The sequence below is a fragment of the Candidatus Methylacidiphilales bacterium genome (genome assembly GCA_030054035.1).
Classification (GTDB): Bacteria; Pseudomonadota; Gammaproteobacteria; order JASGCS01; family JASGCS01; genus JASGCS01.
This window is the reverse complement of the sequence record JASGCS010000002.1, coordinates 1-56,939: the sequence shown is the minus strand read 5'-3', so window position 1 is coordinate 56,939 and position 56,939 is coordinate 1. Positions and strand designations below refer to the sequence as shown.

Genomic DNA, 56,939 nt, shown 5'->3' with positions numbered 1-56,939 from the left:
GTGGAGCATTCAATTGGTATGTTTCTAAGGGAGATTCTATTTACGATGGTAGACATGAATACTATGATGAAAATAAAAGATTGTCCGATCCTTATGACAAATTTACTAACTTTGCTCCAATTTCAACTAATAGAAATCGTTTCTTTTATACCTATCTCTATCTTTCTGAATCTTTAATGGGGTTTGAATTAACTGCAACGACTTTTCCCTTGAATGATGAAAAAGAAATATGCAAAAATTGTATAAGAACATATAGTGATATTAAAGAGTTCATACCAAAAACGAGTAAATCATCAGGTTTATTCGGTAATATAAAATCATTTAGTGTTTTATTTGGAGTTAGTCAAAATAATTATCTAAGCATTGACTTTGATTACGCGAGGGAAAATATTCTGTATAAAATAAGAAATGCTAAGAAACTCGTTGTTTTCGACAAGTTTGGTAATCGTTGTAATTGCTACAATTCTGTTCAATTACCTGCCGAATATTTGATTCCCAAATTAGATTTGACTTACAACTATTTATATACTACAAATGCATTGGAGAACGGGCCTTCCAAATATGAAGGTAAAGAATATGACCCAAAATTCAATGGTATATTTAGCCCTGATGGTATTGGTATAGGGATGAGGCATTTATTTCCTGATGATTCATTGTATGTTGGTTGGAGTGTATTATCGTACAAAACTTCGTATGTGACAGACGCTGATGTGTCGGAACGGTCATACCTTAAGTTTAAGTATATTTATGGGTATAACATAAAGTTAGGTTGGATAATTGAATAATGGTGAGTAACAATTGAAATATAAATTCAAAAATTATATACTCACTATAAGTATTCTAATGTTCGTAATTGGTTTTACCATCAGCTCGTATTCAGAAGAAGAAAGCAAAGTAAGACATTACCATGTGATTGGTGGAGCATTCAATTGGTATGTTTCTAAGGGAGATTCTATTTACGATGGTAGACAATACTATGATGAAAATAAAAGTCCGTACAATTCTTATGACAAATTTACTAACTTTGCTCCAATCTCAACTAATACTAATCGTATTTTTTATTCATACCTCTATCTTTCTGAATCTTTAATGGGGTTTGAATTAACTGCAGCTACCCTTCCCGTTGTTGGGGATCAAAGAGAGAGATGCGGAAATTGTAGATATATTGAAAGTGATATTAAAGAGTTCATACCAAAAACGAGTAAATCTTCAGGTTTATTCGGTAATATAAAATCATTTAGTATTTTATTTGGAGTAAGTCAAAATAATTATCTAAGCATTGACTTAGATTATGCTAGGGATAATATTCTGTATAAAATAAAAAATGCTAAGAAATATACCACTTCCCGCAAGTTGACTAATAGTCCTAGTATTTGTAAAGACTCCTGCTTTTATTTACTTCCAATTGCTCCTACCTTAGATTTGACTTACAACTATTTATATACTACAAATGCATGGGATAGCGGTACTGCCAAGTATCAAGGTGAAGAACTTGACCCAAAATTCAATGGTATATTTAGCCCTGATGGTATTGGTATAGGGATGAGGCATTTATTTCCTGATGATTCATTGTATGTTGGTTGGAGTGTATTATCGTACAAAACTTCGTATGTGACAGACGCTGATGTGTCGGAACGGTCATACCTTAAGTTTAAGTATATTTATGGGTATAACATAAAGATTGGTTGGATAATTGAATAATGGTTCAATGATTAGGTTGATATTTGGAATTATTGTTTTAGCTTATATTCATCAAGGATGGGGTGAGGATACTAAAGACTCTGATTATATTGATAAGCATATTTCAGGTTTTATAAATTATAGTGTGGTGGGTAAGGGGGTGGATACAGATTTTGAAAATCTACAATCACTTTCACTTCGTTTTCGTTGGCAAGATACTTTTGATGATATTTTAAAAATACATGTTGAATTTTATGCAAATACTACAAGAGCAAGATATTCTAATGCGCTTAGTATAGATTACTCAGATCCATACTATACAAGTTATAAATTAAGAGGGGAGATTGATTCAACGACGGCTTATTGGGCTTGTTCTGGAAAAACAACATACTGTGCAAAGTATAATGATGAGTACAATAGTTATTTTCGCAAGTTTTTTCCTGAAAGGTATTCAGATCCCTATCAATATTATAATGACGATAACTACCATGTTCGTGTTTTTAATACGAGCCATTCTTATTTTCGTTTTGATGAGACTTATTTAGAGCTCGGTGATGAAGTGGCAAGTTTAAAAATTGGTAATCAGAAAATAGTTTGGGGTCAAAATTCATTAGTATCTCCACTTAATTTTTTGCTACCATTTTCTCAAACAGAGTTTAGTGTAAAGGCAAATGTATCTGATTATTTATATCCAAATCAGTTGGCGTTGCTAACAATTGTTGCAGATCCAACTTTAGAGCTTGAATTTTACTATTTTTTTAATCATGATCGTGATCCAGTGGGAGATTACTTTGGCAGAATACAAGCATTGCAAACTTCACATGTGTTTAAGAAAATTAATGCGCTATGTCAAGGCGAGGCGACTTGGGGCAGGAGTGAATGTGAATTTACGAATGATTATGGAGATGTAAAATATCGGCCAAATAAAAGCTCGCAACAAGCGTTTCGCTTACTCTATCATGACGAGGTTATCTTTGCACTTACTTACTTTAATGGATACTTTGGTCAAGTGCCAACCAGAGAAGGTATGGAAATGAGGCTGGTGCAAGCACTGCCTGCTTTACCTGCCCATGTTCCACTATGCCCTAGTCAATCTGATTGTTATTATAATCGAGAGAATATCAATCCCAACTTGAACACCCCGCTCTACAATATTGAAGTTGATTACCATAATGGATTTGCTCAAGTAGAAGCAATTGGTTTGGAGCTTTCTGTTGTAACTGAACCGCATTACACATTTCAGATTGATTATCTAAAATTCCTAAACCCAATCCCATTTTATGATTTTGATTTAGTTTCTGGATATGATGATACATATGAAATAAACCCGCCTCCATGTGCGCTATTATTACTTGCAGTTCAACATTATTCTTCTTCAAGCTATTTGGGTTGTAATAGACCAAGGACTAACTCAGATCGTATAGATGATAAAGAATACTTGCAAGCGTTAATTAAAAATGGCGGAAAGCTCTATAGTGAAGTGTATTATGAGTTTTTAAGTCTAGGCTTTAGTAATGAAGACGATGATGGCTTTTTTGCTAATTTTTATTTTTACCTATATAAATTTAAAAATAAAAAATACCCATCTGATGTGAAAGCTTATTACCCTTCCATTAATGAAATTACTATTATCCCTACTTTTCTACTTGGACAACGCTTTGGTATAGAAAATAAAGAGCAGGCTTCATTTATATTTGGGACTTTTTCATCTTGTCGTAAATGTTATGGCATCGCAACTAACTATTCTAGTAAGGTGTATGAAAATATTGAAATTAATTTTTATCTCGCATTTCCATTTACTAAAATACCTTTTTCATTTAATACTATCTATTTGCCAGATTATAAGAAGTTAGTACATCAAGCCATTAAAATTGGATTCTTGCAAGAGCCAATGGGATTACCAGCTGCGAATTTTGATAATGGGGATCTCTCTGATTATAATAAAGGTAATGCAAATGTTTATACTGGCTTCGGCGTTTCTTACTATTTTTAAAAATGCACTAAGTTATTTTGCTTTGTAAGAATGCCGATACCAGAGTATTAAATTCACTATACATGAAATTTTCGCGAGCTTAATTAATAGTAATTGATTGGCTTATTTATAGTCTAATTGCCAGGCTTGCCAATGCGGTAGGTGACTTTGTTATGATTGTTTATCATATCAGTGATGCTATTATAATGTCCTTAATGAAAATAAATAAAGTACTAGTTGACACTTTACTAAAGAAGCTCAAGCAGGCAACCAAAACCTCAATTCATCTATCTGCTTTGCCAGGACGAATGAGCAAGAGAATTGATCTGCTTGATCTGGAACTATGCAAAAAAGGGTTAAGCAAAGAGCTACTTACTAAGCTTTTACATGAAGTGGCATTTAGTGTAGAACTCTCAGTTTCCACATTGGAGAGATCGACAAGCAATGAAGACGAAAAGGCTGAAGCAGCTGCGTTAATTAGACGACTAGAAAATATTTATAATGAAAATGAAGACAACTTTTTAGAGTTTGGGTTTAAGAATTTTGGTTTTGGTTTTCCTCTCTTAGTAAAGAGAAGTAGAATTGATCCAGATAAAATTATTCACGCTCCATTACTGATTTGGTCGTTGGAATTAAAGAAAGTAACTTCTAAACCTAATACTTGGAAAATTGAGCGAAATGCTGATATGGTGGTTAAGTTTAATGAATTTTTACTCTCGTACTTAGAAACCGATGAAGCGTGCAAATATCAAGTTCCCGAATCAATCTTAGACGATGAAATTATTAATCAGGATGAAATAGAAAAAATTACTCAGGAATTATTAACCAAGCTCCATAGTGACTATATAATTAATAAAACTCTGCGTAGGGCTGAAAAGACCTCAGTTGAAAACTTACAAAATACTGAAATCCATTGGTCAGGAGTTTTTGGTCTCTATGTTTCTCCTAAAGAAACAATTATCCAGAGTATGGAGGAGTTATCGGCCTCAGTAGAATCTTTACAGCCGAGTCAAACTGACCCTCCCTCCAGAGAATTGTCTACCGCTACTGCTGTGCCAGTTGACCCAAGCCAGTTTGAAATAGTATCTACTTTAGCTAAAGATGAAGTCAAGATAATTTACGGACCACCCGGTACTGGGAAAAGTCAAAGCTTAACAGCAATTATTTCAAATGCCTTAGCCAAAGGTCAGACTTGTTTAGTTGTTTGTGAGAAAAAAACTGCGCTTGATGTGATTTATGAAAATCTTAAAAAGGTTGGATTAGACCAGATGACTATTACTATTGATGATATTTATAAAGATAGAAAAGAATTTGTGGATAAGGCAAGGGATATCTGCGAATTGTTAGAAGACTCTAGAGACCGAGACTTGGTCAAGCCTAACCCAAGTAATTTGATTGCGTTGCATGATACGGTTGTGAAAATAATTGAACAGCTAATTCCACGCTACGAATTTGGTTCTAAACGATTACATAATGATAAAACGCTCAAATCTTTAATTGGAGAGTATTTTAAGAACCGAGAAGTCATTCCTCAAAATTACAGATTGAATTATCCGCTCTATTTGGATAGTGAACAATATTTGCAATGGTATGATAATCTTGAAAAGGCAATTAAGTTATTGCGCAAGATACATGAAACAGAAATAGCAACGCTCGCAGCTAAAGTATTTGTTGAAAGAGAGTATGACACTCCCTTGGACCATGCAAGTGAAAAAGCAATTGAAACAGGGTTGCGTGATTTTCTTATGGTAATGAAAAAAACTGAACAAGCTGTAAAAACTATCTTAGTGAATATTCCAGAATCTGAGTTAGCGAAGCGTAGATACCATCCATACCCGAAAATCTACGAATACCTGATAGATGGAGTATATTCTATGGCTAAAAATATTAAATCTGTCAAGGAGAGCAAAGAGAAAGTTGAGTTAGTTCAAGCCTTGCGTTCTACACTGCACCAGTGTACGGAAAGTCTTAAGGCGCTCCCAATTAAAAAAACTATGCATAACTCCATACTCGTTGGTCTGACCTCAATGTCTTACCTTGAGTTATTAAAACAAATCAATGCAAACTGCATGTTAGTGGAAATGATCCTAAAACAAAAAGAAGTATATTTTGATTTATGCTCGTGGAATTATTTGCGTACCAGCATGCCCGCAGATACACCGCAGTTTATAGATCGTCTTATTACTGAAAAGATTCCATCTGACTATTGGATAAATATTCTCATCACCAACATGCTAGAAAGCGCCTTAGAGAAATTGTCAAAAGTAAATTCAGAAGTGTTGCCATTAACTCATGAGGATAGAAAAAAATACGAAAAACTATTACTGGATTTAACTAAATCTAATCAAGCGATGATTAATGCAATTCCAGGTCATATACAATATCAATGGTCTGAAAAAATATCAGGGCATCTAAAACAGATTAAAACTAAAGATGAGTATAATTACAAACTCCTCCTTAATAAAAAAAGAACTAAGAACGGGCCTCGTAATTCACTGCGCAATATCTTTAAAAAAGATCCAACATTGGTATTAAGTGTGTTTCCAGTCATTTTAACTAACCCAGAAGCCGCCAATGCCTTTATTCCGCTTACACCTGGGTTGTTTGATTATGTGCTTTTTGATGAAGCCAGCCAATTACGACTAGAGGACACCCTAACGTGCATGCTGCGTGGAAAATATAAAATCATCTCTGGGGATGAACATCAAATGCCACCCTCTAGTTACTTTGGTAAAAACATAACTCTCGACGATGATAATGATAATGATGAAGATGCTGATGATAGTGAAAGTACTGAGGCTCAAGCGCTATCCGGATCAGAATCACTTTTGGATTACGCACAGCAATCACAAAACCAGAATAAATCATATTTAGATTTTCATTACCGATCCCAGCACCCAGCTTTGATTAATTTTTCTAATGCAGCCTTTTATGGAAATAATCTAATACCTCTTCCGGCTAAACAGGAGTACACACCTATTCACTTTATACAAACGCAAGGTATCTATTATTCAAGAAAAAAAACCAATGATCAAGTTTCCAAAAGAAGTGGGTTACTTAAAAATGAATCAGGAACTAACCCGATTGAAGCTAATGCCGTGGTTGAACTTTTGCTTAATGCCATATCAGCAACTAATGGAGTAATGCCTTCAGTAGGTGTTGCTACTTTTAATATTAATCAAAGAAATTGTATTTTGAAACTCCTCTATCAAAAAGAATCGGAAGGATCGGCAACTGAAAAGAAAAATATTCAGGCATTAAGGCAAGCTGGTCTGTTTATTAAAAATCTTGAAAATATTCAAGGAGATGAGCGAGATATTATTATTATTTCAACTACTTTTGGTAAAGATGAAGAAGGTAATTTCTTTTATCGATTTGGTGAGATTAATAAATCACAAAAGGGCCATAAGTTCCTGAATGTTATATTCACCCGAGCAAAACAGAAAATATTTATTTGCACTTCAATACCTAAAGATGTCTATAGCAGCTACCACGATGAAATCGCCACAAAAGGCAATACTGGTAAAGGCATATTATTCAGCTATCTTAGCTATGCGGAAGCTATTCATAATAATGATATAGCAGGAGCAAATAGCATACTAGAAATCTTACAATCACGATCTCACTCAAGAAGCAGACAACCTGCACTAAATCAATCTGAATCGCCATTTGAAGAAGAGGTGTATCAACTTATTAAAAAGAATATTCCTGAGCTAGCTATCCAGCAGCAGGTAAAGATAGGTGGTTTTAGAGTTGATATGCTCCTTACTACTCCTAGCAAAGAAAAAATTGTTTTAGAATGTGACGGTAAAACATATCATTCAACCCCTGAAGCGCACTGGCACGATGTGCATAGACAGCACATCATTGAGAAACTCGGTTATCGGGTCTATAGAATTTGGTCAGAAGATTGGTTCAGAGACCATACTATTGAACTGAAGACTTTATATTCATTTATTATCCACGACCAATTACCCTAAAATAATTTTAATCAAAATATAGGTAACATTATTGCGATCAACCACCGACTAATTCGTGCAATTATTATTTATATTCTAATTGCCAGGCATGCCATTGAGTTACGTTGAGGTCAATTTCCGTAATCGTAGCTTTTGGGAAAAATGGCTGCAATTCATCTTTGGTGCAACCACGACATAAATTTATAATATATTTTCTATTGAGTTTTTTTAACTTTACTTCAAGTGATTGTGTTTCTGCTAGATTGATGGGTTGAATGTGAGTGACGAGTTGATCTGGGTGACCGAAAAGTGATTGCATGAAATAACCCCCACTACTGGTGTAGTTAATGATTGAGTTCTGTGCAATTTCTGGTTTAGCTAAATAAATTGCCAATATTTCACGATCTGGACTAGAGGCACCGTCAGAGATATCCTTAAATTCTATAATTGCAATTTGATATGTTGTGACCACAACTACCAATGCCATTGCCATCACTGTAATAAAATACCGTTGCAAAGAAGTGCTTGCAAAGATTATAATTGCGATAATCAGAGGGATATGAAGGAAAATAAAATGATGGCCGAGGTAAGTATTTCTCATAATTAAAAATATTAAACAGGTAGTCCCGAAACTAAATGCTAGATACTTACCGTAACCTTTTCGCTCTTTCCATATTTGAAATAAGGCAATTGAGATTAGTGGAATAAATGAGAGAAACGATAGTATCATTTGACTACTTGATAACATAACCCATCGGTCTGTAACAAAGATAGTTGGTGAAAAACTATAACGAAGTATAAAAGTTAGTTCTTGTTCTAAGTTTGCAATATAAATTGTTTTCATTTTTATTAAATATTTAATGTAGGTTATAAACTCTTTACTATTATCAGTTGTAATTTGAGTTATTACTAACACCAATAGTATTGCCAACGCTATTGCTACTACTATTTGTATCGCCCAAAATAAATTGTTTTTAATAACTACAATCGTAATATTACGGTAATGATAGTAGCTAGTGGCAATGGCGAGTATTATCACTTGAGGTATTAAGTAAATAAAAAAAGGCTTATCTTCAATAGCAATTGCCGTGATGAAAAATATTCCAAAAAGCGCTAAGTATTTGATTTGTTTTTTATATTCACTAAAGAGTATCAGCGTAAGACATATCAAGAGTGGATGAGCGACTAAAGCAATGCGAATTGGCCCAGCATCATGCATACTTTGGTAGAGTAGTGGCACATAAACTAGTGGAAGTATTAGTAAATACCATGGTAGTTTGAGGGCGCGAATGAGCAACCATCCAAACAAAGTAACCATAACAATACCATATAAATAATGTGAGTATTTAGTTTGATTGAGAAAATAAAACGGTGCGTAGAATAGGTTAGAAACCGCACCAGTGTATGGAAAATTCCTATGGTAAGTAAAACCTAGTATGTTAGCTTTATTCGCGCCCGAGCAAGACCAAAGATATTCATGTTCACTGGCAAATTTGAAATTAAAGCAGGCAAGCCGGTGATACTGTATAAACTCATCAGAGTTTGGTGAAATTATGGTAAATCGCCATATTCCAAAAATAGCTACAATTACAGCACTAAACGAAATAAGATAGGCAGCTTTTCTATGACTTCTAATCATTTCAATTGCCATATTATAATTTATGAATAAAGTAAAGTGCTATCCATGTACTAAAAATTCAATTTATTCATATAAAATATACATTCAATGGGTCTAAGAATATTTGTGATCTGTGGATTTTTGATCGGCTCTAGTCCACTTGTTGTTGCTAGCCCTCAATTTGAAAGCTTGATTAGTGGTTCTGCACAAGTTAGCCAAAGTGGTTCCGAAACAACTGTTATTCAACAAAGTGCGTTTGTAGAATTACAGTGGAATTCTTTTAATATCGGTATTGGTGAGAGGGTGGTTTTTAATCAACCTAGTACCTCATCAATTGTGATTAATAATATAATTGATTCTAATCCCAGTCAAGTGTTGGGGAATATAAGTGCTACTGGTAGAGTAGTTTTATTAAATCCTCAGGGATTTTATTTTGGAGAATCATCTTCAGTGAGTGCGCATACTTTTATTGTTGCCACTTCTTCATTAGAAAAAGTTAATTATGATTTAACATCTAATAGACTGACTAGTGTTAGTGCTACGGGCAATATTGATTTCAGAGGTTTGATTATTGCTAATACTGTGCACATGATTGCAAAAACTATTGCGATAAATGATTCCGCATCTATAACTGCTGGGAAAGCAATACGACTACAAGCGTCACAACAAATTGTAGTACATGGCAAAATCAAAGCAGACGATTTAAGTAGCGTTATTGATATATTTTCGGGGGGTGATGTGCTGGGAAGCGCGGAACTGAGCGCTGCAGGTATTGAGCTTCAATCACAGGGAGTGCTATCTTATAGTGGAACGTTAGAAGCTACTGATACTATTGCCATAGTAGGTAATATAATTCAACTTGATTCATCTGTGGAGCTATCTGCCCAATTCGTTGATGTGAAAGCGCTCCATGGGTATCTTCTGCTTTCTGGCACCGTGTCAAGTTACTACCAAAATTATAGTGCACAAAGCTCTTTAAATTTATTATCTGCTCAGTTAATGTCACATGGTGGAGATATTCATATCGGAAGCGCTTCAGATTTTCCTAAAAATATAGTAATAGATGCAAGGTCTAATATTACTGCTTCAACCAATCAATTAAATAGGTCAGGAGGAAGTGTAGTTCTTTTTGCTCAGAAGTCAATTGAATTGTATGGCAAGATAGCAGCTAACTCTACAATGGGGAAAGGTGGCGTGATTGAACTTTCAAGCTATGATTCGTTATACTACGCTCCTCAAGCTCAAATACAAGTTATAGGAGCGCTTGGAAATGGAACAATACTCATAGATCCTACTAACGTATATATTGTTGATAGATATGCGCAATCGTTTGAGTTATTTAAGAATATTATCACAGCTCAAATAATTCCTATTAATCAAATAAATACAAATATAGGTAGTGCGATAGCGCTAACTGAAAAATATCTGCTCATTGGTGCGTCTTTAGAGAATAAAGTAGTAGGAGGTGTAACTACATTGGGTGCCGGTGGCGCTTATTTGTATAGTATAGATGATGGAAGTTGGACAAACCTATCGTCAACCCCAGGCGCTCCACAACTCAATGCGGGTGATTCATTCGGCAGTGCGGTTGCCTTGTCAGATCAATACGCCCTGATCGGCGCACCTAATTATGATATTACAGTTGCTGGGGGATCTTCGTTAGTTGATTCAGGCAATGCATTTTTATATAATCTAACTACCTTTGCGTGGACAAATCTATCATTAACCCCAAGTGCTCCACAAATCAATGCAGGTGATTCATTCGGCAGTGCAGTTGCCTTGTCAGATCAATACGCCCTGATCGGCGCACCTAAGTATGATGTGGTAGTTAATGGTTCGGCGAGATCAAATTCAGGCAATGCATTTTTATATAATCTAACTACCTTTGCGTGGACAAATCTATCATCAACCTCAGGTGTCCCACAACTCAATGCGGGTGATTCATTCGGCAGTGCAGTTGCCCTGTCAGATCAATACGCCCTGATTGGCGCACCTAATTATGATATTACAGTTGCTGGGGGATCTTCGTTAGTTGATTCAGGCAATGCATTTTTATATAATCTAACTACCTTTGCGTGGACAAATCTATCATCAACCTCAGGTGTCCCACAACTCAATGCGGGTGATTCATTCGGCAGTGCAGTTGCCCTGTCAGATCAATACGCCCTGATCGGCGCACCTAAGTATGATGTGGTAGTTAATGGTTCGGCGAGATCAAATTCAGGCAATGCATTTTTATATAATCTAACTACCTTTGCGTGGACAAATCTATCATTAACCCCAAGTGCTCCACAAATCAATGCAGGTGATTCATTCGGCAGTGCAGTTGCCTTGTCAGATCAATACGCCCTGATCGGCGCACCTAATTATGATATTACAGTTGCTGGGGGATCTTCGTTAGTTGATTCAGGCAATGCATTTTTGTTTGATGTATCTGACAATGTTCTTTCTTCATTGTTACATACCCTAAACGCACCTCCAGTTGTGGCGGGAAGTAAGTTTGGAACTGTTGTTGGGATATTTAATAACACAATTGCAATTAATGCACCTACGATTGGAATAGGCGCTGTATATCTTCAAAAAAACTCCTCAGATGCATGGGTTAATATATTAGGAGTTTTTAACGCACCGATTGTGCAATCAACTTCGTATATTGGGAATTCAGTTGCGTTAAATAATTCTTATGCACTACTTGGTGCATATTATTACCAACAAAATCTTGAAGTTGGATCTGGCAATGCGTTTTTATATCACTTAGCTTCTGGTACCTGGACTAATCTACTTTCTCTTGCTAATGCCCCAATACAAGCAAATTCAAATTTTGGATACAGTGTTGCGTTAAATGAAACCCACGCCTTGATTGGCGCTCCTTTATATAGTCCAACTGTTGCAAGTGTTCGCTTAGAGTCTACAGGCGATGCTTTTCTTTATCGTATCAGTGATGGAGTTTGGACAGATTTAGCAAAAGCAAATGGCGCGCCTTCTTTACAAACTAGTGATAATTTTGGTTATAGTGTGTCGTTAAACGAAACATATGCATTGATAGGCGCCTACTCTGATAGTTATAATTCAATTACTGACTCTGGCAATGCATATCTGTATAATTTAACTAATGGTCAATGGAGAAATTTACTAGCTTCTTCAGGAGCCCCAACTATCTTATCTTTGTCTAATTTTGGCAATGCAGTTTCATTAAGTAGTATGTATGCCTTGATCGGTGCTTACGGTAGGGGATCTGGCAATGCGTATCTGTATCGATTAAGTGATGGAGCTTGGCAGACAGTATTATCTATGCCAGGTGCTCCGGTTGTGCAAGAAAATGCGAGTTTTGGTTGGTCTGTAGCTGCTACCAATTCACACATATTAATTGGTGCGAGCTTAGATACGGTAACTCAGCAAAGCAATCAGATTAATTCCTCAGGTAATGCCTACCTCTGTGCAATAGTTTCATTCAATCAGCTTACTTGCTCTTCTTTATTTTCTAATAATACTGCCCCTGTTGCATTAGCTGACGCTCTCATCGGCGAATCTGTTGCGCTTTCTGCAACCCACGCCTTGATCGGTGCAAGTGCATATGATTTTCAATCATTAAATGCAAGTGGGAATGTCTTTGTGTATGAAATAGCAACAAGTACTTGGACTGATTTATTGTCAACAACAGGAGCACCCTCACCTCATCTTGGGATGAATTTTGGAAATTCAGTTGCTATTACTGGTGACAATGTTTTGATCGGCGCTAAAGGGTATTCGTCATTGGGAAATAGTAAATCAGGAACAGTGTTTATCTACTCTCTTGCACAATCACAATGGAAAAATTTATTACAATCACTTTCAACACCACTTATCCAAGCTAACGCATCTATTGGAAGCTCTGTTGCTCTTTCAGCTACTTACGCTCTAGTTGGTGCAAGTAATTATAATCAGTACTTAAATTTAACTTCAGGCACTGTATTTTTATACAATCTTTCCCATGGCACTTGGTTAAATCTTTTAAGCACTCCTGATGCTCCTTCATTGCAAGCTGGGGCAATGTTTGGTGCATCTGTTGCCTTATCAGATGAGTATGCTCTGATTGGGTCTCCTCAATATGATCTAAGTAACAATGGAACAATGTACACAGATTCTGGCAATGCGTACCTCTATGAACTTTCTGATGGTACTTGGACTAATCTACTGTCTAGTGCAAACGCTCCGGTGCAGGCTGGGGCAATGTTTGGTGCATCTGTTGCCTTATCAGATGAGTATGCTCTGATTGGCTCTCCTCAATATGATATGAGTAATAATGGAACTGTGTCCACAGATTCTGGCAATGCGCACCTCTTTGAACTTTCTGATGGTACTTGGACTAATCTACTGTCTCGTGCAAACGCTCCAGTGCAGGCTGGGGCAAGATTTGGCACATCAGTTGCCTTATCAGATGAGTATGCTCTGATTGGCTCTCCTCAATATGATATGAGTAATAATGGAACTGTGTCCACAGATTCTGGCAATGCGCACCTCTTTGAACTTTCTGATGGTACTTGGACTAATCTACTGTCTCGTGCAAACGCTCCAGTGCAGGCTGGGGCAAGATTTGGCACATCAGTTGCCTTATCAGATGAGTATGCTCTGATTGGCTCTCCTCAATATGATATGAGTAATAATGGAACTGTATCCACAGATTCTGGCAATGCGCATCTCTTTGAACTTTCTGATGGCACTTGGACTAATTTACTGTCTCGTGCAAACGCTCCGGTGCAGGCAGGAGCACAGTTTGGTGCATCTGTTGCCTTATCAGATGAGTATGCTCTGATTGGCTCTCCTCAATATGATATGAGTAACAATGGAACAATGTACACAGATTCTGGCAATGCGTACCTGTTCCATCTGTCAACATTCGGCATAACTGATATTTATTCTGTGTTTGAGCAAACTCCTTCAGCAGGTGCTACAGTAGGTAAGTCTGTCGCGCTTTATGGATTAATGGCTTTGCTTGGTGCGCCGAGTTTCGCCCAATTAGTGTACGGAATTTCATATTCTAACTCAGGGGCTGTTTTTTTATTAAATTTTGCTAATAATAAATTATTTACTCAGGACGATATTTATTTTTGGTCAAAAAATAACTTGACAAGAATGTTATCTAACGCCAATCTGACTATACAAGCTGATGCAGATATTGTTTTTTTTACACCATATGAAAATAATTCTACTTCTTATCAATTGACCCTCAACGCAACAAATGCTATCCGATTTAAGCATAATAATGTTTTGTTACCGTTTGGATCTTTTACTATTCGTGGGGAAAAGATTGTCGGAGTAAGTTCTATCATTGCTGCTCATCTTTCAATCGAGCTACCTTCTTTAACCGAAATTTACCCTTTGCTTATTGCTGAAAACAATCCTGCGATAACTGGTTTCCAGCGTGGGTCATTGAATCTTGTGCAAAGAAATGGCGACTTTAATGTGTCTTCCACTACACAATTTTCTCAAGCAAATATAACGATTGAAGTTCGTGGAGCTAATGCTTCAATAAATCTCTCCTTATATAACGTAACAGCCGCTATGGTAACATTACGCACCCAAAGTGGTAGTATTACCACCACTTCTGGCACAATTACCGCTTCTACTATTGTGCTTCAAGCAAATTCAATTGGCTCAAATCAATCTCCGATTATTATTGAACGAAATGAAGGTGAATGGAATGAATCAAATATTGTGATTAGCTCTGTTAGCTCGGGCTCAATATTCTTGAAATCTTCAGGGATGGGTTTGTTTAATGCTTCAATTCCTGTCGGGGTTTCTGGAACTGTATCCTTAGAACAGACTAGTGGGGTTGCAAATATTAGTAAAAATATTTTGTTACCCAATGCAATGGTATTACTAACTGCAAGAGATTCAATTACCATCACAAGTTCCTTGTCAGCGCGATATCTGCGAATAAATTCAACAAGCGCCTCAATTACTACAAGTAAGGTTAGTAATTTGTTATCGTCAAATTCTATTGTATTACTTGCGCCACAAGGCAATATTGCCTCTATGACTAATCATCTCAGCATAACGCAACTAAACAATCTTGACTTCTCATTGATAATTGCACATGCACAATCAGTATATCTAAATGTTGATAGTGGATCAATTCGTGCGATGCTATTAGCCCTACCGTTAGAGCCAAATCCAAATACGCATAATCAAAGTTATTTACAGTTTAGTGATGCAGTTGATATTACAACGGTTCAAGATATTTATGTTACTAATGATATAAGTTCTTGTATTGCTTCACGTAATTCAGTTAATGGTTGCACATTTACTGATTCTGTCTTCTCACTAATCAATAAATCTGAAATCACAAATAACTCTAATATTGTTCTCACTAGAGGCACGATAGAATTAATTGCAACTACTGGCGATATTGGTTCACTTGAACATCCAATAATTATTTCTACAGGGGAGGGGGAGCTTGAGAACTTCTCCAGAATTACGCTGCAAGCCACTAATGGATCAATATACATAAAACGCTCAGAGCGAGTAATTGATATCCTCACACCTGTAGGCGCTAACTCAACTCTAATATCATATAGCGAACAAGGTACTTTGACATTGATTCAAGAAAGTGAAATACAATCCATAGCATCTCTTAATAATGAAAATTTACGACTGTCTTTAATCGGACAAGGTGCGATTATTATTAGCCATGATTTAAATCTCAAGTCCTTTAACGCAGTTGGCTCTTCAGTCGTTACTAATAACGCCACTATTTATGCTAATACTATCAAAATTACCGCTTCCAGTGGCTCAGTGGGAACGGCAACTTCTCCAATATCTATATCAAGCATTACTGGTGATTTTTCACTCTTAACCCTCTCACTGAAAGCGCCATTAGGTTCTGTTTTTGTAAGATCCAGTACCAATGTAATCCCATTTATTATTGGAGATAACCCTTCAATACTATTTGCCAGCACACAAACTTTTTTATTTCAAAGATCTAGTGGCGCTATTACTATTTCTGCCCCTCTACGCTTCCCACATGCAACGCTTATCTTTACCGCAACAAGTGTTGATGGCGCGATTAACTTTATTTCTTCAAGTGTGACCGCATTTAGCATTACCCTTACTACTTCTGGACAAGTTTATTTTGATCAAGCTCAAATATATGCCAGCAATAATATTTCTGTGACTAGCGATACAATTCTTTCAAGACAAAGCCCTGACAGTTCTTTTTACAATGTAAGAGCACCATCGCTTACCTTGCAAGCTCGCTTAGGAAAAATCGGAAGTGTGTCTGATAAAATTGTTATTTCTAGTGGGGTAAATGAATCACCTGATTTTTCCAATCTTTCCGTTACGGTGCCTCAGGGCTCCAGTATATATCTGATACGATTGCCTGGTCTTGCTAGTGCATCCTCTGCAATGCAATACATTACTCGTGGTACTGGAAGTTATAAATTAGTGCGAGTATTTTTTTATCAACCATCATCGCCACAAAAAATTCTATTAAGCAATATCCCTGTTTCAAAACCTCAATACGAAGGGTTTATTTCAATGCTGCTTTACCAATTATTAGGATTGGATTGTAGCTCACCAAGTCTTCTTTCAAAAGCATCAATCAAAGTACTTTGCCAATTGAGTCTATAAACATACTATAATATTAGACATGATTAGAGTCGTGATCGTATTAGTAATTCTGTTGATAGTAGCATTCGTAATTTATCGGTTGCTAAAGCGAACAGAGAGCAAACCTGAATTTGTACAAAAATCACCGATATTGAGCAAACCTGAACAAATTCTCTATGAAGCACTTATAAAAGCTTATCCCAGCCATGTTGTCTTAGCCCAAGTTTCACTAAATCAAGTTGTCCAAGTTGACCCAAATATTGTAAATTATAGTCAGCGTTTAGTTCAATTTAATAAAATAAATGGAAAAGCCCTAGATTTTGTTGTATGCAGTACCGATTACACAATCTGTCTTGCCATAGAACTTGATGATAGCTCACATAAACAAAAGAATAGAATCAGATCAGATCAGGAAAAGGATGAGGCTCTTAAGAGTGCAGGAATTAAACTAATCCGATTTTCAGTATCTAGAATCCCAAGTGTATCTGAGTTACAGCAGCTAATAGCATCGTAAGTGCGGGCTGTTAATTAAAATCTTTATAAAGACTCATCGATCCGTAAAAATATACTTTGTGGGTCAACTCGAATATTAGCAACTGATTTTGTTTTTGGTTGATCAAGTTCTTGATTCAAGAGCTCTTGACCTGTAGTAACCAGTCCTGCCGCGAGTGGGTTTATTGGTGAAAGAACTTGTTGTAACACTGCCCCAGTGGTAGTTTGAACACCTTTTTGTAATGCTTGCTGAGTTTTGTCTATAGGGTTTATTTCGTAACCTTGTAATCCGTTTCTTTTCTCTATGTCAAAAATTGAAGCTTGAACTATAAATTCTTTTCCTTCAGGTGTTATGCCTTTGATAATTTGCATAGTCAATCTATTGGTTACTGTATTCAGGACATGTCTACCAGTGAGTAACGATCCCTTTGGAATAATTCGGTATTTACCTACAATATCCTCAGAAGTGTAAATTTCTATGGCGGCATTATCATGTGAATTAACTGTTCGGTTGAGCGATGCCCGTGCCCAAGTACCCCAACTTATTCCATATTTTAATTTTGTTTTACCTCCAGGACTATCAGAAAATACACTAAACGCAGGTTGATTAGTAGTGGAAACAATTCTTGCAGGAGAAAGTGAATGGTCGGTAGCGTTTTTCTGAGGTTTGTTTTGTTCGTCACTTAATGTTGAGGAAACATTTGAACGGGATTTAGATTTAATTCGCTTCCTTTTTTTCTTTTTATTAGTGCTATATTTTTTATTATTCAGTACTGTAGCTGGTTCGTTGATGTTAACAATCCGTTCTTTTCTATCCTTGGCAATTTGATTATTGTTTTCCCAATCTCGTAATTCATCATTGCTTATTGCGAATACCGTACTATAAAATACTATCGTGAAAAATAATACTACCACGGAATTTCTGAATTACTATTATTTGTAGAAACTGTGAGAAATAGTACTGGAAACTGCTCCAGAGTAAAGTTATGTTTAAGTGCAATAGAACAGTGTATTTCGTTATTATCTAATGTATCTTGACATGCAAATGATTTAGATAGTAGTTCATCATTACCTTCAATCGACATACCTCGTAGTTTTAAGTGCTGTATTGGCGAAGGTTGATTTAGTATAAATGCTAATGCGAGATGTTTATCATTACCAATTAATGCTAGATAGTCAATCAATGCAACCCCTTGGTTAAAAGTTTTTCTTAGAAAAATATTATCTTTAGTTATAGTTTTGCTCACTAAAAGGGCAACTAGATCTTGTGCTTCCTGACAGTGAGTGCTTTTTAACGAATCGCTGAGTGATTGATATTCTTTTTGTATTTTCTGTAATTCTTTATTGATGACGAGCTGTATTAAATGATTGGACTCTTCAGGTGTGAAGTTAAACCTAATTTCATCAATATGTTGCTCAGGGGAGCCGATCGCTAATCTAATTGCGATAAACTTTCCTGCGACTTGAATAAATAAAGACCCTTGGTTCTCTTGTGCTATGCTTGCTGGTGCTGAAATGAGAAAATAATTTCTACCTTCATGCCTAGTGATTTGGAATAAACCTGCATTAGTTAAATCTAATGTGAATGGAATTGTTGCATCCGCATTATCTAGAATTACTGGGAAACTCAATCTGGTGCCAAGTAAGGGTGCGATTGTAATGGTTAAATTAGTATATTCTTGTAGTTGTACATCTTTTAGAGTTTCTGAATATGTTGAAGTAATTGCAATATATCCAAGGCACATGATTAAGTATCTCAAAGCTATTCTCCTAGGTCTTCATACTGTTGGATTTGAAAACCAAATGTATTAATCTTTGTTCTGGGCACAATAAGCCCAGTGATTCTTACTCTAAACGGGTAAGGGTTAGTGCCTATAAATAAGTTGCCAGTTAACTCAGCAGTAACATGATTATTTTTTCTTTCAAGGATTGTGCTACTTTCAAAAGATAGGTAAGAACGCGCTGGTGATTGCTGGATGCGTTCTATTGACTCTTGTTTTTTAAGTATAGCTAGTTCTTGTTCTATGAGTTCTGGGGACATCATGGTTAGTGCAAAACTCATATCAGAAAAAATGGTATCGCGATTCAGGCTCATTTTAGCTGAGAGAAATTGCCTAAGCCCAAGCAGTATTTCTTCGTCACTTCTCACACTTGCGTTTAGATATTCTACTGTTCCTGAAATTCTACCTTCATTATCTATTGTTACTATAACTGGTGGTTTTAACGCAATCCAAAGTACTGCAATAATAAAGAGAACGAAGTTTATTATCCCAAAGCAGAGACTTACCCAGCCCCATCGGTATAACCAAATGGTATGTTGGTTCGCAGTTATTGCCTTTGAAATTTGTAAAGAGTACTGGTTATTTATGTTGTTCATTGTTTTGGTATTCCTTGATTGTTTTGTTTTGAAGTAGGGCTAGTTTTATCATTGTGCTTTGGAAGTGAAACAGGTTCGTTACTGTTGCTTTTTGTTTTACTGGATGCGGACCCACTATTTTTTGATTTATCGCCTAATCCTCCTTTAGAGCCTTTGTGTTGTCGCAAAATATGTTCTCTCATTGCGTTACCGATAACGCCACCAGTCGCCACACCTCCTGCTATAAATGGACTTGCCATTGATGCCACATTTGATGAAGCAGTAACCAATCCTTGTGTAATAGCAATTGAGCTTACTTCTAAGCAACCTATCATTACATTTATTATTCCTTGTAAAATGCAATGTGATAAGGTGTTTAATATTTGAGTTTTGTTTGCAAGTGAGAACACTGGAATAGTGTTCATTGATTGAAGTAGTACATACAGTAATACACCGAAGGTTAGAGGCCAGAGCAAAACAACAGTACTCATTCGTACCCAGTTCCAAACAATGCTTTTATCTTTTAATACGGCAAGAGGGATAATAATTGTGCCACTAACCGCGCAAATACTATAGAGTATTGCATGGGCAAGTCTAATAAAGATATCCACCGTTAGTAGCATAATTGCAGAGATATACCAAAAACCCCATGCGAAAACTGATAGCACACTTTCAGAAAGTAAGGCAAATAGAGATGGATCTTTCTTAAATGCTCCATTTCTGTTAAGATTCTTTTCAAATTCTTGTAATACTTCAATTAATAAGTTATTGACTCCCAATTTTTCTGCAAGCGCACTATAGGTATCAGAAAAAATACTCCAAAAAATGAAATAACCCATCACTAAAACCCCACCAATTAAACAATCTTTTGATGCTTTGAGAAAGTTGGCCTGTCCTTCTACAAGTAATAGCGATTCTTGTAACATTCTCCAACTTGCGCCGATAACTAGTGTTACTAATGACCAAATACCCCAAGTTTCTTTGCTGATCAAGAGCGCGGTACTGTACATCCCAGTAAAATTAAATTGGGTGTAAAGTAAGTTGGTAATTTCATTAATCATTAGTAATTTGTAATTATTTGTTGTTGGTATTTTTAGTGGCTTCTACAATTGATTGATAAAAAGTTGAAATATCTTCCGTTAGCGCTGTTGCCTGTTCTTCTGCTAACTCCTGCTTTATCATGTCGTTACCCCCTTGATTATTTAATAATTGTGCGGTGTTTCTTGCTATTTGTGTAAGTGCTTCTTGTTCCCCTAATTGACTCTCTTGAGTTTTGTCAATTTGAATTTGAGATTCAAGTTGGGCAAACAAAACTCTAGCTTCTTGTTGCAATGCATTCTTCTCACTCAAGTTATTTGTTTTACTAATTAGCACTTCAATCTCCTCTAATCGTTTTTTAATTCTATCTTTTATAGTATCACTGCCAGTTAATTCTGATTTATTATTATAATTATCAACATTGAGCAAAACAAAGGTTTGATCAACAAAGGTATTTCTGGTTTGATTAATTTTAGTTTTGTTTTCAGTTATTCTTTTGAGCTGCTGTAACTGTTCGTAATTATTTTTTATTTGATTATACATACCAATCATCACATGCATTTGTTCGGTCATTTTAGCTACAATGATTGCAGCATCAATCCCTCCAAATGCGTAGGAATTCTGTGTATTGATACAGACTATTAAACTAAGTACTATGTGTTTATTTATTTTCATTGATAAATCTCCTTACTCTTTCTATTGGATCGGTGGTTTGTTTACTAATTGATTCTTTTAGAATGGCGCTTTCTGGATCAGTTCGGGTAAGTGCCATTACTTCTGGTGGGAATGAAAGAAGTAACTCTACCCAATTATTACCATCAAATTCTAATCCTGGCCGCCAGTCATTAAAAAATGGGGTCGGCCATGACTTCCAAAGTGATACTACTTCTGGAATCATTCCTATTCTTTCCGCAAGTGCGTCATGATCGCTGGTACGATAGAGCATGGTTTTTCTTATCATTTGATTCATAACAGCTCTACCTATCGCATCTATTTCTCCCACTTCCTGTGTGATTAAATCAATAAAACTAGCTTCTTTTCTTCCCATGCGTGCTAGTCCTTCTATAAGAGGACCCATGACATCGGGTGCTAGTCGTACAAATTCATGTGTCTCGTCTAGGATTATTTCACTAGGGCGTTTATTACTACTTGCCATCTGACCAAACTTTAACGCAACAAAAACTAAATATAGTTTTAAAAGCGATGGTGCTTTTGATCGCACCAATGAAAGATCAATACCACATGCACCGGGATTAATTGTCAGCTCGCTATTTGACATGAATTTTATTCCTTCCATAGAGATAAGAAATGCACTTAGATAATCTGACATACGCTTGGCACATTCTGCGATTTGAGGAATGTCAGGATTTTCACAATTTAGTAGTGAATTTCGTAAGTCAATTAAGGTTGGTTGTTTTATTGGAATTGGTTGGTAACACTTAACCAGTGCCATTTGAATAGTTGCTCGTTCAAATGTATCTAAACTAAGTGTAACATTGGTAGTGGGTTTTAGCAAAAAGGCTAGGGTGTCAACTGTTACTGATACTATGTCTTGCGGGAGGGTTTGATTTTCATTGAGACATGAAAGTGCTGGTAACGGATTAATTGCCATAGTGTCTGGGTCAATGGCATGGTACTCTCCACCCACTGCTTCAATTGCCCACCATGCAGATTTACCTATTTCCAAAAGGTACATATCTATTCCCAAACCAAAACATTCTAAAATTCTTGCACATCTATCCAGTGATTTACCTGCACCAGTAATTGCAATAGTGCAATGGTGTGCCACTTCTCCACTGCGATACCCTAAAGTAACTCCTTGATACCCAGCCCCTAAACGCAGGATAAATGGCGCATCGGATCTTCCTATATAAAATTGTTGACAAGGAATCATTGCTACTACTTGCCAGGTTTCATCAACGCGCCATCGCCTATTGCGATGGCCTTGTGCAGGTAATTGATAAAACCATCCAGCAAATTGAAGTTCGCTGTAACTTCTCACTAACGCACCCTGTTCATGTAGATAATCTGTCATTTCAGCTACCCTTTTCTTAAGATTACTTTGTGAATTATCATACAGAGTAATACTAACCAAGTTTTTAAATAGTTTTAATTGATGTTCTGCAAGGTGCATGCGAAGACCCTGTTGGTCGCCAGCAATGACAGTTGCTTCTTCAGTGCCTTCACGGCTACTTAAAGCATGTGCAAGGTCTTCAGCTTTTTTTGATTTACGAATTTCATATTCATCTGCTGTGGTGATAATCTGCACGATATGGCATTCTCCAAATATCCCTGCAATTGAGGTTATCCATCCCTGCGTGCAATTTGGATATAGTTGCAATAATAATGTCGTGCAATATCTTCCATCCGGTAATTGAAGTGTGTTTTCTGATTCCTTTGGCTTACCCATACAAATCCAATGATGGCGTAAATCTCCAATACTAGTTGTAGTATCTGGTCTTTTTTTGGCGTAGCAAAAATTTATAATATGAAACATAGTGCTCATTGGCGCAATTTCTCCTTGGGGCAAATGACGCATCAGTGAATTTGCTGTTTCTAAAATCTCTTGAGCGAGAGCATGCTGCCGAGCTAGTCTTTTAGCTGGGCTAAAAGGAGATTTAGAGTCAATGCGCGTAAGAATAACATAACAGTTATTTTTCATTTCAGATTGAGCGACTTGATCTGCAATAGCGTCTCTAAACCACTTAGTTACTTGCAACGCGCGTTTAACTGGGAAATTTCTATACCTATCACTTACGGTATTGTTAAATACTCGTAAGAGATGAAATTCAATTACATAGTTTGGTTTTAGTTCGTGCAGTAGATTTTGGAGCTGTCTTTTAGATTGTAGTAGACGCTCTGCATCCATAAGTGAAAAGTCCCAGCCGTGGTACTTAATTATAACTGATACCGCACCATCATCAAGATAAGCAACATTATCATGAATAGATTTCCATTGAAAATGCTCTTCAAAATATTTTACCATTCATCACCCAGATCGCTTGAGCGTAACATTCTTGAAGTAAACCAGTGAGCAATCCAATATCTCATATCACCTAACCACATATAAAAATATGTAACATAGAGCAAGCAAATATTTACAACGCCCAATAAAGCTGATTCAAAGTACTGTTTTTGGATTATGAGCAACCCTATTCCAATGAATAAAAAACATACTATCACCATTAAAAATATTGCAAAGACAGGTATGCCCACAATCTTTGTTTCCTTGTAACGATTATTGAATGCAACCATAGTATTAGTTAATGACAACACCGATTAAACTATTTACCCCTAGTATTATTGACGCACCAATAAGTGAAGATACTAGTATGGTTTTTCCTTTATCAGGATCTCCAGTTCCTATCTTAATTCCGCCATAGATTGCTCCTGCGACACAAGCAAAAATACCAAATAACGCAAAAATATTTACGATACTCTCACCTTTGCTTTCTATAAACGATTTAGCATCTTGACTAGAGCCTATGCTCCTGGGAATATCAATTGCTTGAGCATATTGTGTGTGTAATAAAAATAATTCAACTGTTAAAACACTCAAAATTCTTTTTATCATAGTTTCTCCATAAAGTAATTTTGTAAATCTTAAGCCACATATACATACCAAAACTTATGTAAAATTCTGATTATTTAATTTAAAATGTATTACGTATGATTGCACCATTTCAGTCGTCTGAACTTCGCCCCACCTTAGTAGGCCAAGACGAAAAAAACCAATTAATTAGACAGTGGGATAAAGGTAGTGAAGTTACGATGAGTGCTTTATCGGCTAGTTTTGCGACACTAATGGCATCAGGGTATCTATCCCCATTTAATGAGTTTATGAGCGTAGGGGAAGCAATGCAGGTAGCAAAAAATTATAAAAATAAAAACGGGTTGTTTTGCCCTATCCCTTTGCTACATGTAACTAACCAGACATTACATTGCAACCAAGGCGATTTATTGCTTTTACGAGATCCCAATTCTGACCAAGATATATTAGGTGTCCAAAGAGTTGCGTCAATAGAACAGATATCCAGTAGTGCACTCCTAGAAATGGCTACATTAGTGTTTGGCACGAGTGACCAAAATCATCCAGGTGTTGCTTCATGTATCGGACATGGTACAACAATTATTTCTGGACCAGTACATAGTTTTAATCTAAGTTATTTTCCAAATATGTTTCCAGACACATTTAGAACTGCGGGTGAGCTGAGATCTATGATTGCACAGCTAGGCTGGAATCGGGTGGTGGCGTTTCAAACTAGAAATCCTATGCATCGTGCGCATGAGGAATTATGTCGTATGGCATTACAGCAACTTGATGCAGATGGCTTGCTCATTCATATGTTGCTAGGTAAATTAAAACAAGGAGATATACCAGCTCCTGTTCGTGATCAGGCAATTCGTGTCATGGTCAACAAATACTTTGATCCCAAGCAAGTTATAATTGCGGGGTATGGCTTTGATATGCTCTACGCTGGACCTCGTGAGGCACTCTTGCATGCCTTGATGAGGCAAAATGCTGGTGCATCCCATTTAATTATTGGTAGAGATCATGCTGGTGTCGGCGATTATTATCAACCCTTTGCCGCCCAAGAAATATTTGATCAGGTGGTACCTAGTGGAACTTTTGAAATAGAAATATTCAAAGCTGATACAACTGCTTGGTCTAAAAAGTTACATCGTGTGGTCATGATGAAAGATGTCAAAGACCATAGCCATGATGATTTTATTCAACTATCAGGAACAAAAGTAAGGGCGTTGTTATCCGAAGGCGCATCATTGCCTGAAGAATTTACCAGGCCTGAAGTCGCAACAGTACTCCGCACCTATTATCAGTCGCTTAAGGCAGTGTGAATTATATCAAATTTGAATTTACTTGCTTTGCGAGTTCAAATGAAATACTAGTCGCTACTGAAGATACTCAGCTTGCTGCTGCTATTACAGAAATCGCAAAACAGGAAGCCTTTAGAATTGAGAGAAAATATTCAAGATTTAGAAACGATAATATAATTCACTCAATCAACACTGCATTAGGTAAACCCATACCTATTGATAGTGAAACATATCAGCTATTTTCTATTGCACAAGTACTGCACCAACAATCACAAGGCATGTTTGATATTACCGCAGGAGTTTTAAACCAAGTCTGGAATTTCTCTAATCCACCAACCTATCTACCTTCGCAAGAGACTATTCAAGAGATGCTTAATTATGTTGGATTACATTTAATTGAACTGAACGACACCCATGTTCGCCTGCAACCTAACATGCAAATAGATTTTGGTGGAATAGCAAAGGAGTACGCAGTAGATCGCTCAGCGATGCTGATTAAAGAATATCTCAAAACAATACAAGCAAATGCACCAACCTTAGTAAACTATGGTGGCGATATTGCTACAACAGCACCACCCACTATCACTACTCAGTGGCATATTACCATTGCACAACCATCATTGACCCAGAACAGCACAGCGCCTACCATAAGAGTAGCCAAAGGTGGAGTTGCAACTTCAGGCGATCATTACAAAAGCTTTACTATAGATAACCAAACATTCACACATTTTATTAACCCATTAACTGGCTACCCATTACCCAAGCAGCATATTTCATCTATTACGGTTTGTGCCCCTACCTGCATGAGTGCGGGAATGATTTCTACCTTAGCCATGCTTAAAGGACACCAAGCTGAAGAATTTCTCAAGGCTCAAGATGTTTTGTTTTATGTCATGAGATGAGTATTTTACTTATTTTTAATTACAGTTAATTTATATTTTTATAATTATGGTATGAAAAATATCATACATATAGTCTTAGGTTTTTTTATCATAGTATCATTGCTAGGCTGTTTAAAAAAAGACAGCACCCCTCCACCATTACCCGAGACAACCATCTCGGGCTTTGTTATGTTGGGTAAAACCACCACTGCTGGCTTGCTTCAAGTATATTCGTTTGAAAAAAACGCGAAAGGAAAGTTGCTTACTGAGACTAGATTGTCATCAGATGGTTCATTTTCATTTAAATTAAAACGACCAAGTGAGGCAGTGTTTATTGAACTGCGTCAATTGCAGATTACTGAATGGGTTAGTCGGAAAAGTGTAAATCAACCAGAAAACAACAATATACAATTACACTATTATGTAAATGCTGGGGTAAATAGTAAATTGATTATTACTCCCTACAGTCTTTATGCGTCATCTTTGGCCGCGTATTATATCAATTCAGGATTGTCAGTCCAGGAATCCATTGGCAGGTCACGCGAGTCGATTAGACGGTGGATTCTTTTTGACCCATTTGAACTTGAGCGATCTGATATTACTAATGCCTCTAATTTAAGTAGTTCGCTTAGTGACGCACTTCGTTATGGATTTATTACTTATGCTATTTCCTTGCAAACAGCAAATGTATCTATTGCGTTATGGCCAGATCTTTCTATGCATCAAGAAGTTAATACCTTTCACTATATTGATACCATGCAGTATGACCTACAGTTTGATGGAAAATTAAATGGAGTAGGTGCGTCTGGCTATGCTTACCTTGGCAGCAAGCAAATAACTAATCGTTGGTATCGCTATGACTTAGCAAAAACGATCTTGCTAACTGCGCCTGGCTCGGAAAATAGAACTGGGATTAGTTCATCTGGGTTGAATTCGTACGCTCAGCATATTAGTACAGTGCAAGAAGATTTTTTAAAGGGTGATTCACCGGTTCTTAATACCAGTGAATATTCTATTGATGGATTGTCTGAATATGATGCAGATGTGATTAGTGGAACAGAGACGATTAACTGGGCGATCATTAGTTATTTAGAAATTACTAACACTAAAATTATTATAGATGGGGTAACGGTAAAGACATGGAATAACAAAGCAACCACTTGGGAATTTGATTCAAGCTCATATCAGGATGGCAATCATTCGTTAAAAGTAGAAATTACAGATAGTAGTGGAAATACCGTATCAAGCACTATCTCTGTTGTTGTGAATAACTTTGGCATAGCTTTTTCAGACATTACTCCTATTGAATATTCAGTACTTGGTGGTAATATAAATGTACACTATGCTGTTGATGCTGGGGTTGGTCTATATGTAGTCTCATCTCAGTTGCAATACTCGGTTTCTGGTAGCCTTGTCTCAGTGCCATGTATCAAAGATTACGCACTACCGCGATACAATTGCTCATTTAGGCTTACTAGCGAAAATAATGGGATCATTCAGATGGCACTAAGTGCGACTAATTCTGCAAGTACCCCTAGGACTGTTCAGCGACAGTTATCATATACCGTAGACGCGACTTCTCCTACTGTTACATTTAATAATGTTACTAATAATCAGTTGATTAGAACAATAACTGATCAAATGACCATTGATGTGTCAGATACTCATTTGAATTCAGTAACGATTTCTATTAATGATGTGCTGACCACGCTAACAATTACTAATAATCGGGCATCATTTAGATTAAGTGAGCAAACCTGGGCGGACGGTGTGAAGACTATTGTTGTAGTCGCAACTGACAGAGCCGGTAATAGTACTAGAGAGACCAGAACAATAACCATTGACTCAACTCCGCCTGAGGTTACTGTAAATACTTTTGATACTAGGGTATCAGGTCTCGTGCAACTTTCCGGGACCATTCTAGATGATAATCTGACCTCATTGGCTATTTCTATTGGCTCAATAAATCTGGGGTATGCTACTATCACACAAATAGGTGGTGTCAACCAATGGTTTTTTCAATTTAATTCTAGTGAATATAGGAGTGGAGCTAGGAGATTCCCAGATGGATCCTATCAATTGAAATTATTGGCACTTGACTCGATTGGAAATCAAACCACTTTAGCCGACACTAGTTTGCTAATTACCGTTGATACTAATGCTCCAATTCTTACTGCCACTGTTCCTGCTCAAATCTCATGCGATGATCAGCTAAGTGGTACTGTAGTAGATTCGGTGCTACCAACAATAGAAATTTACCGTGATCAAACTAAACTAGGTGATGCTACAGTTGTCGCAAATGGCACTTCGTTTAATTGGAACTATCGTTGGCAGACCACTATGCAATTTCAAGGCAATAGGACTGTTAATATAAAAGCAATTGATTCAGTTGGAAATCACTATACCTCAAGTTATTCGGTATTAGTTGATTGTACCGCACCTACCGTTGTTTCAAAACAAGCTCCCACAGTTGTGAATAATAGCCTTACCTTTACAGTGTATGTTCAAGACACTGTAGGAGAAGTATCTTCTGCTCAGCTTAAATTTGGCTCTAGCGAATTGGCAACAGTGGTAATGAGCGCCAATTATCCGTATGGTAATTCCCGCACCGTTAGTTTTTCTAATATTAGTCTTAGTTCCTTTGTAAATGGAGATAGCATATTTACAATTGAAATTGTGGATCGTGCAGGCAATCGGGCAAGTGATTCGCTAACCGTTCATGTGGATAAGGCCCCTCCAACACTTATAGGGCAGGCAATATGGACAAATATAAATTATGTGACTACTGTTACTGAGGAGTGCGGAGTAAGTCGTTTTTGCGACCGTATTGAGTACTCGTATGGGTATTCAGTTACGGCAACCTTAGAGGATTATGGTGGAATACAAGATGGCTCATGTACAGTTTTAGCGAGTAATTCTAGAAGATATCAGTGTAATTATTATTATAGTTCTTACAGTCGACCGTCTTGTGCGCCTAATTTTACAGTAACCGATAGGTTTAATTACAGTACTGCAATCCCAGTTATTTGTGGGCCGGAAAGAACAGAAACTAATCACAGGTATAATTAAACATTCCTACCAGAGGCGGCAGCGGCTTGTGATTTGTGTAGCATCTCTGATATAGTCTGATGCAGTTTCTTTGCAGTAGCTTGAGGATTTTGTTCAGTGTCAATAAGATGGCTAAAAGTAATATGTGCAGTAATTTTTTTTACATTCAGAGTACGCCATAAATGGTTTACAAAAGTATCTTGTCCAATAAATGCGATTGGATTAGTAGCGTATGAGCCTTGATATGAATAGTGAATGGCAATTGGTTGAATTGGTATGTGGTTACTAATGGCTGGTTCAAGTAAATGGTAAAAAAATTGTTTAACCTTTGAACCATCTGTAGTAGTGCCCTCAGGAAATAATAGTACATTGTTACCAGTTTTTAACGTATTGGCAATCTCTCTTCTAGCTAAGGTAAACTGACCTTGACCTCTGTGGATGAATAAAGTGCCAGCGCTTTTTACTAATAATCCTATTATCAACCAATTTCCCACTTCTGACTTGGATAAAAAAGTTGTTTTGTAAATAGAACCCAGCACAAGAATGTCATGCCAGCTTATGTGATTGCAAACCGCCAAACATGTTTTAGATGGAGGAGTGCCATGAATCTTTAAGGTAATTCCAAGTATATGTACCATAGATTTATACCAAAAGTTAGACAACCAAATGATAACACTCTGTTGTAATGTTTTATTGAAACAGAACAAAAGAGCAATTAAATAAGTTCCAACTAAGACGCAGACTATGAAAAAAAGCCTTATCAATCTCATAGTTCTAACTGAGCCCCAATACAATTCTCATGTATTGGTGAGTCAATTGCTTTTACGATATCAAGAAGCTTAGTGAAGGTTTGTGAAGGCGTGCCATTTTTAAAAAGCACCGCGCAAGTTGATGAAGAGTTTATCCACTCTTGGAATTGATGATTAATAATTGTGGTTTTGGTTGGATACAATTTAAATATTTTTCTGTTTGGGTGGTATCCTATAATTAAATACTGGAACCAATTATCTATTTCAGCAATAGTATTGCCAAATATAATAATAATATCAGTGCAATGGTTTAAGGTATATAGGGTAAGGGCTTGATCTGGTTGTAGAGGCTGATTATTTTCCACCATCCGATTTAAATTAATTTGGTAAGTATTACATACATGTAATAATGAATTATTTCCGCTTAGAAAAGCAATTAATTTTAAATTCTCAAAGAGCGTAGGATGTGTGATGGTATGAGTGGCTGTTTCTGACTGATCATTGAGTAGTTGTTCAACTTGATTTGCAATTTGAATGACTACTTGAAATAGAGAATAATCAAATCTAAATTGAAGGTTGTACAGCAATGCTTGTAATACTAGATTAGCATCTTGTAAAGAATTAAAATGTAGTCTATCATCCTTGAAAAAATTATCTATAAGTATTTGCACCGATGTATGAGCATAGTGGATATAATTATTGTTGCTTAAAAATCTACCAGCGTCGTAGAGGGCAATGGTAAACAATGCATTTGATCCCACCCCGCAAGAAGTATCAATCTCAAGCCGTAGCTGTTTTTTCCTCTCATCCGCGAGAGTGGCAATGCCTTCTAGTACAACGCCGTGTATTTCTTGAATACTATTGGTTGAATGCTTAGTAAGCGCCTTGATAGAAACTTGTGGTGTTAGTAATTGCAATTGATCAAGAGATTGGGGGCTAGTAATTTGCATATACTCTGTAATATATTTTAATTGAGCTTCGTTAAGTGCTTGAAAAATTGTTTTCGGGTGTACAAGATATTGATTGTTAGCTAAATCTTGTGGGCGAGATGATTCTCCCAGCAATCCAATTGGTACTAGTAAGGTACTCTGTAAACAATTAATTGATTTTTCCACAACAATCCTAAATTCTAGAAGTTGGGTGAGACCAAATAATCTTGCGTATGAAGATATTAATAATGCGTTAGTTGAAAGTAGTTTTATATATTGATTGGGATGAGCGCTGGTTGAGTTTTCAAAAAATCCCCCACCTAAACAGTCATGTATATTGGAGGAAAGCAACAATTTCATTTCTTTTGATATATTCTGAAGGATAGAAATATCATTTGGTTCAACGAGATACCAGTAATCAATAAGTAATAGACAGGTATTTACATTTTTCATTTCTTTGGGTGGTGAGTTTAACCAGGGAGTAAAAATATTTCTAATGTAGTCCATGTTACTGTAAACTATGTGAGATGTTTTTATATCCTGCGATTAATCCAATTGCTTTTTCTATCGGCAAAATTTCTATCCATTGGTATGGGATTATGTATGTACTGGGGTTTGTTGCTTTTTTGTATCTTGCAAAAAAGCAAGTAAAAAATGATAAGACCGAGTTAAAAACAGAAGATATTGACTTCATACTCCAATATAGTATTGTGGGAGTTATACTTGGTGGGAGATTAGGATACTGCATTTTTTATCAGTTTGCCGAGACGATTTCAAATCCATTGTTTGTTTTTAAAATTCATGAAGGAGGTATGTCATTTCATGGCGGGCTTTTAGGTGTAATATTGTCGCTTTTTATATTTAGTAGACTTCGTAACTTCCCATTTTACCTTATTACTGACTTAGTGGCTAGATACACTCCAATTGGATTGGGATTGGGAAGGGTAGGCAATTTTATTAATGGTGAATTGTATGGAAGGCCAACAAGCTCTGATGTGCCATGGTCATTTGTATTTCCCCATGTGGATCTTTTGCCGAGGCATCCTTCTATGCTATATGAAGCTATCCTAGAGGGGGCTGTGCTTTATGCATTGCTTTATTTGTCAAACACTCGCAAGTATCTTGGACGCGTGTCTATTTTATTTTTACTGTATTATTCAAGTATGAGGTTTGTCATAGAGTTTTATAGAGAGCCGGATGCTCACCTTGGTTTGTTTTATTTTAATGTAACTTTGGGCCAGATACTTTGTATTGGCATGTTTATTGCAGGGTTAAGTCTGTATTGGTATCAAGCAAAACGAGTATGGAAAATTATTTAAGGTTATTATCACAGCTTGTCTCTTTATCTGAAGAAACTAGCAACCATAGAACAGATCGTACCGCAACAGGTACTGTTGCGGTTTTTGGCACAAAGCTTCAATTTGATTTACAAAATGGTTTTCCCATTCTCACTACTAAAAAAGTTCATTTTCGTTCTGTGGTAGCTGAGTTGCTATGGTTTTTACGAGGAGAGACCAATATTGATTATCTGCACCGTTATGGAGTAACAATTTGGGATGAGTGGGCAGATGCGAATGGTGAATTAGGACCGATTTATGGAAGTCAATGGCGTAATTGGAATGGTGAAGGAATTGATCAGATAAGTAATTGTGTGCATAGTTTGATTCATGATCCAAATTCAAGAAGACATATAATCAGCGCATGGAATGTTTCTGCAATTCCAAAGATGAGATTACCACCTTGTCATATTCTCGTGCAATTTTTTGTTGACAATAATAATCTCTCATGCCAAGTGTATCAAAGAAGTTGCGATGTATTTTTGGGATTGCCATTTAATATTGCATCATATGCATTATTATTGTCTCTCATGGCAAAAACCTGTGGGTATAATCCTCATACATTAATTTGGATAGGTGGTGATACTCATTTGTATCAAAACCATATCCAGGCTGCGAAAACTCAATTGGAGAGAGCTCCTAAACCTTCACCAAAATTAATCATTACTGAAACGGTTGATAAGATTTGGGAATATCAGATAGAGCATATCTCATTAGAGCATTATGATGCTTATCCAGCAATTAAAGCACCTATTGCAGTGTGATGAAGTTAAAACTAACAATAGTTGTAGCTATGGATTCTAACCAGGTAATTGGATTGCAAGGTTCATTACCATGGAAAATACCTGAGGACTTGAAACGATTTAAAGCGATTACTTTAGGAAAGTCTTTGTTGCTAGGTAGAAAAACCTTAGAGTCTTTACCCAATCAAACCTTGCCAGGTAGAAAATTATTTGTGCTTTCTAAAACTCCTACCCTTTTCAAAAACTCCCCTAACACGACATGGTGTAACTCATTTATGGATGCTTGTAGAATTATAGAAGAATCAGATGTCCTTACTGCCTATGTCATTGGCGGGGGAATGATTTACCAAGAAGCGCTTCCTTATACTCAATGTTTAGAAATTACCCAAATCCACTCTACATTTCAAGGTGACACTTATTTCCCCAAGCTTTCACCACAAGAGTGGAAAATAATAAAGAGAATTGAAATTGCAGAGCAAGGTAATACTCCTGCGTTAAGTTTTATAACCATGGTACGCGCTTGATTGGAATAGGTATAATATTGGCATGATTAAATGTAATTATTTTTCAATTGGATTTTTATTAATGTTTATTTCACAAATCTGTCTATCATTTCCACATGATCGTGAGGTGTGGATTAAAGATAATCTTGAAGCGATTGTATTTGCTATGTGCGATAAAAAAAGTTATTTTAGGCAATGTTTTTTAGTCGACGATAAAAAATGTAAGATAGTTGCTAGAATATCAATTTCGCGTTGTATGGATGAATATCGTACCTTAATGCCGAAGACATTGGAAATACCTTTCGATGATGAAAAATACCGACCATTAATTGGTGCTTGTAGTGGGGGGCAATATCAAGCCCGGTTAAAAAATTTTAGCAAAAACGAATCTATTTGTAGTGGTGAAGGCAAGTGGGAGCGTTAGTAGTTAGTGTTTAATCGAATTGCTTTCCGGATAGCGTAGTGTAAACTCTCTGGGTTTGCTAGTTCTAATCTACTAGCTAGATCATAAGCAGTTCCATGATCTACAGAAGTTCTGATAATTGGCAAACCTAATGTAACGTTAGCTATCAAACCAAATGATCTAGACTTGAGCACCGGCAAACCTTGATCGTGATACATGGTAAGCACCACATCAGATCGAGATAAGTATTTATTTTGAAAAATTGAGTCAGCGCTGTAAGGTCCTTGAACTAGGATACCGTTATCCCTTGCGCTAGTAATTGCTGGAATGATAATGTTTTGTTCCTCTGTCCCTAGTAGTCCAAATTCTCCTGCGTGAGGATTGAGTCCACAAACAATAATTCTTGGATTAGCCAAGCCATATAGGTGTTGCATAGAAGTATGCAGGATAGTAAGTGTTCGGTATATAGAATCTATGGTGATTGAATTAGCTACATGAGAAAGCGGAATATGGGTAGTGGTCAATGCTATGCGGAGCTGATCATCTTCTAAGAGCATAACTGTGTCACAATCAAAATAAGAGCCATACCATTCAGTGTGACCCTTAAATGTCGGATCGTAGCTGTGCACAACAAATTTGTCAATGGGAGCATTAACCAATACATTAAATGTTTTATCTTTCATCAATTGCGCACTCTTGGTTAGTAAGCTATGTTGCCACGGTGCGGTATTTAATTGTGGTTTACCTGGCGTGATTGAAATAGTTTCTAATCCTGCTAGATTTTCTACATAGAGTACCCCAGCAGCTTTTTTGATATCCGCTTTCCAAGGCTGGATTGGAATATTTAATCCTAGAACCTCATTCCATTGTTTGAGAATGTGCATTGAGCCAAGTACACAAATATCAGCAGGTTGATTATTTTTAAATGAGGCAAGTGATAGACATAATTGTGGTCCTATTCCCATAGGTTCACCCATAGTTACTAGAATAGTGCTAGGAGACATTACGTTATTACTGGTCGTCAAACTGTTTGAGTTCAATTACTGCAGAAGTTAACAATGAACGCTGCCATCGCTCTACTTCATCACTCAGTCGTAATTTGATTAGGTTATCTCTTGCGGTTGCTTCTCTGTATAGGTCTCCCTTACTTACCTGTTTTGTCTCTAACACTTGGATAATATGAAATCCGTAGGTAGTTTTAATTGGACCAAGGTAGGAATTCGGTGGGGCCTTTCGTACAGCATCAGCAAGTTCTGCGGGTAGCATGGGTAGAGAAATCCAACCAAGGTCGCCACCATTACCAGCAGAGTTGCTATCTTTTGAGTATTGTATTGCTAATGCGGCAAAATCTTCCCCTGCATCTAGTCTTTTTTTAATATTATTACTAAATGTCTGTAATGTTTCTGAAGTGCGCGCTTGGTCTTTGAGAATAGTTATTGATCTGATATGATATTGAGTTTCAAAAGCACTGAGTTCTTCTGATTCTCTAATCGCGCTTAAGCGAATTAAAAAATAACCATAATCCCCCCTGATCGGACTACTTACCTCACCGGCTTTCATTGTAACAAGGGCATTTAAAAAAATAATAGGAAGTTCATTTGCTTTTTTCCATCGCGCAGTTGTCGGGTTAGTTTGTGGTGAGGAAGATTTTAAATAATGACTACTCACAGTGTCAAAATCTTTACCTTGAGTTATTGAATCCCTAATGGATTGTATTTTTTGTTTAGTTTGATTGATAGTTTCAAGATCGTTCTTACCTCCAAAACTAATATATAATTCCTGAACTTGATATTCTTTTGTGTTATTTTGAAATTTGTCATACTCTTGTAAGTAGTTTTTGATTTCTTCATTGCTGATCTCTATTTGTTCTGCAACTAAATACCGATAGGCTTGCTGAATTACTAGTTGTTTTCGCATATTGTTTTGGTAATCATCCCATGAAATGCCTTTTGATTCAATTTTATTTTTTAACTCATCTAAAGTAGAATTATTTTCTTTTGCAATTGTGCGTAGCAGTTCATTAAATTGAATGTCGTCTAATCTGATTCCAGATCGTATCGCAGTCTGAAATTGTATATGTTCTAATACAAGTTCGTCAATAACTTTCTTTTTTCGCTCTTTACTTGGAAGGGAAATTAATGCAGGATTTTCTAACATTAATTGCTGATATTTTGTTTTATAATCGCTCACGGTTAAAATATCGTCATTTATTACTGCGATGATTGCATCTAGTATTTTCGGCGCACTAAACGAATAGGTGGTTGTTAAAAAACTCAAGATAAAAATTAATAATAGATAAATGCGCATGATTATTGCAATTGCTTACCTATTTTACCAAAGAATACGTCAGTTTCATTATCAAATAAATTAACCAGTTTGAAGCTAATCTGATAATGTGGTATTAACCTCCCTGTTAACGTGCTTTCCTTTCTGTAGTCAAAAGTAACACTTAAGCAGCATGAAGAATATCCTATTGATAATGATATATTAATTAATGCTTTAGTAGTCAAATTATATTGAACAGTCTGTTCAAATATTATTTTAGGACTTAATTTAGCATAATAATTTAGCAATAATTGTTTATCAGCGCTGTGTGTTCTAAATAAAACAGCAGTAATATTATTGTCACCGATAGAAGTTCTGCTGTATAAACTTACATTAAATTCTTTTTGATTAAAAATCCCTGTTGATGTTGAATAACCAAAAAAAGTAGTTTCAGTTCCATAATGTTCAATTCCAAAAAAACCTACTGTTTGATTTGCATACTTGACCTGTGGCACCGTATTTGTTTTAGGCGACTTATTAGCAGTTTCATTATATTCTGATTGATATAGATGTTGGGCTAGTACCCTGACTTTTGTCCATTGATTTGTATTTGACTCGCCAAATATTGTTACTGTGTTGCCAAAGGTGAGTCGTTGGTATCCAGCTATTCTATCAAATCCGGCAAGAGGAAATTGATTGGTAAAATTATTATATGAAGGTATCAACACTTCACTATCTAAATTGTCGATTAATGAATCATCTTTAAAATCAACTTGTTGGTAGGATATTGAAACGTTGTAATTTCCTTCACCGTTAGCTAATCCAACCGTATGGTGCAAGGCAAGTTCTTGAGTGGTTTGATTCAAAATACTAATTGATTGTAACCTTATTGGATTTTCGCTACGGTATTTTCTGGAGAATGAATTTAATGTTAACATCAGTTGAGTGCGCGCATCTATATATGGGAAATAGCGTAAACCCGCCATGTTGATGATTTTTTGATTTTTGCTTCTGTTTGTGTATTGGTTGCTATAGAGTAACTGGTACGTTAATTCTAGTGATTCAGCCACCATCCAATTTTTGGATTTGTATTGTATGGTTGGCAAAGTACCAGAGTTATCTGTTCGTAGCAATGAGCTAGAGTAGCCAGTTGCCACCTCAGCCTCATTTCCAAAAATTTGAAAATTAGAGTACTTGTCGTTATATGAATAAAAAATTCTATTATCTAGAGTATACCGGTCACTTAGTTCATGAATATTACCAAAATTAATTGAGTACTGATTATCTGAAAAACTTGTGGTATGCAATGAAAAAAAACTGCCTTGATTTGAGGTGTTTAAATCTATCGTATTAAACCATCGAATTGATGGTAATCCACTAGGCTGAAGAGGGTTTATATCATTGATAAATGATAGTCTATTAATAAACATCCCATTTGGTAAAATTGTTCTCCATTCATTAAGTACTAGTAGGCCTGAATTAAAATATAAATACGGAGTAATTGTCCAATCAGATTCAGGTTCTATATTCCAATAATACGGTATGCTTATTGAACCTCCGGTAATCTGGTCTTTACTATACCGAGGGATTAAAAATCCAGATTTTCTTGAGCCAATTGAAAAACTAAAATATGGAAAATAAAAAATTGGCACTTCTCCTAAGAGTAAAAAAGTGTTTTTCATTTCTCCTTGCAGTTCTTGATGGTTAATTGTTATATTTTCAGCTTGAAGCCTCCATTCTGGATTGGTCGAATTGCAAGTAGTAAATGAGGCATTGGTGAGTGTGGAAATAGTTTCGGTATTGAGTTCAATATAATCAGCCTTACCGTTACCCAAACTTCCACCAAAATTATAGATTGTTTCTCTTAAGGTTACCTTGTTAATTTTTTTATTTGCTTCAAATTGTTTACTGAGTAGTTTTATTTCTGGTGTTGCAAATAATCCACCTTGAGGGAATTGAAATATTTGATCGTTTTTCTTGTACTGTATTGCATTGCTATATAAACTAACATCTTCTATGGTAATTTCAACATTGCCAAGCATGGAAATGTTACCGTCTTGATCAGTTTTTATTGAGTCTGCTTGAATTACCGCATCATTATTAATATTGGTATTTGATTTTATAGTGGAGCGCGGTTGTGCAACCGAGCACTGATTGAAGGATTCTAGAATTTGCTCAAGCGACTCTTTTGCTTCCACTTGAGTGATAAAAAAAACAATTACGAATACACTATAAGTACAAAGTGTTTTTCGTACAAGAATATTTGACACCTACCATCCAGTGGCTTTTTTTATAGTTAGTCCAAGTTCTGCAGGAGATTGTGCGATATGGACGCCAGCTTTCTGTAACGCGGTAAATTTTTCTTTTGCAGAACTTGGACTAACTATAAAAAAAGCCACTGGATGGTAGGTGTCAAATATTCTTGTACGAAAAACACTTTGTACTTATAGTGTATTCGTAATTGTTTTTTTACATTATTTTTTATATATTCCGCTGCTTCTTCCTCAGCACTGCCCCCAATTTCGCCAACCATTAATATAGCTTCGGTCTGCGGATCCTTGTTAAATAGTGTGATTATATCAATGAAGGATGATCCGGGTATTGGGTCTCCTCCGATTCCAACACAAGTTGATTGTCCGAATCCCAATGCAGAGGTCTGATACACCGCTTCATAAGTTAATGTGCCTGATCGAGACACAATTCCTATCTTGCCTTTTTTATGAATGAATCCTGGCATAATTCCGATTTTACATTCATCTGGAGTAATTACTCCAGGGCAATTTGGTCCGATGAGAGTAATCCCAAGTTCATCTATATATTTTTTAACTGACACCATGTCTAATGCAGGAACTCCTTCAGTTATGCATACGATTAACGAGATACCGCTATTAGCAGCTTCAATTATTGAATCTTTACAAAAAGGTGCGGGTACATAAATTACGCTTGCAGTTGCACCGGTATGTTTAATAGCATCTGAAACAGTATTAAAAACAGGCAAACCTAAATGAGTAGTTCCTCCTTTTCCTGGAGTTACTCCTCCCACCATTAATGTGCCATAAGCAATTGCTTGTTCAGAGTGAAATGTACCTTGTTTTCCTGTGAAGCCTTGGCATATAACCTTTGTTTGTTTGTTTATTAATATACTCATGATATTGAAGTAACTACTTTATTTGCTGCATCCTCTAGGCTGTTAGCAGTTATGATTTTCATGCCACTTGCTGACAACATTTTAAGTCCTTGCTCAGCGTTTGTGCCCTGTAATCTAACTGTTACGGGCACGTTCACTGAAACCTCCTTCATAGCGTTTTGAATTCCCTCCGCAATCAAATCGCACTTGACAATTCCTCCAAAAATATTAACTAATATTGCTTTTACATTAGAGTCGGAAAGTATTATTTTAAAAGCGTTAGCAACTCTTTTAGCGTCAGCAGTACCTCCAACATCCAAGAAATTTGCAGGTTCTCCACCATGCAGTTTAATAATATCCATGGTTGCCATCGCGAGGCCTGCTCCATTGACCATACAGCCGATGTTCCCGTCAAGACTAATGTAACTGAGATCTTGCTCTTTAGCAATTCTTTCCCGTTCTTTTTCTTGGTGTGTGTCATTTATGGCTTCTAGATCGCGTTGTCTAAATAATGCGTTATCGTCAATTGTAACTTTACCATCCGCACAAAGTAACGTACCAAGATTCGTTTCAATGAGAGGATTAATTTCAAGTAAACTAAAATCTTTTTTCAGATATAACTCTACTAATTTAGTGGTAATAGCGGTGAATTGTGTAACTTGATCTAGAGTTAACCCAAGTGCAAATCCAAGGCGTCTGCCTTGAAAAGGAAGAAAACCAACGAGTGGATCGATTGCTTCTTTTACAATTTTATCTGGGCTCTCTTCCGCAACTTTTTCAATTTCTACCCCACCTTCACTACTTGCCATTGCGACCAGACATCGCTTGGAACGGTCTAATACTATGCCGAAGTAAAACTCCTTTTGAATGGAAAGTGCCTCTTCAATTAAAATAGTGTCAACAGGTTGACCATCTGAACCACTTTGATATGTAACCAGCCTAGTCCCCAGTAATTTTTTGCAAAATTGCTCTATCTCAGTTATAGAATCACTAACCAATACCCCTCCAGCTTTTCCTCTTCCTCCAGCGTGGACTTGGGCTTTGGCAACAAAGCGACTACCTGACAAACTCTTAATTGCATGTTCGACTTGATTGGGGTTTTTGATAATAGTTCCTTGAGGAACAGGAATCCCGTTATTACGAAATAACTCTTTACATTGATACTCGTGTAGATTCATAGATTATATTAATATTTTATTTTTGTCATTATAGCCTATCAATATACATTAATACATAATTATTTTGATGGCAAGGAAGGTAAAAATGAAAGTGGTGGATTGTAGGGAATAATACCTAATAATGGGGTATTTAAAATCGTTGCATAGCTATCCTCTATTGTTTTTATCACATCTCTAAATTGTAGTAAACTTTCATCTAAACAATTTGCATACCAACCAGCGCAAATCACTTGTCTTTGTTGTAGAACTTCAGCGCTTAATAAAGCGTGATTAATACAACCCAGTCGAATCCCAACCACCATAATTAGTGGAAAATGTAATGCTTGGCATAGATCTAAGATAGTTTCTTTTTCATTCAAAGGAACTAATAAACCCCCAGCCCCTTCACAAAGTAACACTTCTGCGCCAGCATTAAGCGCTGGTTTTATGGCGTTTTGAATTGAATTAATTGATAGAGTAATGCCTTGTCTTTGAGCAGCAAGGTGCGGTGAGATCGGGGCGTCTAGCAATATTGGGTTAATCGTCTTATACGGTAATGAAATGCTATTTGATATGTGGAAAATTTCAGCGTCTTCATTGGTGTGGTGAGGATAGTTGATATTTTTTTGAGATCCGCAAGCGATTGGTTTAATTGCGATAGCAGAAATATTGCGCTCTGCGTAGCTTCGTAATAAAAGTTGAGTTACTTTAGTTTTTCCTATCCCAGTATCTGTACCACTAATAAAATATGATTTCATTTTTTATAGAAAAAGCTGAGGCAAATCAACTGCTAGATCGTGTAACCGATTACCAATTTGCTGCAGTTCCTCATGGGTAGTTGTTAAAGGCGGTAGGAGATATATGGTGTTTCCAATCGGACGCAAAAGCAACCCATGTTTCCTTGCTAGAGATGTTACTTCTGCAGGAAAAATATCATGGTTACGCAGCCTGGCAATAACCTCCCAAGCTACGATTGCGCCACAACTTCGTGCCTTAGAAAAATAATCAAATGTTTGAGTGACAGAGGTAGCAACTGTTTGTAAGGAATAAAAAAGTGATTGATAATCTATTTCTTTTAATAAATCTAGAACTGCTAATGCAACATTTGCGCCAAGCGGATTGCCACAATACGTATGACTATGTAAAAAACTTTTTGCATATGGATGGTCTAAGTAGCGATGATAAAACCGGTTTTGTATAATCGTTGCGCTAAATGGAACCCAACCCGCAGTAAGTCCTTTGGAAAGGCAAATGATATCAGGTTTTATTCCTGCAATCTTACAAGGAGATATTGCGCCAAGCCTACCCATACCTGTCATAATTTCATCCACGATCAGGGGTATTTTGTTTTTCTGGGTGTAGGCAAAAATTGTACGAATGACATCAGCATGATACATTAACATTCCAGATGCACCTTGTACAAATGGTTCTAGTATAAATGCCTTAATTGAATTCGGGAGTTTTTCTAATGCTAGTTCTAATTCCCGACAATCACAATGTTCAATTTCAAACACTGAGCCTTGGGATATATAGGGAACTGTTAAAAAAGTTGTATCAAAGCATAATTTCTGATATGGAGCTTTATAAATTTTGCTATCACTTACACTTAAGGCCCCGATAGTTTCTCCATGGTAACCATTTTGTAATCCAACAAAAATTCCAACCTGATCTCCATTCTGATCACACCAAGTGTGCTCAACGAGCTTTAAAGCCATTTCTATCGCACTTGAACCTTCGCTGGTATAAAAAACCTTTGCCTCTCCCTCCATGCAAGAATTGCTAAGCCGCTCGCTTAATTGATCAATTGCTGAATAGGTGCAATGTGCAAAAATTACTTGTTCAAACTGCTGGGCTTGTGAGATTAATGCTGATTGTAATTTTGGGTGTTGATGGCCAAAACTTTTACACCACCAACTTGAAGTGCAATCATACAACCAACTACCATCCTTTACCTGTATTTTTGAACCTAGCGCTTGAATGACTTCAGATGGAGGAGCGACGAGAAGCCGCCTTTCATTCATTGCAGGGTGCCAGTGTGGTGGCTTATGCACGCTCAACAGCTATAGCAATACCTTGACCGCCACCAATGCACAACGATGCTACTCCGCGAGAACAATTATTTTTATGCATTGCGTGAACTAAGGTGGTTAACACTCTGCATCCGGAAGCGCCGATAGGATGACCGAGTGCAATCGCCCCACCCTGAACATTTACCTTTTCAAAATTAATTTTTAATTCATTAATTACTGCCAAACTTTGACATGCAAAAGCTTCATTTAATTCAAATAAATCAACATCAGATATATTCCAACCAGCGTTAGTCAAGCAAGTTTGAATTGCTTGAACAGGTCCTAACCCCATAAATGCTGGGTCTATTCCACAAAGTCCAAAAGCAACGATTCTTGCAAGTGGCTTTGCGTTTTCAGGTAATGCTGATTCATCACATAGTAATACTGCAGCAGCGCCATCATTGATTCCTGAGGCGTTACCTGCGGTAACCGTTCCGTCCTTTGAAAACACTGCCTTGAGTTTACTAAAATCCCCTATGTCACTTTCTGATCGTATTTGTTGATCCGAATCTTCTCCATCTAACAAAACTAGTTCATGAGCAAATAACCCTTGACGGGTGGCTTGTGTAGCCTTTTGGTGTGATTGAAATGCGAACTGATCTTGAGTTTCTTTACTGATAGAGTATTTGGTTGCGATATTCTCCGCAGTAATACCCATATGATATTTTTTAAACGCACACCATAAACCATCATGGACAATACTATCTTGAGTTGTGGTGTGGCCTAATTTTTTGCCCGAACGCATGTCTGGTAATAAGAATGGAGCTTTGCTCATCACTTCTTGACCGCCTGAGATCACCAAAGAAGCGTTTCCTAAAGCAATTTCTTGGTATCCAAGCAGTACCGCATAGAGACCAGAACCACAAACCATATTAACTGTTGAAGCAACAACCGCATCGCTACAACCCCCACCTAATGCGCTTTGTCTAGCTGGATTTTGACCAGCACCAGCGGTAAGTACCTGACCGAAGATCACTCTAGTAACTAAATTAGGGTTTACATTCTGAGTAGAAAGCGACATGAGAAAGGTCTTGACGAGGTGAGCACCTAAGTCACTTGCTTGGTAATGAGCAAATTGGCCATTCAATTTGCCAATTGCAGTTCGTTTTGCATCTAATATCCAGACTGACTTCATAAGTTAATTTTATCAAATAATTTTAAACTATTGTTTGTCGTGATTGTAATCAGTTCTTCGTTGGTGATTCCTCTGAGCGCAGCAATTTTGCGAACAATCCAGATAAGATTGCTTGGTTCATTGCGTTTATCAATATCTTTTACTTCGTCAGGTGTTAAAAAAGGCGCATCAGTTTCTATTAACAGTTTATCTTGTGGAATGTATGAAATCGCTTCAAGTAATTCTTGATTGCGTCTTTTGTCGCAGAGCCAACCAGTAATTCCAATATATGATCCGATATCTAATAATTTTTTTAAAGTCTCTCTTCCTTCTGTAAAACAATGAGTAACAAGTTTGTTACAGAGGGTATGTTCTTTAATTATAGCTAGATAGTCGTCAAGAGCGTTTCTCTGATGAAGAAATAATGGCAAAGAAGATCCTTTTGCAATAGAAAGTTGTTGGTGAAACAGTACCTGTTGTATATCTGGCGATGAATAATTACGATGGTAATCCAACCCGCATTCACCCAATGCCACACATCGATCATTGTGAAGCATTGCAAGAAAATTCTCTTGATCAAAATCTTTATGATTGATTGCCTCATGAGGATGTATTCCGCATGTGTAGTATAATTTTGAATCATACTTGCAAAGTTCACGAGCTCTTGCTGACTCAGTAAGCGTTCCGCCAGTTATTATTATTGCTTCAATCCCACTATTCCATGCGCGTACTAAAACCTCTGATAAATCTTTTTCAAAACTTGGATGGGTTAAGTTTGCACCAATATCAATCATGGTCGCACCGTGCTAACTCGGTATTTTTTTTACAATTAATCGTGCCGTTTGAGTAATCTGGCTAGGTTCAGAGTGTTGCTCTAAACCTGGGCTTAATTCCTTCACTCTTTGTAAGCTCGTAAAGATATTTCTTTCATAGGAGCCTATGGTCTTATTATAAGATTCAATTGCGGCATCTAAGTGTTTCCCAGTGTTTTCAAGATTATCAATAAATGGTTTGAAACGATTGTATAATTCTTTGGTTTGGTTTAAGATCTCCATGACATTTTTTTCAAGTTCGTATTTTTGCCACCCTATCACTAACAATCTCATTAAAACTATCAGGGTCATTGGAGATGCAATAACAACTTTTTTAGCTAGCGCATCTTCAAGTAGGCTCGCATCTTCTGATAATGCAGAATACAACAGCGATTCACTGGGCACAAACATAATAACAAAATCTAAAGCGTTTTCTATTTTGTTCCAGTACTCTTTTTTTGATAAGTCTATCATATTTTTCTTGACTGATTCGGCATGTCTTGTTAACATGGTTTCTTGTGATTTATCACTTAACGCTGAACTTTCCAAAAATGGGCCTAGGTTAACTTTACTGTCAATAATTAATTTTTGTCCTGATAATCGGTGATGGATAATAAAATCCACCCTTCCGCTACCATCGTCAGTCGTTATTTGTTTTTGAAAATCACACAACTCAGATGCTCCAGATAGTTTGAGAATATTCTCTACTTGTGATTCACCCCAGGAACCTCGCACTTCAGGGCGCTTTAATGCTGAAACTAATCTCTCGGTTCCTATTTGTAAATCTTTATTTTGTTTCGTAAGCGTTTCTAGTTCATTGCGAAGCCCACCGTACTCAGTGTCTCGTTTGCTCTCTAAATTCTTGATTTGCTCTTCATATCGTTTTAATGATTCATGCAAAGGTTTGACTAAACGATCGCCTAGCGTGCTCTCGGCTTGCTTTAAAAACTCCCCACTACTAGACTTGAGAGACTCACCACTTAATACTTTAAATGAATCAAGCATCCTCGCTTCTGCAGAAGTGATGAACTCTTGTTGGGCAATAAATCGTTTTTCATTCTCAAGTAATTTTGTTTCGGCCACAGCTTTAGCCTCAGATAGCTTGGTAAAATCAATCCTTAAAGAGTCATATTCGCGCTTTAATCTTTCCCGCTCGTTTCGCTCAAATTCTAATTGAGTTTCAATTCTCTCACTCGTTTTAGAATTACCTTTTATACTACGCAATAACCAGCCAATCATTATCCCTAGTGTGAGACCAATAATTGAAATAAAAATACTATTCACACTACCATTTTAGTTTATAAAATGTGTGGCAAGGAATAAAAGTTATAAAATTGTAATATAATATTGCCATGTTTATTTGCACTACGACACAAGTCTTTGCAAGAATCTTGTTGTTGTGGGTGCTGTGGATTTCTTTTACCCCAGTTTTCGGAGAAGAAAATCGCGGCGAACAAATTATGAAGCAAGTATACGCACAGCTAAACAAACACCCACAGATGAAACTTGATATTGAGATGACTCTTGTGAATGAACAGGGCAGTGAACGACATCGTTTACTTACGATGTGGAAAAAAAAACAAAATGAAAATAGTAGAGTGCTGATTAAATTTTATAGTCCAGCGGATATTAAAGGCAGCTCATTTTTGACAATTAGCAGTGATGGGAATAGTAATAATGAACAATCTATGTTTCTTCCAGCATTGAAAAGAATCATAAAAATTAGTGGAAACGACAAGCATAAAAGTTTTATGGGATCTGATTATAGTAATGACGATGTGGGGGGGCGTACCATCGTTATGGATTCTCACTCTCTTGAAAGCGAAACTCCTAAACAATGCAAAGTAGTTAGTATACCAAAGGATACTGATTCGCCGTATAAAAAATTAATTAATACCATTGATTGTGAACGAATGGTACTTCTATCAGTAGAATATTATGATGCTAATGGTCTGTTCAAAACGCTAATTAATAAAACAATAAAAAATATAGAAGGTATGTGGATGCCCATGGAGAGTGAAATGAACCAACATAAACGAAAAAGTTACACAATAATGAAAGTATCTAATACTGACACTACTGTTACAATTGATGATAGGTTTTTTAGTGCAAAAGGATTGCAACAATGAGAGTGTTACTTGCTTTAATTATTAGTTGTTTTGCCATTACGCAAGTTCATGCGGATGAGTATTACGACAAGCATTTTTCTGGCCAATTTAATTTCAATTATGGCGGAATTGGAGATTCAACCGGTAATTATCGCCAGAATGGCAACCTTCGCTTTAAATGGCAAGATGATTTTAATCAAAGTGGTTTTGCGTTAGGGATAGAGTTATATGGATTTAGTTCAAAGATACGCTACATATCAAACAACACATATCATGCGTATACTTTCGATCCACAAGGTGATCGAAAAAAATATCCAAATGGTAATTATGCTATTCAAACGGAAACCCGTCAAGAAGGTTTTATATACGCAAAAGAAACTCTGCGAACCAATGAATTTTATCTTAAAGCAAATGGAGATATAGTAGAGTTTGTTTTGGGCAAAGAGAAACTAGCTTGGGGTCAGTTTGATCTTTTCTCCCCAGTAGACTTGAATTTGCCTTTTGATTTTTCAGATACCTCACTTAAATTAACTAAAGTTGAAAATCGTTTACCTTTAACGCATATGCGTTTAAGCTTGTACCCAAATGAATCAACCGAATTAAGTATTTACTATTTTCCAGATATTGAGCGCGATGAAATTACTTCAGCATTAGATGGAGATATTACTTTTACTAGATACAATATAACAGACACTAATATAAGTGGTAGCGCAGCTAAAACTGCTAGCAGTTCTGACACTAGCATCGTGCAGAAAAAACTAAAACTTAAGGGTAGAGAGCAAGCAGCATTTCGTATGGTTTTTAGAGATACGGTCACTGTTGGGATAACTTACTTCCAAGGTTTCTGGGGTTTCAGCGCAAATGAACTTCGTACAATTGTTGAGGGTATACCTCTAAATAATGTCGCTGGTGGTACGACTATTGGAAATACCCCAATATACCAAACTGAATTAAAGAAAGATTACAATGAGGTGCGTACATTAGGAATTGAACTTGCCGTACCAGTCGATGATAACAGTACTTTCAAGGCAGAGTTACTCTACTTTTTAGATCCAGTATTTTCTGGAGACATTGATTTACCACAATGTGCAAGTTTGAATCAGTTTGTTCAATATAATAATAGCGACCGTTATAAAGGTTGCAGTTTATCAGTTATTGGAGGAGTTAGCCAACGAGATGTAGACACACTTAACTTTATTACTAGCGCAAATAAAAATAGATTATATCTAGAAAGTAACTTTACTATTTTTGCGCTTGGTGTTGATTATTTATCAGAAGATTGGAATGTGTTTTTTTCAATGTTCGGTTTCTTTTATCAACATAGTAAAGAAGCGAAGCGAGCTGAGCAACTTGGTGCCGAACTAAACGATGCAATTATAGGTCCTTCCTTAGTGGCTAAATATACTTTTGGCCAGCAAAGAGATCATTCCACAACATTTGTACTTGGTTCTATTGGAGTGGCTGCTGGAATTTCAATAGCATATAACTATCAAATGGCTGAGGGGGCTATTTTTATTCTTGGCTTTGAGGCGATCCAATTTTCTGGTGATAACAGTTTGATTTCTAATGTAACTGATAATTTTGATAAGAATAAATATCTTGGTGTTGATGCTGAACTTAATACAGATCTTACCATTGCACTAAGAACTGGATTTCAAGTTAGTTTTTAAATGACTGGTTGTTCATGGTTTCGCTGGGTTAGTTACCTTGCTGGACTATTACTTCTGATTGTAATTCTCGGAGGAGTGGCGTCCCGATCTTCATTCAGTAACTATCATTGGCTTGAAGAGAATCATCCAATTCAAAAACAACAAGATTGGGTAGATAGTAGATTTAATGGTGGTGAAGTTTTATTGATAGCGTTAGAAACTCCTAAAGGGTTATTTAATCCAGCTACCATTAAAACACTTTCACAAGCTCTAGATCTACTCCAGCAATCTCTTCCAAAGGCTACCATAACTTCTGCGCTGAGCATTTCATTTGTCTATACTGCACAAAATGGCGAGGTAAGTTTTTTGACCTATCGTGAAGGGCTTGAGCGAGGGTTGATTTCAGTTGAAGAGTTTAAATCGTTACTTACCGCTAGCCCGTACCAAGGTCAGTTAGTATCTGACCATGGAAATAGTATCCTGGTCTCTCTACAACACAATGTTGAAGGAGATGCTGTAATGCGAGCACATAGTATTAACATTGTTACTGAGATTTTTTCTTCGTCGCAAGAATTTGAACGATTACAATTTGCCGGAAGTATGGCGCTTAATCATAGCTTAGATCAATCTTCCATTAATAATATGATTACCCTTACGCCGATATTGTTTTTCATCGTACTATTGTTATTACTAGGTTGTTACCGACGCATACAAGAACCATTGATTATCTCAATTAATAGCATCATTGCCTCACTCACCTCACTTTTTTTTCATACCCTATTTGGATATCCAATCACAGTAATTAGTCTTAGTCTTCCGGTTATCATGATTGTCATCGCTACTGCAGACTCAAAATTTATCCTAAATCACTGGGTAAACCTAGCAGCGCTTTCACCAAAACAAAGAGCGATTAATTGCTTTCGTTCGCTTTGGCTTCCAGTCTTCTATGTAAGTGTAACTACTGCAATTGGTTTTGGAAGTTTTGCGGCAAGTGAAATACTTCCCTTACATCAATTAGGAGTGCTATCGTTCTGTACCATTATTGTGGCTTCATTCTTGATTGTTATACATACCCTTGTGGCTGCATGGGTAATGGAGTTATCTGCAATTGCTGGTACTGCTAATACTCAACAATCAGCTAACATCATCACAAGAACACTTATGTATCAAAAGTCTATTCTTTTTATCTCCACCTTATTAGTGCTCTTAGCGTTTTATGGGTTTCGCTATTATCAAACCGAGACTAATTTCCTAAAAGTATTTTTTAAACCTAGTACAGAGTTGAGCCAAGCTTTTGCCTTTGTAGATCAAAATCTCATCGGCAGTGGTCAATTACAGGTAATAGTAAAACAAGAAACGGGTAGTTTTTCTACCGCAGAAAAGTTCGCCCAATTGCGTAGATTGAGAGACGAGATAGAGCGAATTCCTGAAGTCCGCTCAGTTAATTCAATGGTTGAAGTGGTTGAGATAGTGCATCATTCATTAAGTCAAGGCAAAGCATTGTATCCAACCACAGATCAATCACTGGCACAAGATATTTTATTAATTGAACTTTCTCGCAGTGAGTTCCAAGAAGATCCACTAAAGCCCTATGTTGATTTTGATTACGCAACTGCGCGATTAAACATCCATACTAAAAACCTAAACTCAGAGCAAATGCGTAAGCTGATTTTGTCTATTCAAAATGTCAGCGAGCAAATATTCCCACAAGTAATTTTTAGTGGTTCAAATTACTTAGTATTTCGCTTAAGTGAAATGGTAGTAGATTCACAAGCTCAGTCTATTATTATTACTAGTTTAATTAATTTAGTAATTTTCTTTTTTCATTTTTCTTTTTACCAAGCATTGGTTGGTTCAATCGCAACCTTATTTCCCTCACTTATGGTCATAGGGTTAATTTCTTGGCTCAGAATCCCTTTTGATTTTTCTACGGTAATGGTCGGAAGTATCAGTGCAGGATTAGTTGTGGATATGGTTATTCATTTTATGTTTTATCGCCAGAGTCAAGGTCTATCAATCCCTCAGACTATCTCTATATTATCCAGACCAATTATTTGGACTACGACATTATTAATAGCAGGGTTCGGCGTGTTTATGCTTAGTGATTTAGTCGTGCTAAACCGATTTGGGCTCTTTAACACATTTGCATTGTTATGCTCACTCTTTGCCACACTTGTGCTCCTACCTTCACTATTAATAGTAAAACATTTAAAATAATAACAATGGGTAACTATGTTAAGTTAGTAGTCTTTGTCCCTTGCAACCACAGCGATAAGGTCAGAGAAGCAATCGCATTGGCGGGAGCAGGAAAATTAGGTAATTATGATTTTTGTTCATTTAGCACAAAAGGTATCGGTAGATTTAGACCCCTACCAGGTGCCACCCCTTCAATTGGCACAACCAACACCATCAGCTCTGTTGAAGAAGAGAAAATAGAGGTACTAGTTAAACGCACAGATTTACCACAAGTTTTAAATGCCATGAAACTTGCACATCCATATGAAGAAGTTGCTTATGAAGTTTACCCACTAGAGCACCCATAATATCAACTTTGCTCTAGATCAAGTAAATACTTCTTAATCCTCACATTAGCAATTTTATCGCTATTAGTCGCGCCTGAGAATCCTCCTATCCCGAGTTTTGATACCACTCGATGGCAAGGTATGATTAGTGGAATGGCATTTTTGCCACATGCATTTCCAACTGCCCTGGGCGAGCTATTAAGCAACATTGCTAAATCACCATAACTAACGGTAGTTCCGTAAGGAATATCAATAATCGCAGACCAAACCTTCTTTTGAAATTCACTCGCATTTACAGGGAGCATGTACGGTAGATCAAATGCTGTTCTCTTGTGCTCAAGATATTCACGAATCTGCTTCACAATTACCTTACTGAAAGTAATACTATTGGTATCAGGTGTAATATTTTTTTTTACCTTACGATGACTTAACTCTATCGCCTGGATATGAGTCCCGTTAGCGTGGATATGGATATGACCAAACAGGGTAGTAATGAATATTGTATTTGACATGGTATAACTAAATAAAATCAATTGTCTAAATATATATAATTGTACTGTATAATGTTTTTTAAGTTAAGAAAGTTGTAAATCAAAAATTAAATTAGGAGGCGTTATTGATTAGGTAATGAATTTAAATATTAAAATATCCACAACCTCGGCTAGGTATATAGCCTTATCAGCAAAAGTTCTCCCAATTTTTTTAATTTCACATTTCGTTGAGTCCGCGCCAGTTCTGAACAATGTCCAAGTAGGTCAAGCTGTCGTTTCTCAAGTATCTCAATCTACCACCATAACTCAACAATCAAGTAGCGTCACGATACATTGGGATAGTTTTAATATCGGCAACACTGAAGCGGTATTATTTAATCAACCATCATCCAATGCTATTGCTATCAATACTATTCTTGATCAAAATCCTTCACAGGTATTAGGATCAATAACCGCCAATGGACGAATTGTTTTACTTAATCCTAATGGATTTTATTTTGGAAGAAACTCTTCGGTATCTGCCAATACTTTTATTGCGGCAGCTACTTCGTTAGCCAACGCTACCTATGATTATGCTACCAATACACTTTCACTTAATGCATCAGCTTCACTAGCGGATATAGAACTTCAAGGAATTATAACAACAGCAAATAAAACTCAACTTATTGCAAGAACCATAACCTTTAATCAAACTTCTTCCACTACCTCTGCCCAGTCTATTTTAATTACAGCTACTAAAGATATAGCCATACATGGTGCTATAGCAACTACTGCGATAGTTGGCGATGTTGATCTTTTTGCACATGGTAGTATTGTAGGTGGAGGGAGCATTACCTCAGGTGAGAGCATTTCGGTTACTACTAATTATCTCTCACTTACCGGAGCTTACTCTACCAATTCAAATGCCACCAGCACTATCTCACTTTCAGCGCATAGTATTCTTCTTAATAACCAAGTCACTATCTCAACAGCTAATTTCAAACTACAATCAACTAACTTTGCTCTCATCTCTGCCACAATCAATGCACTTACGCAATACTATCAAGCTGATAGTTCATTAATATTTTTATCGGCAAAACTTTTTGCCGATCAGATTTTAGCTCAAGAAAATAGTGGGCTTAGTCTATTAGGTACTATCACAATAGGGGATTTCAAAACACCTACCGTCTCTATTGACTCAACTACAACCATTTCTGCGAACAGCACTACTGCAACAGGTGGCACCATCTTAATTCAAGCGAAACAAGAAGCAAATATAGATGGTACGATTACCACAACTTCAATATATGGCAATGGTGGGTTTATAGAACTATCAGCCAAACAAATCAACCAGTCGTCAAATCTTAAAATATCCACCCTATCAACTTACGGTAACAATGGAACAATATTAATTGATCCTGATTATATTTTTATTTCAGAAAACTCATCCACAGATTACTTTACTGACCTCTATCAAAGACTAGGGATGACATTAACAAATGGCTCTCAATTTGGTTATTCAGTAGCGATTGATGATAATCATTTAATTATTGGAGGTAAGAGAACGGTTACGACTACAAGTGAAGTGGATACTAGCCCTGAATGTTTTGATGAGAATCTTTGGGCGTACATCTGTCCTCCTATAATTACATCTACACCAACTGGTATTGTTGCTTTTCTATTTAGACTTAATAACAGAAGTTGGTTGGATTTATCTGCGACACCTAGTCAACCTTTTCCAACAGATGAAGCATTTGAATCTCCTGTTTCTGTTGCACTTAATTCTCATTATGCCTTAATTGGTTTGCCTGGCATTTCATCTTACAGAGGTAATGCCTATCTATACAAACTAGATGGCACTCTTAGCTTCTCTTCAAGTTGTGCTACTACTTCTGGCACTCTTACTTCAGCTTGGTGTTCTTTATCTTCTTCTAGTAACCAACCCATCACTGCAATTGCCGCTAATTCATGGTTTGGCTATAGAGTTGCATTAAACTCAACCTATGCCCTCATCGGTGCTCCAGATATCGCCTCATATAGAGGTAATGCCTATCTATATAAACTAGATGGCACTAATGGCTTCACTTCTACTTGTGCTACCACAGGAAACCTTATTTCTGCATGGTGCACGCTCTCTTCATCAAGCAACCAGCCCATTACTACACTTGCCGCTAATTCATACTTTGGCGTTTCAGTTGCGTTGAACTCTACCTACGCCCTTATCGGTGCTCGTGGTATTTCTTCATTCAGAGGTAATGCCTATCTATATAAACTAGATGGCACTAATGGCTTCACTTCTACTTGTGCTACTACTTCTGGCACTCCTACCTCAGCTTGGTGTTCTTTATCTTCTTCTATTAACCAACCCATCACTGCACTTACCGCTAATTCAGATTTTGGTCGCGCAGTCGCACTAAACTCCACCCATGCTATTATTGGAGCTTATGGTGTTTCAACTTACAGAGGTAATGCCTATCTATATAAACTAGATGGCAATGAAGGCTTCACTTCTACTTGTGCTACCACAGGAAACCTTATTTCTGCATGGTGCACGCTCTCTTCATCAAGCAACCAGCCCATTACTGCACTTGCCGCTAATTCAGAGTTTGGCCGCTCAGTCGCGCTAAACTCCACCCATGCCCTCGTCGGTGCCAATGGTGTTTCATCTTATAGAGGCGATGCCTATCTTTATAAAATAGATGGCACTCCTAGCTTCTCTTCAAGTTGTGCTACTACTTCTGTTACTCTTACTTCTCCATGGTGCACTCTTTCAACAGTTTCAGGGTTATCTATCACCGCTCTTGCTGCTAACTCAAAGTTTGGTAGCTCTGTAGCTCTTTCAAATAGTCATGCCTTGATAGCTGCCAGTGAACTAGTAGCGATGAATGTAGTTTCAGTTAGTGGCAAGGCTTTTTTGCTTGATTTAGATTGGCTTGAAGATCAAGATACAATATATCACACTCCTGCTCAGATTGTAAATCTTTTAAATGGAGGTAATTTGGTGTTGGAGGCCGATAAAAAAATTACTGTAGATTCACCAATTAATTATTCAGGACCAAATTCATTGACTTTAAAATCTGGCACAAACTCTATTACCACTGGTGAAATTGTTCTTGCATCCTCAATCACTTTTACTCATAACAACTCAGGAGTTAGACTTGATGCTACAGGGAATATAATTGCCACCACAAGTGCTCATAAGATTTTAGCATCAATTGTTACTTTGATTTCTAGTAATGGTTCTATTGGTAGTACAGCGATTCCTATAATTATTGAAAGACCTACTTTAACATGGTCCACTTCAAACTTAAATTTAACAGCCCAATCTGGCTCAATCTATATTAAGACCCCTACCTCAGGAGCGCTTTCAACACTCACTACTGCTAGTCCATCCATTTCCTTTTTATCAAGCGGTACCTTTTCCCTTGAACAAACCATTGGAAATATAAGCAACGCAACTAATTCTAATACTAATCTTTCCAATTCTAATCTCATCCTTAGAGCATCCGATACTAGCACCTCGAATGGAAATATTACCCTTAATACAATACCTTCTACCGCTTCTCTATCGCTAACCGTAGCTGGCAATCTTTCTATTACTTCTACTGGTTCAATTGGAAGTGCTAACAGCCCAGTTACTATTGAGCGAATTTCTGGTGGTTGGAGTAATACTAATTTAATTCTCAGTGCTACAGTTGGCTCCATCTATCTTAAAACTTCATCTGTTGGCGTGCTAAGTGCTTTTTCAACAATTTCCTTTTTATCAAGCGGTACCTTTTCCCTTGAGCAAACCAGTGGAAATATTCGTATAACAAGTAATATTAATTTTCCTAGCGCGAACTTAATCTTAAAATCTTTTTCTACCGATCCTACATATGGTTATATTGCTAATAATAGTAGCTCTTATACGATAACCATATCTAGCCTAACATTAGAATCTTATCGAGATATAGGCACTAGTGCTATTCCTATCAATATTGCGAATGGATCTGGTTCTTGGACGACTTCAAATCTCACTATTTCTGGAACTAGTGTTAATATTTATATCAAGACCCCTACATCAGGAGTGCTTTCAGCACTCACTGCTGCTAGCCCAACCATTTCCTTTTTATCAAGCGGTACCTTTTCCCTTGAACAAACCATTGGAAATATAAGCAACGCAACTAATTCTAATACTAATCTTTCCAATTCTAATCTCATCCTTAGAGCATCCGATACTAGCACCTCGAATGGAAATATTACCCTTAATACAATACCTTCTACCGCTTCTCTATCGCTAACCGTAGCTGGCAATCTTTCTATTACAAATTCTACTGGTTCAATTGGTAGTTCTTCAGCCCCTATTTTCATAGAACGAGCGTCTGGTTCTTGGACGACTTCAAATCTCACTATTTCTGGAACTAGTGTTAATATTTATATCAAGACCCCTACATCAGGAGTGCTTTCAGCACTCACTGCTGCTAGCCCAACCATTTCCTTTTTATCAAGCGGTACCTTTTCCCTTGAACAAACCATTGGAAATATAAGCAACGCAACTAATTCTAATACTAATCTTTCCAATTCTAATCTCATCCTTAGAGCATCCGATACTAGCACCTCGAATGGAAATATTACCCTTAATACAATACCTTCTACCGCTTCTCTATCGCTAACCGTAGCTGGCAATCTTTCTATTACAAATTCTACTGGTTCAATTGGTAGTTCTTCAGCCCCTATTTTCATAGAACGAACGTCTGGTTCTTGGAGCTCATCTAATCTAAGTCTTACCACCATGTCAAGTGGAAATATATATCTAAAAACATCAGTATCAGGAGGTTTTGGTGCGACTATTAATACTTTTAGCACAGGAACTTTCTCACTTGATCAAACTGCTGGTAATTTATCGCTCTCTTCCACCTTAAACTTCTCAAGTGCAACTATTATTCTAAAAGCTTCAGATACTAGTTCTGGGAATGGAAATATTGTTATTACATCAAATAATAATATCACCGCATCTTCAATCACATTAACTGCAAATGGTAATATTACAAGTGGTACAGGAACCCTCTCCGTTGGAAGTATTGGAACTCTCACCCTCACAGCAACCAATGGTAGTATCGGAACTTCAACAAATCCTATTACAATAACTAGTACTTCAGGTTCATGGACATCATCAAGCCTTAACTTAACTTCCTTATCATCAGGTTCAATTTATCTTAAATCAGTGTCATCAGCACTTTTCTTAGCGACCATCAATAATTTCTTATCTGGCACACTCTCATTTGAACAAACTGCTGGTAATTTATCGCTCTCCTCCACCTTAAACTTCCCAAGTGCAACTATTATTCTAAAAGCACTAGGCGCATCCGCAAACTTAAATTATGGCACATACAACATCACCGCATCTTCAATCACCCTCACAGCAGGTGGTAATATTACAGGTGGTACAGGAACCATCTCCGTTGGAAGTTCTGGAATTCTCACCCTCATAGCAACCAATGGTAGTATCGGAACTTCAACAAATCCTATTACA

41 protein-coding genes are annotated in these 56,939 nt (G+C 36.8%); 18 read left to right on the top strand and 23 right to left on the bottom strand.

What is annotated here, in order from left to right:
- The 4 genes from QM538_02620 to QM538_02605 all read left to right on the top strand — a co-directional run.
- Nucleotides 1–785: hypothetical protein (locus QM538_02620; GenBank protein ID MDI9347377.1), on the top strand; the 785-nt coding region annotated here is incomplete at its 5' end.
- Between the two features lie 58 nt (nt 786–843).
- Nucleotides 844–1,701, top strand: coding sequence for a hypothetical protein (locus QM538_02615; GenBank protein ID MDI9347376.1), 858 nt, complete (start codon nt 844–846; stop codon nt 1,699–1,701).
- Between the two features lie 7 nt (nt 1,702–1,708).
- Nucleotides 1,709–3,673, top strand: coding sequence for a DUF1302 family protein (locus QM538_02610; GenBank protein MDI9347375.1), 1,965 nt, complete (start codon nt 1,709–1,711; stop codon nt 3,671–3,673).
- A 194-nt stretch (nt 3,674–3,867) separates the two neighbouring features.
- A complete protein-coding gene (locus QM538_02605; GenBank protein MDI9347374.1) occupies nt 3,868–7,632 on the top strand; it encodes an AAA domain-containing protein in 3,765 nt (1,254 codons plus the stop codon).
- A 64-nt stretch (nt 7,633–7,696) separates the two neighbouring features.
- On the opposite strand, the gene QM538_02600 is transcribed toward QM538_02605, so the two are convergent.
- Nucleotides 7,697–9,262, bottom strand: coding sequence for a hypothetical protein (locus tag QM538_02600; GenBank protein ID MDI9347373.1), 1,566 nt, complete (start codon nt 9,260–9,262; stop codon nt 7,697–7,699).
- A gap of 75 nt (nt 9,263–9,337) precedes the next feature.
- On the opposite strand from QM538_02600, the gene QM538_02595 reads away from it, so the two are divergent.
- Entirely contained in the window at nt 9,338–16,840 is a 7,503-nt protein-coding gene (locus QM538_02595) for a filamentous hemagglutinin N-terminal domain-containing protein (GenBank protein ID MDI9347372.1), read from the top strand.
- 19 nt (nt 16,841–16,859) lie between these two features.
- On the top strand, nt 16,860–17,333 hold the full coding sequence (locus QM538_02590; protein ID MDI9347371.1) for a DUF2726 domain-containing protein: 474 nt from the start codon (nt 16,860–16,862) through the stop codon (nt 17,331–17,333).
- A 23-nt stretch (nt 17,334–17,356) separates the two neighbouring features.
- On the opposite strand, the gene traM is transcribed toward QM538_02590, so the two are convergent.
- Genes traM through QM538_02550 form a run of 8 tightly spaced genes read right to left on the bottom strand, consistent with a single transcriptional unit; the run spans nt 17,357 to nt 24,279 of the window.
- Nucleotides 17,357–18,226, bottom strand: a complete 870-nt coding sequence (gene traM, locus QM538_02585) for a conjugative transposon protein TraM (GenBank protein MDI9347370.1) — start codon at nt 18,224–18,226, stop codon at nt 17,357–17,359.
- Nucleotides 18,220–19,056 (bottom strand): hypothetical protein, encoded by an 837-nt coding sequence (locus tag QM538_02580; protein MDI9347369.1) that lies wholly within the window; start codon nt 19,054–19,056, stop codon nt 18,220–18,222. The genes traM and QM538_02580 overlap by 7 nt, the downstream gene beginning before the upstream one ends.
- Before the next feature lie 17 nt (nt 19,057–19,073).
- The gene (locus QM538_02575; protein MDI9347368.1) at nt 19,074–19,688 is read right to left on the bottom strand and encodes a hypothetical protein; all 615 of its coding nucleotides are present in this window, start codon (nt 19,686–19,688) and stop codon (nt 19,074–19,076) included.
- Entirely contained in the window at nt 19,685–20,728 is a 1,044-nt protein-coding gene (locus QM538_02570; GenBank protein MDI9347367.1) for a hypothetical protein, read from the bottom strand. Before QM538_02570 ends, QM538_02575 begins: the two co-directional genes overlap by 4 nt.
- Nucleotides 20,729–20,741: 13 nt before the next feature.
- The gene (locus tag QM538_02565) at nt 20,742–21,380 is read right to left on the bottom strand and encodes a hypothetical protein (protein MDI9347366.1); all 639 of its coding nucleotides are present in this window, start codon (nt 21,378–21,380) and stop codon (nt 20,742–20,744) included.
- Nucleotides 21,367–23,691: a hypothetical protein gene (locus tag QM538_02560; GenBank protein MDI9347365.1), complete on the bottom strand. Its 2,325-nt coding sequence runs from the start codon at nt 23,689–23,691 to the stop codon at nt 21,367–21,369. The genes QM538_02565 and QM538_02560 overlap by 14 nt, the downstream gene beginning before the upstream one ends.
- Complete coding sequence (locus tag QM538_02555) at nt 23,685–23,960, bottom strand: hypothetical protein (protein MDI9347364.1); 276 nt, start codon at nt 23,958–23,960, stop codon at nt 23,685–23,687. The genes QM538_02560 and QM538_02555 overlap by 7 nt, the downstream gene beginning before the upstream one ends.
- Nucleotides 23,961–23,964: 4 nt before the next feature.
- Nucleotides 23,965–24,279, bottom strand: coding sequence for a hypothetical protein (locus QM538_02550; GenBank protein MDI9347363.1), 315 nt, complete (start codon nt 24,277–24,279; stop codon nt 23,965–23,967).
- Between the two features lie 95 nt (nt 24,280–24,374).
- Here QM538_02550 and sat point away from each other — a divergent pair, with 95 nt between their 5' ends.
- The 3 genes from sat to QM538_02535 are packed head-to-tail and all read left to right on the top strand — an operon-like array spanning nt 24,375 to nt 29,491.
- Nucleotides 24,375–25,562, top strand: a complete 1,188-nt coding sequence (sat, locus tag QM538_02545; protein MDI9347362.1) for a sulfate adenylyltransferase — start codon at nt 24,375–24,377, stop codon at nt 25,560–25,562.
- On the top strand, nt 25,559–26,443 hold the full coding sequence (locus QM538_02540; protein MDI9347361.1) for an FAD:protein FMN transferase: 885 nt from the start codon (nt 25,559–25,561) through the stop codon (nt 26,441–26,443). The genes sat and QM538_02540 overlap by 4 nt, the downstream gene beginning before the upstream one ends.
- Before the next feature lie 51 nt (nt 26,444–26,494).
- On the top strand, nt 26,495–29,491 hold the full coding sequence (locus QM538_02535; GenBank protein MDI9347360.1) for an Ig-like domain-containing protein: 2,997 nt from the start codon (nt 26,495–26,497) through the stop codon (nt 29,489–29,491).
- Here QM538_02535 and QM538_02530 read toward each other — a convergent pair.
- Nucleotides 29,488–30,108 (bottom strand): lysophospholipid acyltransferase family protein, encoded by a 621-nt coding sequence (locus QM538_02530; protein ID MDI9347359.1) that lies wholly within the window; start codon nt 30,106–30,108, stop codon nt 29,488–29,490. The genes QM538_02535 and QM538_02530 overlap by 4 nt on opposite strands.
- Before the next feature lie 128 nt (nt 30,109–30,236).
- A complete protein-coding gene (locus QM538_02525; protein ID MDI9347358.1) occupies nt 30,237–31,601 on the bottom strand; it encodes a hypothetical protein in 1,365 nt (454 codons plus the stop codon).
- Between the two features lie 74 nt (nt 31,602–31,675).
- On the opposite strand from QM538_02525, the gene lgt reads away from it, so the two are divergent.
- From lgt to QM538_02505, 4 genes are read left to right on the top strand one after another with little or no spacing between them, the layout of a single operon-like run.
- A complete protein-coding gene (gene lgt / locus QM538_02520) occupies nt 31,676–32,467 on the top strand; it encodes a prolipoprotein diacylglyceryl transferase (GenBank protein MDI9347357.1) in 792 nt (263 codons plus the stop codon).
- The gene (locus QM538_02515) at nt 32,452–33,249 is read left to right on the top strand and encodes a thymidylate synthase (protein ID MDI9347356.1); all 798 of its coding nucleotides are present in this window, start codon (nt 32,452–32,454) and stop codon (nt 33,247–33,249) included. Before lgt ends, QM538_02515 begins: the two co-directional genes overlap by 16 nt.
- On the top strand, nt 33,249–33,752 hold the full coding sequence (locus QM538_02510; GenBank protein MDI9347355.1) for a dihydrofolate reductase: 504 nt from the start codon (nt 33,249–33,251) through the stop codon (nt 33,750–33,752). Before QM538_02515 ends, QM538_02510 begins: the two co-directional genes overlap by 1 nt.
- Nucleotides 33,753–33,774: 22 nt before the next feature.
- Nucleotides 33,775–34,155 carry a hypothetical protein gene (locus tag QM538_02505; protein ID MDI9347354.1) on the top strand — a complete coding sequence of 127 codons (381 nt, stop codon included), beginning with the start codon at nt 33,775–33,777 and terminating at the stop codon, nt 34,153–34,155.
- Here the strand turns inward: QM538_02505 and pdxA are convergent.
- From pdxA to rmuC, 11 genes are read right to left on the bottom strand one after another with little or no spacing between them, the layout of a single operon-like run.
- Nucleotides 34,152–35,111, bottom strand: a complete 960-nt coding sequence (gene pdxA / locus QM538_02500) for a 4-hydroxythreonine-4-phosphate dehydrogenase PdxA (GenBank protein ID MDI9347353.1) — start codon at nt 35,109–35,111, stop codon at nt 34,152–34,154. The two genes, QM538_02505 and pdxA, sit on opposite strands and share 4 nt — an antisense overlap.
- 34 nt (nt 35,112–35,145) lie before the next feature.
- On the bottom strand, nt 35,146–36,441 hold the full coding sequence (locus QM538_02495; protein ID MDI9347352.1) for a peptidylprolyl isomerase: 1,296 nt from the start codon (nt 36,439–36,441) through the stop codon (nt 35,146–35,148).
- A gap of 2 nt (nt 36,442–36,443) precedes the next feature.
- A complete protein-coding gene (locus QM538_02490; protein ID MDI9347351.1) occupies nt 36,444–38,669 on the bottom strand; it encodes an LptA/OstA family protein in 2,226 nt (741 codons plus the stop codon).
- Entirely contained in the window at nt 38,670–38,798 is a 129-nt protein-coding gene (locus QM538_02485; GenBank protein MDI9347350.1) for a hypothetical protein, read from the bottom strand.
- On the bottom strand, nt 38,783–39,547 hold the full coding sequence (gene sucD / locus QM538_02480; protein ID MDI9347349.1) for a succinate--CoA ligase subunit alpha: 765 nt from the start codon (nt 39,545–39,547) through the stop codon (nt 38,783–38,785). Before sucD ends, QM538_02485 begins: the two co-directional genes overlap by 16 nt.
- Nucleotides 39,544–40,704, bottom strand: coding sequence for an ADP-forming succinate--CoA ligase subunit beta (gene sucC / locus QM538_02475; protein MDI9347348.1), 1,161 nt, complete (start codon nt 40,702–40,704; stop codon nt 39,544–39,546). The genes sucD and sucC overlap by 4 nt, the downstream gene beginning before the upstream one ends.
- A gap of 59 nt (nt 40,705–40,763) precedes the next feature.
- Complete coding sequence (gene bioD / locus QM538_02470; GenBank protein ID MDI9347347.1) at nt 40,764–41,441, bottom strand: dethiobiotin synthase; 678 nt, start codon at nt 41,439–41,441, stop codon at nt 40,764–40,766.
- Between the two features lie 3 nt (nt 41,442–41,444).
- Entirely contained in the window at nt 41,445–42,704 is a 1,260-nt protein-coding gene (locus QM538_02465; GenBank protein ID MDI9347346.1) for an aminotransferase class III-fold pyridoxal phosphate-dependent enzyme, read from the bottom strand.
- Nucleotides 42,705–42,726: 22 nt separating this feature from the next.
- Complete coding sequence (locus tag QM538_02460) at nt 42,727–43,887, bottom strand: acetyl-CoA C-acyltransferase (GenBank protein MDI9347345.1); 1,161 nt, start codon at nt 43,885–43,887, stop codon at nt 42,727–42,729.
- Nucleotides 43,884–44,660, bottom strand: a complete 777-nt coding sequence (locus tag QM538_02455) for a TatD family hydrolase (protein MDI9347344.1) — start codon at nt 44,658–44,660, stop codon at nt 43,884–43,886. The genes QM538_02460 and QM538_02455 overlap by 4 nt, the downstream gene beginning before the upstream one ends.
- 12 nt (nt 44,661–44,672) lie before the next feature.
- The gene (rmuC, locus tag QM538_02450; GenBank protein MDI9347343.1) at nt 44,673–45,962 is read right to left on the bottom strand and encodes a DNA recombination protein RmuC; all 1,290 of its coding nucleotides are present in this window, start codon (nt 45,960–45,962) and stop codon (nt 44,673–44,675) included.
- Nucleotides 45,963–46,030: 68 nt separating this feature from the next.
- On the opposite strand from rmuC, the gene QM538_02445 reads away from it, so the two are divergent.
- From QM538_02445 to QM538_02430, 4 genes are read left to right on the top strand one after another with little or no spacing between them, the layout of a single operon-like run.
- A complete protein-coding gene (locus QM538_02445; GenBank protein ID MDI9347342.1) occupies nt 46,031–46,807 on the top strand; it encodes an outer membrane lipoprotein-sorting protein in 777 nt (258 codons plus the stop codon).
- A complete protein-coding gene (locus QM538_02440; protein MDI9347341.1) occupies nt 46,804–48,456 on the top strand; it encodes a hypothetical protein in 1,653 nt (550 codons plus the stop codon). The genes QM538_02445 and QM538_02440 overlap by 4 nt, the downstream gene beginning before the upstream one ends.
- Nucleotides 48,457–50,652 (top strand): MMPL family transporter, encoded by a 2,196-nt coding sequence (locus tag QM538_02435; GenBank protein ID MDI9347340.1) that lies wholly within the window; start codon nt 48,457–48,459, stop codon nt 50,650–50,652.
- A 5-nt stretch (nt 50,653–50,657) separates the two neighbouring features.
- Nucleotides 50,658–50,978, top strand: coding sequence for a hypothetical protein (locus tag QM538_02430; GenBank protein ID MDI9347339.1), 321 nt, complete (start codon nt 50,658–50,660; stop codon nt 50,976–50,978).
- 2 nt (nt 50,979–50,980) lie between these two features.
- Here the strand turns inward: QM538_02430 and QM538_02425 are convergent, their stop codons facing one another.
- Nucleotides 50,981–51,469: a methylated-DNA--[protein]-cysteine S-methyltransferase gene (locus QM538_02425; protein MDI9347338.1), complete on the bottom strand. Its 489-nt coding sequence runs from the start codon at nt 51,467–51,469 to the stop codon at nt 50,981–50,983.
- A 115-nt stretch (nt 51,470–51,584) separates the two neighbouring features.
- Here QM538_02425 and QM538_02420 point away from each other — a divergent pair.
- On the top strand, nt 51,585–56,939 hold a 5,355-nt coding region (locus QM538_02420; GenBank protein ID MDI9347337.1), incomplete at its 3' end, for a filamentous hemagglutinin N-terminal domain-containing protein.

Coding starts and splice junctions, on each gene's coding strand:
- QM538_02615 (MDI9347376.1), top strand. CDS start 844: ATGTTCGTAATTGGTTTTACCATCAGCTCGTATTCAGAAGAAGAAAGC.
- QM538_02610 (MDI9347375.1), top strand. CDS start 1,709: ATGATTAGGTTGATATTTGGAATTATTGTTTTAGCTTATATTCATCAA.
- QM538_02605 (MDI9347374.1), top strand. CDS start 3,868: ATGAAAATAAATAAAGTACTAGTTGACACTTTACTAAAGAAGCTCAAG.
- QM538_02600 (MDI9347373.1), bottom strand. CDS start 9,262: ATGGCAATTGAAATGATTAGAAGTCATAGAAAAGCTGCCTATCTTATT.
- QM538_02595 (MDI9347372.1), top strand. CDS start 9,338: ATGGGTCTAAGAATATTTGTGATCTGTGGATTTTTGATCGGCTCTAGT.
- QM538_02590 (MDI9347371.1), top strand. CDS start 16,860: ATGATTAGAGTCGTGATCGTATTAGTAATTCTGTTGATAGTAGCATTC.
- QM538_02580 (MDI9347369.1), bottom strand. CDS start 19,056: ATGTGCCTTGGATATATTGCAATTACTTCAACATATTCAGAAACTCTA.
- QM538_02575 (MDI9347368.1), bottom strand. CDS start 19,688: ATGAACAACATAAATAACCAGTACTCTTTACAAATTTCAAAGGCAATA.
- QM538_02570 (MDI9347367.1), bottom strand. CDS start 20,728: ATGATTAATGAAATTACCAACTTACTTTACACCCAATTTAATTTTACT.
- QM538_02565 (MDI9347366.1), bottom strand. CDS start 21,380: ATGAAAATAAATAAACACATAGTACTTAGTTTAATAGTCTGTATCAAT.
- QM538_02560 (MDI9347365.1), bottom strand. CDS start 23,691: ATGGTAAAATATTTTGAAGAGCATTTTCAATGGAAATCTATTCATGAT.
- QM538_02555 (MDI9347364.1), bottom strand. CDS start 23,960: ATGGTTGCATTCAATAATCGTTACAAGGAAACAAAGATTGTGGGCATA.
- QM538_02550 (MDI9347363.1), bottom strand. CDS start 24,279: ATGATAAAAAGAATTTTGAGTGTTTTAACAGTTGAATTATTTTTATTA.
- sat (MDI9347362.1), top strand. CDS start 24,375: ATGATTGCACCATTTCAGTCGTCTGAACTTCGCCCCACCTTAGTAGGC.
- QM538_02535 (MDI9347360.1), top strand. CDS start 26,495: ATGAAAAATATCATACATATAGTCTTAGGTTTTTTTATCATAGTATCA.
- QM538_02530 (MDI9347359.1), bottom strand. CDS start 30,108: ATGGTACATATACTTGGAATTACCTTAAAGATTCATGGCACTCCTCCA.
- QM538_02525 (MDI9347358.1), bottom strand. CDS start 31,601: ATGAAAAATGTAAATACCTGTCTATTACTTATTGATTACTGGTATCTC.
- lgt (MDI9347357.1), top strand. CDS start 31,676: ATGTTTTTATATCCTGCGATTAATCCAATTGCTTTTTCTATCGGCAAA.
- QM538_02515 (MDI9347356.1), top strand. CDS start 32,452: ATGGAAAATTATTTAAGGTTATTATCACAGCTTGTCTCTTTATCTGAA.
- QM538_02510 (MDI9347355.1), top strand. CDS start 33,249: ATGAAGTTAAAACTAACAATAGTTGTAGCTATGGATTCTAACCAGGTA.
- QM538_02505 (MDI9347354.1), top strand. CDS start 33,775: ATGATTAAATGTAATTATTTTTCAATTGGATTTTTATTAATGTTTATT.
- pdxA (MDI9347353.1), bottom strand. CDS start 35,111: ATGGGTGAACCTATGGGAATAGGACCACAATTATGTCTATCACTTGCC.
- QM538_02495 (MDI9347352.1), bottom strand. CDS start 36,441: ATGCGCATTTATCTATTATTAATTTTTATCTTGAGTTTTTTAACAACC.
- sucD (MDI9347349.1), bottom strand. CDS start 39,547: ATGAGTATATTAATAAACAAACAAACAAAGGTTATATGCCAAGGCTTC.
- sucC (MDI9347348.1), bottom strand. CDS start 40,704: ATGAATCTACACGAGTATCAATGTAAAGAGTTATTTCGTAATAACGGG.
- bioD (MDI9347347.1), bottom strand. CDS start 41,441: ATGAAATCATATTTTATTAGTGGTACAGATACTGGGATAGGAAAAACT.
- QM538_02465 (MDI9347346.1), bottom strand. CDS start 42,704: ATGAATGAAAGGCGGCTTCTCGTCGCTCCTCCATCTGAAGTCATTCAA.
- QM538_02460 (MDI9347345.1), bottom strand. CDS start 43,887: ATGAAGTCAGTCTGGATATTAGATGCAAAACGAACTGCAATTGGCAAA.
- QM538_02455 (MDI9347344.1), bottom strand. CDS start 44,660: ATGATTGATATTGGTGCAAACTTAACCCATCCAAGTTTTGAAAAAGAT.
- QM538_02445 (MDI9347342.1), top strand. CDS start 46,031: ATGTTTATTTGCACTACGACACAAGTCTTTGCAAGAATCTTGTTGTTG.
- QM538_02440 (MDI9347341.1), top strand. CDS start 46,804: ATGAGAGTGTTACTTGCTTTAATTATTAGTTGTTTTGCCATTACGCAA.
- QM538_02435 (MDI9347340.1), top strand. CDS start 48,457: ATGACTGGTTGTTCATGGTTTCGCTGGGTTAGTTACCTTGCTGGACTA.
- QM538_02430 (MDI9347339.1), top strand. CDS start 50,658: ATGGGTAACTATGTTAAGTTAGTAGTCTTTGTCCCTTGCAACCACAGC.
- QM538_02425 (MDI9347338.1), bottom strand. CDS start 51,469: ATGTCAAATACAATATTCATTACTACCCTGTTTGGTCATATCCATATC.